The sequence below is a fragment of the Pseudomonas sp. T1.Ur genome, from assembly GCF_023516725.1.
GTDB lineage: Bacteria > Pseudomonadota > Gammaproteobacteria > Pseudomonadales > Pseudomonadaceae > Aquipseudomonas > Aquipseudomonas alvandae.
This window is the reverse complement of the sequence record NZ_JAMGSN010000001.1, coordinates 5,367,752-5,425,422: the sequence shown is the minus strand read 5'-3', so window position 1 is coordinate 5,425,422 and position 57,671 is coordinate 5,367,752. Positions and strand designations below refer to the sequence as shown.

Below are 57,671 nucleotides of genomic sequence, written 5' to 3'. Positions count from 1 at the left end.
GCGCACCTTTTGCCTGCACTTCGTCAGCTCGAACATGCACTACTACGGCGACATCGAGCCGGGCAATGTCATCCAGCAGACCCAGGTGTTGAACCCTTGGTGGTTGTGGCCGTTGCAGGCGTTCTGCTTCAACTTCGGCAGCAGCCATGGCATCCATCATTTCGTGGTGAAGGAGCCGTTTTATATTCGGCAGCTGACGGTACCGGTGGCGCATGAGGTGATGCGGGAGATGGGCGTGCGGTTCAATGATTTCGGTACGTTTGGGCGGGCGAATCGGTTTGCCGGCGAGGACGGCGTTGCGAGGGAAAAGGCGGAGGCGGTTCAGGTCTGATCGCTCCCTTATGAGCGAAGGTAATCCCGTGGCGAGGGAGCTTGCTCCCGCTCGGTTCTGTAGGAGCTGGCGAAGGCTCGGGCCGCGTTCGGACGATCTTTTGATCCTGATCTTTCGTTTGGGATTGTCCCGGAAAAGATCGCAGCCTCGCTTCGCTCGGCAGCTCCTACAACGCAACCGAGCGGGAGCAAGCTCCCTCGCCACGGAGGATGAGTCAAGCCCGAAAGCGAGTCAGAACTGATAACTCACCGTAGCCGCCACATTGCGCTCTTCACCCATGTAGCAAAAGTTCAGGCTGGCGCACGAGGCGACGTAGGTTTCGTTGGTGAGGTTGTTGGCGTTCAGGCGCACATCCACGCCTTTCAAGCCGACCTTGCCCAGGTCATACCCCACCGATGCATCGAACAGCGTGTACGAAGGCACTTTCAGGGTGTTCTCCGCGTCGACCCAGCTGTAGCCGACATAGCGCACGCCGCCGCCCAGTCGCAGGCCATCGAGCGTGCCGCTGTCGAATTTGTAGTCGGCCCACACCGAGGCCATGTGGCGCGGGGCCTGGGTCGGCGAGTTGCCTTTGTTTTCGATGATGTTGGTGGGCGTGCTCAGGGTACTCACCATCGATTTCGAGTATTCGATGTCGGTGAAGGTGTAGCTGCCCAGTACCTTGAACTGCTCGGTCAATTGCACGTGCGCTTCCAGCTCCAGGCCTTGGGAGCGGACGGCGCCGACGGCGCGGTAGAAGTTGTCCTGGGGCAGCTTGGTCGCCAGGTTCTCCTGGTCGATGCGGAACAGCGAGGCGGTGTACAAATCATCCGTGCCCGGCGGTTGGTATTTCAGGCCCAGTTCCCATTGTTTGCCGTCGGTGGGCGGCAAAGGATTGCCGGCGCTGTCGGCATAAGAGTTGGGGTTGAACGACTCCGAATAGCTGATGTACGGCGCCAGGCCGTTATCGAACAGGTACAGCGCCCCGACGCGACCGGTGAGCTTGGTGCGCTTGTCGCTGATCTCGGTGCCTTCAGGGCGGCCGAATTCGGCGATGCGGTTTTCGTCCGAGGTTTCGACCCAGTCCTGGCGCAGGCCCAGGGAGAAGCGCCACTTGTCCATTTCGATCAGGTCTTGCAGATAGACGCCGGTCTGCTCCAGGCGCCGCAGATAGCTGGTGTCAGAGCGATTACTGATCGCGGAATTGCCATAGACCGGGTCGAAGGCGTTGATCGGAGCGAGGGTGCCGCTGGTCCAATCGACCACGGTCTTGCGCCGCTGGTAGTCGGCGCCCATCAGCACCGTGTGCTTGGTCGCGCCGGTGAAGAATTCGGCCTGCAGCATGTTGTCGACAATGAACGAGTGCAGCTTCTCGTTGGCACCGGTGTAGTAACGGTTCAACTCATTGCTGGTCGGGCTGGTCCAGCCGAAGGCGTAGACCTGATTGTTGGTGACGTCCGAGTCCAGGTAGCGGAAATTCTGCCGGGCGGTGAAGACATCGTTGAAACGGTGTTCGAATTGATAGCCGAACGATTGCTGGTCACGCTCGTACACGTCGACGCCGGGCTCGCCTTCGAAGAAGTGTTCCGAGATCCGCCGGCCATTGCGCTTGTGCAACGCGCCATCGGCCGGTACGCCGCCATGGTAGCCGCCGTCCGGTTCGTGCTGCAGGTAGGCTTGCAGGGTCAGCGAGGTGTCCTCGGTGAAGTCGATGCTGACGGTGGGCGCCAGGGTGAAGCGCTTTTCCTTGTTGTGATCGAACTGGGTGTCGGAGGTGTCCGCCAGGCCGACCAGGCGATAGGCGATGCGTTTTTCATCGTCCACCGGCCCGCTGAAGTCGAAGCCCACGCCGCGCTGGCCTTGGGTGCCGACGGTGGCCTGGACCTGATGGTAGGCCTCGTACAGCGGCTTTTTGCTGGTGAGCGCCACCAGGCCGCCCGGCGAGCTGCGGCCATACAGCACCGAGGACGGGCCTTTGAGGATGTCGACCCGTTCCAGGAAATACGGATCGACCTGCATGGAGCTATAGGTGCCGCTGTCGCCCATGGATTTGAGGCCGTCGAGGTAGATATTGTCCACCGAGCCGTCGTTGAAGCCGCGCATGGCCACGTAGTCGTAGCGATGGGTCGCGCCGTAGGGGTTGGTCAGCACGCCGGGGGTGTAGCGCATCGCCTGGGACACGGTCTGCGCGCCCTGGTCGTCCATCTGCTCGCGCGTCACCACCGATACGCTTTGCGACGTCTCGCGCAGGGCGGTACTGGTTTTCGTCGCGACCTGGCTGTGGGTGGCGTTGTAGCCCGCCATGCTGCCCAAGGCGTTACCCAGGGCGAAACCCTTGACGTCGGTGGTCGGCAGCGCCAGCGCGCTGTCCGCGGCTTGGGCCTGCAAGACGTAGCCGCTGCCTTCCTGGCCGACCGCAATCAGCCCCGAGCCATTGAGCAACTGGTCCAAGGCCTGGTCCGCGGAATATTCACCTTTGAGGCCTGGCGACTGGCGGCCGGCGGTTTGCTCGGGGGTGCTCGCCAACGTAACCCCTGCCTGGCGCGCGAACTGGTTCAGCACCTCGCTCAATGGGCCCGCGGCGATGTTGTAGCTCTGGCGGCTGGCGGTGACGCCGTCCTGCGCGGCGATGGCCAGCGTCGGCACAGCGCTGACGCCCAGCGCCGTGCTCAGCAGCGCGGCACGGACGGCTTGGCGCAAGAGGCTGGTTTGCGGGGAACAGCCGAAGGAGGTCTTGAGGGTTACGCGCTCAGTCATTATGGGTTTCCGTTGGAGTCGCTGAAGGCAGATAAGCGTTGCTTACTGTCCTAGCCGGACGCCTGCGCAAAACCCGCCAAAAAAATCAGGCCGGACGTTCCACTGTCAGCCACCAGCGGGTTCGATAGCGCAGTTGCACGGGCAGCGTGCGCGGGAGCACGGCCAGCATCTTGTCGATGTCGTCCAGGCGGAAGACGCCGGACAAACGCAGGTCCGCCACCGAGGCAGCGCATTTCAGATAGCCCCGGCGGTAGCGGCCGACCTCGTTGAGGAAGTCTTCCAGGCGCATGTTGCGCGTGACGATCAAGCCGTCCGCCCAAGCGCCTGCGTCCATGTCCAAGGGCGGTGCCAACGTCGCTGTCGATGAGCTGACGAGATAGCTTTGCCCGGCCTCCACTTGGATCGGCGCGCCGTCGCTGCCTTGGTGCGAGCGAATGGCGACCCGCCCGCTGGTGACGCTCAGGCGCGTGCAGTCGCTGTCCTGGCGTACGACGAAGCGCCCCTCCAACCCTTCGAACAAACCTTCGCGGCTTTTTACCAACAGGGGGCGTCCGGGATCGCGGCCACAAGTGACCATGATTTCGCCGCGCGCCAACGTGATCAGGCGTTGGCTCGCCGTATAGTCGAGATCGGCTGCGCTGCGGGTGTTGAGTTCAAGCCGTGTGCCGTCCGGCAATTGAAAACCGCGTCGTTCGCCCGTGGCGGTAGCGAAGTCGGCATTCCAGGGCTGCCCGCCCAAATCGTTGCCCAGCCACGCGGCGGCACCCACCACGGCGACGCCGGACAACAGTTTCAACGCCTGGCGCCGACCGAGGCGCTGGGCGCTGGTTTCCAGGGGGTCGAGGGCGATATGGGCACCGGGCACGGCTCGAAGGTTGGCCGTCAATTCGCTGTGCAGCGACTGCACCCGTTGCCAGGCCAGTTCGTGATCGTGGTGGGCGATGCGCCAGGCGTCGCACTGTTGGCGCAATGTCGGGTTGGCGGCATGGTTGCGCAGGCGCAGCAGCCAATGGATCGCTTGCTTGACCACCTGTTGCGAAGGGCCGCGCCCCCGCGAGGTCTGATCCATCGGCTCAATGCTCATAGCGCAGCACGTAGCAGTGATACAGCGCATCGGCGACATAACGTTCCACGGACCGCAACGAGATGCCCATTTGCTCGGCAATCTGCTTGTAGGTCATGTCTTCACACTGGGCCAGGAGGAACGCCCTGCGCACCTTGGGCTTGAGGCCTTCGAGCATGCGCGCGATGGCTTCCAGCAGTTCAAGGATCAACGCCTGGGCTTCGGCACCGGGGGTTTGTGCTTCCGGCAGGTGCGCGATGCTTTCGAGGTAGGCGCGTTCAATTTCCTCACGGCGCCAATGGTCGATCACCAGGCCTTGGGCGACGGTGCGCAGAAACGCGCGAGGCGCCTTGAGTTCCAGGCGTTCGGTGCGTTGCAACAGGCGTACGAAAGTGTCCTGGGCCAGGTCGGCCGCATCGGCGGCGTTGCCCAATCGGCTGCGCAGCCATGCATGGAGCCAGCCGTGATGGCTGCAATAGAGCGCCTGTACTGCTAACTGGGGAGAGGACATGAACGCGATGGCCTGCTATCACAAATGATAATAGGTCGCATTGTCATAAGCGTTCATCAAATTTGCAACCACCGTTCGCCGCAGGCCTGCGCAGATCTTTGATGATCATCTCGTCGGACAATTGAACAACCGCCTAATCTTTTCCCAAGGCTGGCCGACAGAAAGGTATGCGTGCACCAAAATGGAGCGGATCCAATCGCCAGCTTTTGCGGCTACATGGAATTGCCAACCGGAATGCACCCCCATCCCCTGCATAAGAAGTCCCATCCATGAATCTAAAGTTCAGCCACAAAATCCTCCTGGCCGCCTCTGGTGTGGTGGTTCTGGCTTTTGCCTTGTTCACGCTCTACAACGATTATTTGCAACGCAACACCATCGGCCGCAGCCTCGAGTCATCCATCGAGCAATCCGGTGACCTCACGGCCAGCAGCGTCCAGAACTGGATGAGTGGGCGGATACTGGTATTGGAGAACCTGGCGCAAAATATCGCGCATCAAGGGACGAGCGCCGATTTGCCGGGGCTGGTCGACCAGCCGGCGTTGACCTCGAACTTCCAGTTCACCTACGTGGGCCAGAACAACGGCGTGTTCACCCAGCGGCCTGACGCGAAGATGCCCGACGGTTATGACCCGCGTCAGCGTCCCTGGTACAAACAGGCCGTCACCGCCGATAAAACCATGCTGACCCCACCTTACGCGGCGGCCGTTGGCGGCCTGGTGGTGACCATTGCCCTGCCGGTCAAGCACAACGGCGAGCTGCTCGGTGTGGTCGGTGGTGACCTGAGCCTGGAAACCCTGGTGAAGATCATCAACTCCGTGGATTTCGGTGGCATCGGCCATGCGTTCCTGGTCAGCGGCGACGGTCAGGTGATCGTCAGCCCGGACAAAGACCAGGTGATGAAGAACCTCAAGGACATCTACCCAGGCACCCCGGTGCGCATCGGCAAAGGCATCCAGGACGTGGAGCTGAACGGGCAGGACCGCATCCTTTCGTTCACCCCGGTGACCGGTTTGCCGGGCGCCGAGTGGTACATCGGCCTGTCGATCGACAAGAGCAAGGCCTACGCGCCGCTGAGCCAGTTCCGTACGTCGGCGCTGATCGCGATGTTCGTCGCGGTGGCGGCGATTGCGCTGCTGCTGAGCCTGCTGATCCAAGTGTTGATGCGTCCGTTGACCACCATGGGCCGTGCGATGCAGGACATTGCCCAGGGTGAAGGCGACCTGACCCGGCGCCTGGTCGTGCAGGGCAAGGACGAGTTCGCGGTGTTGGGTGGTTCGTTCAACCAGTTCGTGGAACGTATTCATGCTTCGATCGCCGAAGTGTCTTCCGCCACGCGCCAGGTGCATGACCTGTCGCAACGGGTGATGACGTCTTCCAACGCCTCGCTCGTCGGTTCGGATGAACAGAGCGCGCGCACCAACAGCGTGGCCGCCGCGATCAATCAGTTGGGCGCCGCGACCCAGGAAATCGCCCGCAACGCCGCCGACGCCTCGCAGCACGCCAGTGGCGCCAGCGAGCAAGCGGACGACGGTCGCCAAGTGGTGGAAAAAACCATCCAGGCCATGACCGAGCTGTCGCAGAAGATCAGCCTGTCGTGTACCCAGATCGAAACGCTGAACGCGAGCACCGACAACATCGGGCACATCCTGGACGTGATCAAGGGTATCTCCCAGCAAACCAACCTGCTGGCCTTGAACGCCGCCATCGAAGCGGCCCGTGCCGGTGAAGCCGGACGTGGTTTCGCGGTGGTGGCCGATGAGGTGCGCAACCTGGCGCATCGCACCCAGGAGTCGGCCGAAGAAATTCACAAGATGATCACGTCGCTGCAAGTCGGCTCTCGTGAGGCCGTGACCACGATGAACGCCAGCCAGGCCTCCAGCGAGGAGAGCGTGGAAGTGGCGAACCAGGCCGGCCTGCGCCTGGTCAGCGTGACCCAGCGCATCGGCGAAATCGATGGCATGAACCAGTCCGTGGCTGCCGCGACCGAAGAACAGACCGCCGTGGTGGAAACCCTCAACATGGACGTCACGCACATCAATATGTTGAACCAGCAAAGCGTCGCCAACCTCAACGAGACCCTGAAGGACTGCGATGCCTTGTCGCAGCAGGCCAATCGGTTGAAGCAGTTGGTGGACAGCTTCAAGATCTGATCCTGTAGGAGCTGGCGAAGCCTGCGATCTTTTGATCCTGATCTTTCGTTTGGGATTGAAGTGTGTTGGAAAAGATCGCAGCCTCGCTTCGCTCGGCAGCTCCTACAACGCCGCCGAGCGGGAGCAAGCTCCCTCGCCATGGGTAACGGATCGTCTGGATTAGACCCGTTCCCACAGGGGATAAGCAGTCAGGCGAACATCGTCACCACATTCCCCATCGCCTCATCGGCGAACCCTTGCAGGAAGTCTCGGAACCCCGACGGTGTATGGGCGTCGGTGTGGTCGGCGATGATGGTCCAGGTGGCGCGGCAGCGGTTATCCGCCAGGGGTTCTACGCGCATCGCCGCCCAGAGGTTGTCGATGCCCAGGGTGTTGTAGATCAGCGTCCAGGTCATGTGCATCGCCTGGTCATCGCGGCTGTTGAGTTGTTCCACCACCAGGTTTTGTCCATCGCGAAAGAATTTCTTGCGCAGGGATCGTACGCCTTCGCCGGTCATTTCGATGCGCTCAAGCGCGGGGATGAAACGCTGGAAACCGCCAAAATCACCCACTATGTCCCAGACTCGCGCCGCGTCGGCGGACACTTCTACCGAGGTTTCGACGTGGCAGGCGTGAGGGTTCTTGATCAGGGTGTCGGGTTGGAATGCACTCATGGTCTTGCTCCTTGCGTTGGGTTGGGATGCTTCAGATGAAATCGATGGCCTTGAGGTAGTCGGCACCACGGCGTAGCAGGGCCGGGGATTTTTCCGGGTAGCGCGCGCCCATCTGCCGTACGCCGGACCGGGCGTTGTCATGGCGGATCAGCGAGATGTCGCCAATGTCTTCCTCGAAGCCGTTGAGGTAGAAACCCAGCACGCCAAACAGCGCATTGTCGGTATCGACCCGCGCCAGTTGTCGTTGCCAGTCAGCGACGCTCACCAGGGAGAACTCCCGGCCACTCTCGCGAAACGACGCGACGTAAGCGTCCCAGCTCAGCGGCTCGGGGTTGTGCAGGTTGAACACGGCTTGATGGGGTTGGTAGCGGCTGGCATGGAAGGCGATGAAGCGGGCCAGGAAGTCCACCGGCATCAGGTCGAAATTGAGCGACAGGGCCGGCACCTGGCCGAGCTGGATCGAGCCCTTGAGCATCAGCATCAAGCGGTTCTTGTGGGGCTGGCAGACCCCGGTCTGGCTGTTGAAACTGATGTTGCCGGGACGGAACAGATTGACCCGCACGCCCAGGTCGCGGGCCCGCTGCAGGATCCGCTCGCCGACCCACTTGGACAGGTTGTAGCCGTTCTTGATGTAGATCGGCGGTGTCTCGGCCGCCGGTAGTTCCAGCACCTGGCCGTCGGCGTCCAGGGCGCTGGAGGCCGACAACGTCGAGACGAAGTTGAAGATCTTCTTGCTGCGCCCTTCGCACAGGCGCAGGCATTCGAAGATCGGTTCGACGTTGTCCCGCGCCAGGGACTCGTAGTCGAGCACATGATTGACGTGGGCGGCGTTGTGCACCAACGCGCCGAAAGTGTTGTCGATGCGCTGATAGATGGCGTCCGGCAAACCCAGTTGTGGTTGGGTGATGTCGGCGGCATGAACGCTGACCCGGCTCAAGTCCAAATGCTCCAGGTGATTTTCCCGCAGGGCCTGGGCGAAGCGTTCGGCTGCGCTTTGCTCGGCGGATTCACGCACCAGGCACGCCACTTCCGTGGCTCCCCACGCCAGCAACGCCTCGACGATGTGCACGCCGAGAAAGCTGTTGGCGCCGGTGACGATCACTTTGTGCACGTCACCGCTCTGACTGATGGGCAGCGGATCGAGGTTGAGCTCGGCTTCGGCGTCGATGAACGCCTGGGGACTGAGGGTCGATGCCGCACTTTGCCCAGGGCTGTCGAGCAACTTCGCCAGGGTGACCAGCGTCGGCGCCTCGATGAAGCGATTGATCGACAGGCTGCGCCCGAATGTCTGGCGAATGCTCAACAGCAGTCGCGACAGCAGGATCGAATGTCCACCCAGGTTGAAGAAACTTTCGTCGGTGGCGATGTCCTCCACCGGCAATTCCAGCAGCTCGGCCCATAGGTGTTGGAGCTGCGTTTCAAGTGCGTTTTGCGGCTGGCGTCCTTGGCCGACAGCCTGGACCGACCCCGCCGTGGCCAGCAGCGCACGGCGATCGACCTTGCCGTTGCTGGTATAGGGCAGGCTGGGCAGTTCGACGTAGGCCGCCGGGTGCATGTAGTTGGGCAACGTGTTTTGCACATGCGCTCGCAAGGCCTGGAGCGCGGCGCCGGGTTGATCCTCCAGGGGCCCTGCCAGGAACGCCAGGATCCGCCGTCGCTCATCGACACCCACCGCCACTTGGCGAAACAACTGACGGTCGCGCAGGCAATGTTCGATCTCTTCGGGCTCGACGCGAAAGCCGCGGATCTTCACTTGGTTATCGCGACGGCCGCAGAGCTCGATCCCGTTGTCGGTCCATTGGCCGATGTCACCGGTGCGATAGACCCGCAGCGTCTGCCCGGTGGGCAGCGTCAGGTCGAGATAACGGCTGGCGGTCAGCACCGGATCGTTCAGGTACCCCAGGCCGACACCGGGCCCGGCGATGTACAACTCACCCGGGGTACCGTCGGGGACCGGTTGTCGTTGTTCGTCGAGAATCAACACCTGTCCATTGGCGATGGGCACGCCCAGGTTGCGGTTGTTGTCGCCCACCGCGAACTGCCGGGTGGTTGCCAACACCGTGGTTTCCGTCGGGCCGTAGATGTTGTGGAACCGGCACTGCGGCGCCAGTCGCTCGATCACGTACGGCTCGCAGACATCCCCACCGGTGATCAGGTGCGCCAGCCCCAAGGGCGCGTCCAGCGGCATGACACTCAACAGCGCAGGCGGAAGGAAGGCGTGGCTGACACGCTGCTCACGAATCAACGCCAGCAGTTGTTGCGGGTCGCGGCGCTGATCTTCGCTGGGCACGACCAACAGCCCGCCCTGGATGAAGGTCGGCAACATGTCCAGCAACGACGCGTCAAAGTTGATCGTGGAAAACTGCAACGCACGGCTGTCTCGCCGCAGCCCGACGTAGTCGCTGTACCAGGCGCAGAAATGGCTGAGGTTGCGATGGCTGAGCAAGACGCCTTTGGGCTGGCCGGTCGTGCCGGAGGTGTAGATCGCCACGGCCGGTTCGTCGATGTTGACGATCCGGCGAATCGTCGAGGCAGGAATGGCCGGCCTCGACGATGGCAGTCGATGAACGTTCAGCGTGGGTATCGACAGTTCATCCAGATCGCTGTTGCCGTCGTGGACCAACAGGTCCGCCCTGGCATTTTCCAGAATGAAGCGCCGACGTTGCGCCGGGTGTTGCGGGTCCAGCGGCAGGTACACCGCCCCACACCCCAGCACCGCCAGGATGGCCGCGTACAGCGGCGCCGATTTTGGCAGGCACACGCCGATCACCCGTGGGCGATCGGTTGCTCCCCGCAGGCTTTCCTGCATGGCCTGCTGAATTCGCAGCACCGAGTCGCGCAAGGACTTGTAGTCGATGGCTTGGCCTTCGACCCACAGCGCGGGTTGCGTTGCGTCATCGAGCATGCGCTGCTCGATGTCGTGCATCACCGGCACTTCGGCGGCGGCCAGCAGCCAGGGGACCGACGGCTGATTGAAGCGGTGTTCGAAGGCCAGCGGCTCCAGCACGTCCAGACCGTGCCCGGGGCCGGCAGCGTCATCCCGTGTCGCCGGCCATTGGTCGAAGCAGTGCTCATCGCGCGACAACTGGCTGACCAGCTGTGCGGCATGCTCGACCACCGCCGTCATCGCGCGCAAACGCAACGACTGACCGTTGCCGCAGCCCTGCGCATGAATGACGTCCTGAAGCAGAATCCGCTGCGCGCCGTCGCGAAAAACCACCACCGGTTGTGGCAGCGCGTGGCCGGGCAAGGCCTGGAGTACCACGCGCACCTGAAGGCGGAAACGGGCCCCGAGGGCGCATGGCACCGTACCGTCGTCGATCAACAGGTCGAACGTGCCGTCGCCGGCCGGCGCCTTCACGACGCCATGGCCATGTTCCTCAAGTTCCCGGGCCAGTTCGGCCATGGCCTGGCTGTTGCCAGACAGTGCTATTTCGAGGCGTCTCATTGAAAGGTCCTCATGGGGTCAAGTAATCGGCCAGGGCGTCGCGCACGCAGGGGGACGCGAGCATCGAGCTGCCACGGAAAAAACGGGTGATATTGCCCACCAATGGGTGGAAACGATTGATCGGATAAGCCAGCGCGCTGGCGTCTTCGCGCAATGACTGGCGCACCGATTCGTCGACGGGCAAGTGGCTGATCAGCTCGAAATCGAAGGCCTGCTGCAGATCGCTCGCCAGGTAATCGGTGATGAACCCTGGCATCAACCGCGCAATCGCCTCGTGGTCTTCTTCGGGCGCGGTGCGCCAGTAAATCTGCACCAGCCGTGTCCAGAAACCGGAATGGCGGCCCTCATCCAGCAGATGATCGGCCATCAACCCCTTGATCGAAGCCTTGACCGAATCGTCCCGGGCGAAGGCGGCCACTTCGTTGGTCACGGTGTTCTCGGCGATGGCGATGCAGATCAGTTCCACGGCGCTGAGCAAATGCGCCGGCGCCCGTGCCAGGGTGGCGGGAATCGCGCGGCTGAGTTCGATCTGCTGGGGCAGCGGGATCGGCGTAATGCCGGTCATGTCGATGGTTTGCTGCATGAAATCCATCGCCACCAAGGCGTGGTAATCCTCATCCACCACCACCGTCATCGCGTCGTAGCGACAGGCGAACGGAAACTCGATGCCGAAGCGATTCTTGGCGATACGCCGGGCGGTGTGGTCCACCAGCTCGGTCTCGAAAATCACCACGTCGTTGATGAATTTATAAAGGCTCTGCACCAGGACAAAATCACGCAACTGCGGGCAATGGCTCAGGAAGGTCTGGCTGTGCACCAGCGGCTGTCGGCTCATGGGGAAGATCAACTTGTCGTCGTCTTCGACCCGGCGCCGTGGCCGGGTGCGGATGGTGGCGCGGCTTTCCCAGGCGTCGGCGAAGGATTGGTATTGGATGGCGTTCATGGCGTCACCTGCGCAACAGGCTGGGCCATGCTCTGGCGCAGGCCATCCCACAGCGCCGCACGGCTGTGGACGGCGGCAATGGCAGCCGCCAGGACTTCGCGTTCGCGTTGCGGATCGCCGTCGATCAACCGCGCCAGCAGTTTTTCCGCCGCCGGGCCATGGTCTTCGGAGTCCACCTCGATGTGCCGTTGCAGGTAGTACCGAAACGTCGGCGCCTGGTCCAGGCCAATACCCCAGGCGTCCAGCATGCGCTGGAACATCTGCGGGATGACGCTCTCGCGACCGTGCACGAACGCGGCGGCGACACTGTGGGCCGGAGCGTGCAGGGCGGTGTGCAGCGTTTGACGCACAAACTGCGCGGCGGCGGGCTCGACTTCGACGCTGTCCAGCGCTGTGTCGGGGCTGACGCCCTCTTGCTGCAGGGCGATGAATCGTTCGATCGCCCGGGTGTCCGCGCCGACCTCGCGCATGGCGTCCAGGTACAGCTCGAAATGGCTGCAATAGCCCGCGCCGGGGCGGTCGTCGGACTCTTCGCCCAGGACAATTTCGTTGATCAGTCGCGCGGCGTGCGGGTCGGCCGGTGGCAGCCACGGCAGATGTACGCAGGTCAGTTCCCGCTGCAGGCGCTTGGTCAGGGACATGAAGTCCCAAACGGCGAAAACATGACTTTCCATAAAGCGGCGCAACAGGTCAATTGATGTTATTTCGGAAAAAACCGGGTGTTGGCCAAGTTCGCGTTTTTTCAGAGATAGTTGTTCTTTGGTTGGCTGCATTGGAACGTCCCTCATCAATGATTTTGTCCGGAAGTTGCTTGCCTGCTTTTCAAGGGGCGAGCAAGTACTTGAACCGGAGTCCATGGTTTTCAATACGTCTGGTTATTGCGCGTTTCGGGTCGCTACGCCTGTGATAGGCGCGGTTTGTCGGGGTGGTAATGGCCGATAACAATTCGGCGAGTGAAAAATTAGTACAAGACTTAAAGGCTCTGCAAGTTATTTTTTACTTATTTAAAGTTGCTGTTTTATTGGGCGCGAAGAGGTAAGTTAAAACTTTTAATTAAAGTTTTATTGGGGCGAAGTTGCTCCTTCCGATTTATAACTATCAGAATCGAATGTTTCGAGTGAATGCCTCACTCGGAGCACTTCAGGGATCAGGGAATAAGAAGTAAGTGTTTTAAGGGCGGGGTGCCGGTCGGACTACCGGGCCTTCCGCCAGTTGGGCGACGCTCCTTGCGTAATGGCTTCGATTCGCCTGGCTACCACCGGGCGCTGACTTCTTCAGGTCTATTTTTGAATCGACAAGCGCAAGAGTGAGCCCAAATCGACAGCAGTTCCATTGGACTGATGCTGCGACGGGACGCAATCGCGGCCGGGCCGTAGTGGCTAGGCAATCCGGGTGTGGGAAGGATGTGTAAGAAAATACTGCGCCGGCCAGATGGCCGGCGCTGGAGGGCGACTCGATTAACGTTCCAGGTGCCGACGCATGGTGACGGAGGCTTTCTCCAGATGGGCTTCGAGCAGAAGAACCGCTTGATCGATATCTTTGGCTGTCGCAGCGGCGAGCATCGCGCGGTGGTCATCCTGGGTCAGCTTGCCCAGGCCCATGGAGGACAGGTGAAAGCGCAGGAAGCGTTCTTCTTCGTTGAGTTCTCGCTCGATGAGGTCCAGCAGCTTGGCATTGGGCGCCTTGTGGTAAAGCGACATGTGGAACAAGCGGTTGAGCCTGGCGATCTCGGCGTAATTGGTCTGCCCTTCGAGCTGTTCGATGTATTGGCCGGCCATGGCCAAGTCGTTGTCGTCGAGCAGCGGGATGGACAGCCGCAGGGCGAAGCCTTCCAGGACCGAACGCAGGGCGTAGGTCTCGACCGCATTGCTGGTGATCAACGGCGCCACAACGGCGCCCTTGTGCTGGACCACCGTAAGCAACGACTGCGCCTCGAGCTGACGCAACGCCTCGCGCACCGGCATGCGGCTGACGCCGAACAGGTCCGCCAGTTCCTGCTGGCGCACAGCGGTGCCACTGGGCAGGCGTCCGTCGAGAATGGCCTCGCGCAGGGCGCTTTCGATGATCGAGCGCGCCTGGGCTGCGGGAATGGGGCCGTTGACCTGGATAGTGCTTAACGGTTTGGGCTTCTGTGTCACGACAACACCTGACTGGTAGTAACGAAAATTGGATCCAAGCCAACATTAGTTACAGATTGCCAAGCCGTCAAAATCTCGCGGCGCCGGTTCCTGAACTAGAGTTTAGTCTGCTTGCGGTGATTGCAACCTGCCATTGTCTTTTGCCGGGCCAGGCTTCACCATCCAACGAATTTTCCAACCGCCCTTTTCGGACGCATTTCCCTTGGCTGCACCTTTCCCAGTCCTCAGGTCCTTGCGCTGGCTGTGCTCGGCATTGCTGCTGGCGGGCCTGATGCTGGGTGGCCTGCAGGCCGATTGGGACTTTGCGCAGATCAGCCGGCGGGCGCAAGCATTATATGGACCGTTGGGTGAAGGGCAGCAGCGGATCGATGCATGGCAGGAATTGTTGGCGACGCAGAAGCAGATTCCGGAATTGGAACAGCTCAAGGTGGTGAACCTGTTCTTCAACAAGAAGGTGCGCTACGTGGAAGACATCGACCTGTGGCGGGAGGTCGATTACTGGGAAACCCCGATCCAGGCGCTGTGGAAGGGCGCAGGCGATTGCGAGGACTACGCGATTGCCAAGTACTTCAGCCTGCGCCACCTCGGCGTTTCCAGTGACAAGCTGCGCATCACCTACGTCAAGGCCTTGCGGCAGAACCGTGCGCACATGGTGCTCACCTACTACGCCACCCCTGAGGCGATGCCGCTGGTACTCGACAGCCTGATCGACGGCATCCTGCCGGCCAGCCAGCGAACCGACTTGCTCCCGGTCTACTCCTTCAACGCCGAGGGACTGTGGCTGCCGGGCACCAAGGGCAACAAGAAAGTGAGTGATACCAAGCGCCTGTCGCGGTGGCAGGATGTGTTGAAGAAAATGCAGGCCGAAGGTTTTCCGGTCGAGACGACTAACTAGGAGCGCGCGCTCAGATGTCCTTGTTCAAACAGCTGTTGATCGCTATCTGTCTGTTCCTGGTGGTTGCCTTCAGCGGCAGCTTCATGGTCAGCCTGGAGAGCTCGCGGGCCCAGTACGTCAACCAGTTGCGCTCCCACGCCCAGGACGCAGCCACGGCACTGGCGCTGTCCTTGACGCCGAACATCGACGACCCGGCGATGGTCGAGTTGATGGTCAGCTCGATCTTCGACAGCGGCTACTACGCGAGCATCCGCGTGGTCGACGTGGCTACCGACAAGACCCTGGTCGAGCGCACCGGTACCCCTGACGCCGGCAACGTCCCACAGTGGTTCATCCAGCTCATTGGCCTGGAGCCGGCCGGCGGCGACGCGATTGTCAGCCGCGGTTGGGAGCAGGCGGCGCGGGTCGAAGTGGTCAGCCACCCGATGTTCGCCCTCGCCAAGCTGTGGCAGAGCGCCCTGGGCAGCCTGGGCTGGCTGCTGCTGTGCGGCGCCGTGAGCGCGGTGCTGGGGGCCTTGCTGCTGCGTCGCCAGCTCAAGCCGCTGGACTACATGGTGCACCAGTCCCATGCCATCGCCCGGCGCGAATTCCTGAGCCTGCCGGAGCTGCCACGCACCCCTGAACTGCGCCGGGTGGTGCAGGCGATGAACCAGATGGTCGAGAAGCTCAAGGCGCTGTTCCAGGAACAGGCCGAGCGCAGTGAAAAACTGCGGATCGAGTCGTACCAGGACAACCTCACCGGATTGGCCAACCGGCGGTATTTCGAGATGCAGCTGCATGCACGGGTGAGCAATCCCGAGCAGGCCAGCTCCGGTTATCTGCTGTTGTTGCGGGTCAAGGACCTCGCCGGTCTGAACCAGCGGCTGGGCGGGCAGCGCACTGACCAGTTGCTCAAGGCCGTGGGTGAGCAATTATTGCGTGAGTGCGCCCGGTACCCGGAAACCCATAACCTGGTGACGCGCATTCGCGGTGGTGAGTTCGCCGTGCTGGCGCCTGGGCTGGTGCGCGAGGAGGCGCTGCAACTGGCGCAAAACCTCGAAGCGGCGTTGGCGAGCCTGCATGCCACCGGTGCGACGGACGTGGCAACGGTGGCTTCCATCGGGCTGGCGCCGTTCGTCCACGGTGACTCGCCGCAAGCGCTGCTCCAGCTCGGCGACCAGGCGTTGGCCCAGGCCGAAAGCCAGGGCGAGCCGGGTTGGGCCTGCCTGGATCACAGCGCATCGGCCAGCGTCGGCGATGATCACCATGCCTGGCACAACCTGCTTGACCGGGCCCTGGACAATCAACGTTTCGAGCTGTACTTCCAGCCTGTGGTGGCCGCCCAGGACACCCAGGTGGTGCTGCATTACAAGGTGCTTTCGCGGCTGCTGGACGAGCAGGGCCAGACGATCCCCGCCGGGCGTTTCTTGCCTTGGCTGGAGCGCTTTGGCTGGACCGCGCGACTGGATCGCCTGATGCTCGAACAGGTCCTCAAGCAGATGGCTGGGCACGAGCAGTCCTTGGCGTTGAACCTGTCTTCCGCCACGCTGGCCGATTCGCAGGCACTGGCCAAGGTTTTTGAAATACTGCGGGCGCATTCCAACCTTGGGTCGCGCCTGACGCTGGAGATCGGTGAAGAGCAACTGCCCGAGCAAGCGGTGCTGGAGCAATTGACCCGGCAGTTGCGCGAGCTTGGTTTCTCCCTGAGCCTGCAGCGCTTTGGTGGGCGGTTCAGCATGATTGGTAACTTGTCGCGGCTGGGGTTGGCTTATCTGAAGATTGACGGTAGTTACATCCGGGCCATCGATCAGGAGAGCGACAAGCGTCTGTTCATTGAAGCTATCCAGCGTGCTGCCCACAGTATTGATCTGCCATTGATTGCTGAGCGGGTGGAGACGGAGGGGGAGTTGGCGGTGATTCGGGAGATGGGGTTGTTTGGGGTGCAGGGGCAGTTGGTGGGTGAGCCTCGGCGTTGGGGGTGAGGCTTGTTGGCTAATTTTTGACTGGGTACATATCCGTTGCTGCGGTCACGGCGGCTTAGGGTTCCGCCCTTACGGCGGGTCACTTTTTTCAGACGCCAAAAAAGTAACCAAAAAGGCTTGGCCCCACCACTCGGTGCCTCGCCAGGGCTCGGCATGCCCTCACTCCGGCATTGCTCCGTGGGCCCGCCGCGATGGGCCATCCATGGCCCTGCGCGGCTAACCCGGCATCCATGCCGGGTTGCCCACTCCACAATGCCTGCGTTCGGCCATCGTGGTTAACGGGGCCTGGCAGATCAAAAGCAAAAGCAAAAGCAAAAGCAAAAGCAAAAGCAAAAGCAAAAGCAAAAGCAAAAGCAAAAGCAAAAGCAAAAGCAAAAGCAAAAGCAAAAGCAAAAGCAAAAGCGAGGCGGCTTGATGGCCGATCTGGTTTTTGGTGAGACCGCGTTTGCCCTGTGGGAGCCTGCTCGCGAAGACAATCGAACGGTCGATGAAGATGTGAATGCACTGGCCTCTTCGCGAGCAGGCTCGCTCCCACAGGATTTGCGGCAAACCTGCATCGGGCTGCTGCTGGAAATCCGATGTGGGAGCGAGCTTGCTCGCGATAGCGGTGGTTCAGCTAAATAAATGCTGGCAGACACCTTGCCCTTGCCCTTGCCCTTGCCCTTGCCCTTGCTCTGCTTTTGATCTTGATCTTGATCTGGAACGCCCCGTTAACCACGCTGGCCGAACGCAGGCGTTGCGCAGTGGGCATCCCGGCATGGATGCCGGGATAGCCGCGCAGGGCCATGGATGGCCCATCGCGGCGGGCCCACGAAGCAATGCCGGAGTGAGGGAACACCTCGCCTAGGCGAGGTGCCGAGTGGTGGGGCACAGCGTTTTTGGTTACTTTTTTGGCGTCTGAAAAAAGTGACCCGCTGTAAGAGCGGAACCGCCAGCAGCCGTTACCGCAGAAATGGATCCCCCCTAAAAGCCAGGTCCTAGGAGATTTCCTTCAAGTTCTAGCGAAGTTGGTGAACTTGTCCTGCGTCCATCTGATGGCTAGTCTGGGTTTGTCACCGAAAAAACGGTGACACGGACGTGCAAGTCCGAAGAAACTGTTTAGGATGCGACGCTACATTGCTCATGGGCTTTTTTCTGTCCACTGGCTTTATGGCGGCTGCACGCGGGAGATCCTTGGATCTGCCGGGTGTCCTAAACAGGCCCGGTCTTGCACACCTGCGTACGGCCGCCACCCTCATTCGCGTGCAAGCGAACGGTGACGGTTTCCACTTAACTGTTTAGGAAATCTCAAATGTTCAAAGCAACTCCGAATCCGCCAGAAAACCCTGGCAACACGTCCAGCAAATCCTCGAAATCCAAAAAACTCGACGAAGCCGCCGAGCGCGTCCTCGACTACTACCTCAACCCCAAACCCGCCGATCAAACCTCGAACAAATCCCAAGGGCCCCAACTCTTCATGGTCGCCCCGGACATCGACACCGAAACCCTACTGGCCAACGCCTCCGAAGACCTGCTGTCCATCAGCGCCATCGCCGCCAACCTGGCGGATGACGTCGACGGCTCGCGCCGCAGCGTGATCCTGGCGATCAGCCGCATGGCCGATGGGGTGCATCTGTTGGTGGAACGGGCGATGGATCGGCTTGAGGTTCAAGCCACAATCTGAAAGACCTGTGGTGAATTGAAGACCGCTTTCGCGAGCAGGCTCGCTCCCCCACTGATCTGTGTCGAACCGAAATATCGAAATCAACACCCATCAACGGTGGGAGCGAGCTTGCTCGCGAAGGCATCAGCCCAGACAATTCCAAACCCGTGGCGAGGGGATTTATCCCCGTTGGGCTGCGTAGCAGCCCCAGATACTTAAAGGTGAACTGCCTGACACACCGAGGCGGCTGGGTTTTAGGGCCGCTGCGCAGCCCAGCGGGGATAAATCCCCTCGCCACAGGTTTTTTTGTGCTGCTCAGGCTGGTGTTAAATCAACCCCTTCTCATCATCATCGATCAACCGGCTCAGCCCGCCCAGCGCTTCGCGGGCCTGGTTGCGGTCCATCAGCTTGGCCTGGGCCGCGGGTGGCAGGTCGGTGACGCGGATGACGCCTTTGCTGGTCAGCACCTGGATCAAGTCATCGAGCACCCGGATCATCTCCAGGTCGCTTTGCTTGAGCTGCTTGAGGCTGTTTTCTACTGCCTGGTTGGCGAACCAGTCCTGGATTTCATGGTTGTCAGCCGGCAAGGTCTCGGTGGCCTCGGCGTAAGCGGTGGCTTCGACGCGCACCAGCAGGCCTTGTGCATCGCGTTGCACATAAAACATCGGGCATCCCTCATGTATGAAGCGGCGTCATGCTGGGCAGCATAGGCCAACCAGGGGGCGTTTGAACACTTATCCGTGGCGAGGGAGCTTGCTCCTGGGGTGCGCTCTTTCCACGGCCAGTGGTGTCTCAAGCGAAGAACGAGACCAAGGTCAAAAGATCGCAGCCTGCGGCAGCTCCTACAGCGAGGGAGCAAGCTCCCTCGCCACGGGGTTTGTGTCAGCGTCAGCTGTTGTTGTGATCGATCTTGATGGTCGGATCACTGCCGGTGATGAGGGAGTTCAGGTTGATGTTCGACCAGTTGTTGCCTTCCAGCTTGATCGTCACGTCCGGCGCCGCTGCGCTGTTGGCCGTGTTGAACTGGCCGGTGGTGCTGACTTGCAGGGAGGAAACGCCATCGACCGTGGTGATTTTCAGGAAGTGGTCGATGGTGCTGCCGGTTTCGCCCTGCAGCAGGTCCCGCAGGTCGATCCGGTCACCGTCGCCGGCCTTGAAGTCCTTGATGACGTCAGTGCCGGTGTCGCCCGATTTCCAGACGAAGGTATCGCCGCCCAGGCCACCGATCAGGGTGTCGTTGCCCTTGCCGCCGATCAGGGTATCGGCACCGCTGCCACCGAGCAGGATGTCATTGCCCTTGCCACCGTCCAGCAGGTCGTTGCCGCCCTGGCCGAACAGGATGTCGTTACCGGCGCCGCCCAGCAGGGTGTCGTTGCCATCATGCGCGCCAGACACATCGAACGCGGTGTAGTGCTCGGTGATGTACTGGTGCACGTTGCTGGTGGTGATCTTGCTGACGTCGACGCCGCTTTGCTGGGCCACGAACGACTGGATCGCCTGGTAACCCTCGCCGGTGATGCCGTTGAAGCTCACCAGGTCGCCGAAGAGGATGTCATTGCCGTCGCCGCCATTGACCGTGTCGGCACCTGGCAACGTCGCTTCGGTGTGGCCGATGATCGAGTTGGCCAGGTCCTTGGGGTCGATGTTGGTTTGCGGCTTGCCATCGGAGTCGTACGGCTTGAGGTCGTCAAGGGTCACGCCGTTGTTCAGGCCGATGGCTTCAACGTTGCTCAAGCCTTTGAGCAGGGTGAAGCTGGCCGTTGAGCCGGCTGCTGCCGAGGCGTCGCTCCACCCGCCGCCGTCCACGTTGGAGAACTCGAACGTACCGTTGCCCTCGGCATGCACCGTGCCGACGTAGTTTTCGTTCCAATTCTTGCCGTTCTTGATGGACAGGTACATGTCCCCATTTTCTTCGATGATGAATTTGTGCGTGCTGTCGATCGTCTGGGTGTAGTACTTGCCGACGGTGTAGTTGGCCGCGCTCAGGACGTCGTCGAGCTTGACGGTGCCGTACAACACTGGGTTCGTTTCTTCGCCGGACTGGTAGCGCGTTGGCTCACCGTCGGTGATGAAGTACGTCAGGTTCTTCGCACCGGTATTACTCAGGGCTTGGGTGCTGTTGAAGAAGTTTGCGGTGGTCTTGAACACGTCTTCATAGTTGGTATTGCCGCCGGACACCATCGAGTCGAGCACGTTCTTGAGCAATGTCAGCGCGTTCGGGTCGTTGAGGTTGACCGCAACGTTCTTGTTGACCTGGTTATCGAAGTCCGCCAGGAAGATGTTCACCGTACCGGAGTTGCTGCCCAGGCTCTGCTTGAGCGTGTTGAACACCTGGGTCAGCGAGTTCTTGGCGGCGGTTACAGACGACGAACTCATGCTGCCGGAGCTGTCGACCATGAAGGCGATGTTGTAGTTGACGCCCGGCACCACGGTCAGGCCGCCGATGTCGGCGACCACGATGTCGTTGCCGTCGGTACCGGTGACATTGTCGCTGCCGGAGGTGGCGGTGACGGCGTTATAGGTCGCCGGGTAAACGGTGACCGGGATCTGCGCGGTCGTCACGGCCGATCCGCCGAGGGATTCGGTGGAGGTCGACGTTACCGTCAGGTTGATCTGGCCGTTGTAGTAGGTCGGTGGCGTCAGGTTCAGGCTGCCCAGGTTCCAGCCAGTCACCGAGGCCTCGCCGTTGGCACCGACGATCGCGGTGTGGCCGGCGCCGTCGCTCAGCACGCTGCCTTCCGGCATGCCGCCGATCTTCACGCTCAGGCTTTCAGAGCCGTCGGTGTCGGTCAGCGCGGTGGTGATCTTCGACAAGTTCACGCTGCCGCCTTCGCCACCTTCGTTGAGCTTGAAGCCGTCGTAGTAGCCTTCGCCGTTGGTGCCATGCAGGTCGGAAACGCTGACCCCGGCGTTCGTCAGGTCGGTGACACCGGTGTAGAGCGGTACGCCGGCACTGCTCAGGTCTAGCGGCGTGCTGCCGTTGACCGACAGGTTCACGTCATAGCTACCCGGGCCGGTCTGGTTGTGGTGGTAGATGTCCAGGGTGTAGTAGCCGCTGCTGGTCGGGGTGAACGAACCATTGAGCTTGCCACCCGCGCCCCAGGTGATACCCGCCACGTCCTTGCCGCCGATCGTCACCAACAGGCTGTCATCGCCCGTGCCACTGAAGGTATAGGTCTTGCCAGCTTCCAGGAAAATCAGCCCCGAGGTCTTCGACGCGGTGCCCGGATTGACGTTGCTGTCGTTCTGGACGTTGGTCACGTTGGTGCTGCTGTTCGGCGTGCCGGCGGCATCGATCACCGACTTGAGCGTGCCGGACGGCGCGCCGCTGCCATCGGTGCCCAGGCCCGACAGGCCGGTCCAGACTTCCTTGATCAGGCCAGTGGAGGTCACGTTGTTGCCGGCCACGTTGAGGGTCGGTGCGTCGGCGGTCGGCGTGATGTCGATCTTCACGGTGCCGGTGTTGCCCAGCGCCTGGCCGTCGGTAGGCTGGAACTTGATTTGCGTGTAGTCAGCCTGTTGGTTGCCCACGCCGCTGCCACCGTAGCCATTGGTCCCGGATTCATTGGCATCTGGCGTGAAGCGCAGCTTGCCGGCATCGATATCGGCCTTGGTGAAGGTCTGGTTGTTGGCCACGTCCTTCCAGGTCGCACCGTCCAGGTACTGCAGCTTGCCATCGCCTGGCAGCCCGGTGATTTTCACGCCCTGGCTGGCGGCGGAGCTGTCCACGTCGCTGACGCCGAAGGTCGACCAGCCAAGCACCAGCGAAGTGTCTTCGGTACCGGTCACCGAACCGCCAGTGGCAACCGGCGCATCGTTGACGCCGACCACGTTCACGGTGGTAGTGGCGGTGTTGGAGTAGCTTGCGCCGTCAGTCACCGTCACGGTGATCACGCGCGGTACGCTGCTCGGGTCTTCGCTGTTGTTGATGAAACTGATGTTCTTGATCTGCTGCATGTAGTCGGCCAGCGTCGCATTGCCCGTCAGCGTCAGGACGACCTTGCCGTCGGTGCTGTTGGCGTTGATGCTGATGCCGTTGACGCTGTTGCCCAGGTTCAGATGATCGCCAGGCTGACGGTTGGTCAGCACGATGGTGGCGCCGGTCAGCATGGTGCTGTCCGGGTCAGTGATCTTCAGGTCGGTGTCGGCGATGGACACGCCCGGACCGGTGGTGCCTTCGGTGAAGGTCACCTGGTAGTCGGCGCCGGTCTTGCCGCTGGAATCGTTGGCATCCAGGTCAAGCGCAGGCGGTGCATCGTTGTCGATGATCGACGTACTGACGCTGCCGTTGGTCCCGCTGACCGCCAGGTGCTCGAAGTTGCCGCCAGTGGCCGAGTCGATCTTGACCACGAAGTTTTCCGTGCCTTCGGTGATCTTGTCGTCCAGGGTGGCCACGTTGAAGTTGGCGCTGGTGGCGTTGGCCGGAATCTTCACGGTGTAGACGCCGGTAAAGTCCGAGCCGTCGGCGGCGGTACCGCTGTAGACGATCTTCACGGTCACTTCGGTTTGCGCCGGGTTCGTCAGGCTGACGGTGTACGTGGCGGCCTGGCCTTCGGTGACGGAGGTGCTGCCGGTGATGCTGACGGTGGTATTGTCGACAGTGTCGCCCACGGCCGTCGACGCGCCGGCGCTATTGACGCCGATGGCTTCGAGGTTGCCGCCGGAGGCCGATTTGATCGACTCGGTGATGGACGGCGCACCGGTGTAGACATCGTTGCCGACATGCACATCGAGCGCGCCCGAACTTGCGCCGGCAGCGATGGTGATGGTCTTGCCGCTTTCCAGGGTGACGGTCACTGGGCCGTTCTGCGCGGTGACGGGTTTGCCGTCGGCGCCGGTCAGGGTGGCCGTGTAAGTGATCGTGCCGTTTTCGTTCACGGTTGGCGTGGCGGTCAGCGTCACGGTAGTGGTGTCGTTGACATCGCTGATCACGGTGCTGGCCGGCGCGGTGTTTGGAGCAATGGCTTCCAGGTTGCCACCGGATGCATCTTTGATCGACTCGGTGACGGTCGTTGGGCCTAGGTAGACATCATTACCGACAGGCACATCGAGCGCACCCGAGCTTGCACCGGCAGCGATGGTGATGGTCTTGCCGCTTTCCAAGGTCACGGTCACTGGACCGTTCTGCGCGGTGACGGGTTTGCCGTCGGTGCCGGTCAGGGTGGCGGTGTAGGTGATGGTGCCGTTTTCATTCACGGTTGGCGTGGCGGTCAGCGTCACGGTAGTGGTGTCGTTGACGTCGCTGACCACGGTACTGACCGGCGCGGTGTTTGGAGCAATGGCTTCGAGGTTGCCGCCCGTCGCGGTGCTGATGCTTTCCGTGACGGTGGTTGGGCCTTGGTAGACATCATTACCGACAGGCACATCGAGTGCGCCCGAGCTAGCGCCCTCAGCGATGGTGATGGTCTTGCCGCTGTCCAGGGTCACGGTCACTGGACCGTTCTGAGCGGTGACAGGTTTGCCGTCAGCACCGGTCAGTGTGGCCGTGTAAGTGATCGTGCCGTTTTCGTTCACGGTTGGCGTGGCGGTCAGCGTCACGGTAGTGGTGTCGTTGACATCGCTGATCACGGTGCTGACCGGCGCGGTGTTTGGAGCAATGGCTTCCAGATTGCCGCCGGATGCATCTTTGATCGATTCGGTGACAGTCGTTGGGCCCTGATACACGTCGTTGCCGACAGGCACATCGAGCGCACCCGAACTTGCGCCGGCAGCGATGGTGATGGTTTTGCCGCTTTCCAACGTGACGGTCACAGGACCGTTTTGCGCGGTGACGGGTTTGCCGTCAGCACCGGTCAGTGTGGCCGTGTAAGTGATCGTGCCGTTTTCATTCACGGTTGGCGTAGCGGTCAGCGTCACGGTAGTGGTGTCGTTGACGTCGCTGACCACGGTGCTGACTGGAGCGGTGTTCGGTGCAATGGCTTCGAGGTTGCCACCGGATGCCGAGGCAATCGACTCGGTCACGGTGGTCGGACCTTGGTACACGTCGTTGCCGACAGGCACATCGAGCGCACCCGAGCTTGCGCCGGCTGCAATAGTGATGGTCTTGCCGCTTTCCAACGTTACGGTCACAGGACCGTTTTGCGCGGTGACAGGTTTCCCATCGGCACCAGTCAGGGTAGCGGTGTAGGTGATGGTGCCGTTTTCATTCACGGTTGGCGTAGCGGTCAATGTCACCGTGGTGGTGTCATCGACATCGCTAACGATGGTGCTGACTGGAGCGGTGTTTGGAGCAATGGCTTCGAGGTTGCCGCCCGTCGCGGTACTGATGCTTTCCGTGACAGTGGTCGGACCTTGATACACGTCATTGCCGACAGGCACATCGAGCGCACCCGAACTTGCGCCCTCAGCGATGGTGATGGTCTTGCCGCTTTCCAACGTTACGGTCACCGGACCGTTTTGCGCGGTGACGGGTTTGCCGTCGGCACCGGTCAGCGTAGCGGTGTAGGTGATCGTGCCGTTTTCATTTACGGTCGGCGTAGCGGTCAGGGTCACCGTGGTGGTGTCATCGACATCGCTAACGATGGTGCTCACCGGAGCGGTGTTCGGTGCAATGGCTTCCAGGTTGCCGCCCGTCGCGGTACTGATGCTTTCCGTGACGGTGGTCGGACCTTGGTAGACGTCATTACCGACAGGCACATCGAGCGCACCCGAGCTTGCACCGGCAGCGATGGTGATGGTCTTGCCGCTTTCCAACGTTACGGTCACCGGACCGTTCTGAGCGGTGACAGGTTTACCGTCGGCGCCGGTCAGGGTGGCGGTGTAGGTGATGGTGCCGTTTTCGTTAACGGTCGGCGTGGCGGTCAATGTCACCGTGGTGGTGTCGTTGACGTCGCTGACCACGGTGCTGACTGGCGCGGTGTTTGGAGCAATGGCTTCCAGGTTGCCACCGGATGCATCTTTGATCGACTCGGTGACGGTCGTTGGGCCCTGATACACGTCGTTGCCGACAGGCACATCGAGCGCGCCCGAACTTGCACCGGCAGCGATGGTGATGGTCTTGCCGCTTTCCAGGGTGACGGTCACTGGACCGTTCTGAGCGGTGACAGGTTTGCCGTCAGCACCGGTCAGGGTAGCGGTGTAGGTGATGGTGCCGTTTTCGTTCACTGTCGGTGTGGCGGTCAATGTCACCGTGGTGGTGTCGTTGACATCGCTGACCACGGTGCTGACCGGCGCGGTGTTTGGAGCAATAGTTTCCAGGTTGCCGCCCGTCGCCGTACTGATGCTTTCCGTGACGGTGGTCGGACCTTGGTAGACGTCATTGCCGACAGGCACATCGAGCGCGCCCGAGCTTGCGCCGGCAGCGATGGTGATGGTTTTGCCGCTTTCCAAGGTCACGGTTACTGGACCGTTCTGAGCGGTGACGGGCTTGCCGTCGGCGCCGGTCAGGGTGGCGGTGTAGGTGATCGTGCCGTTTTCGTTTACGGTTGGCGTAGCGGTCAAGGTCACCGTGGTGGTGTCATCGACATCGCTAACGATGGTGCTGACTGGAGCGGTGTTCGGTGCGATGGCTTCGAGGTTGCCGCCCGTCGCGGTACTGATGCTTTCCGTGACGGTGGTCGGACCTTGGTACACGTCATTACCGACAGGCACATCGAGCGCGCCCGAGCTTGCGCCGGCAGCGATGGTGATGGTCTTGCCGCTTTCCAGGGTGACGGTCACCGGACCGTTCTGCGCGGTGACAGGTTTGCCGTCAGCACCGGTCAGCGTAGCGGTGTAGGTGATCGTGCCGTTCTCGTTCACCGTCGGCGTAGCGGTCAATGTCACCGTGGTGGTGTCGTTGACATCGCTGATCACGGTGCTGACTGGAGCGGTGTTAGGAGCAATGGCTTCCAGGTTGCCACCGGATGCATCTTTGATCGATTCCGTGACGGTCGTTGGGCCTTGGTACACGTCATTACCGACAGGCACATCGAGCGCACCCGAACTTGCGCCGGCAGCGATAGTGATGGTCTTGCCGCTTTCCAATGTTACGGTCACTGGACCGTTCTGAGCGGTGACAGGTTTGCCGTCAGCACCGGTCAGGGTGGCCGTGTAAGTGATGGTGCCGTTTTCATTCACGGTTGGCGTGGCGGTCAGCGTCACCGTGGTGGTGTCATCGACATCGCTAACGATGGTGCTCACCGGAGCGGTGTTTGGAGCAATAGCTTCCAGGTTGCCGCCCGTCGCCGTACTGATGCTTTCCGTGACGGTGGTCGGACCTTGGTACACGTCATTGCCGACAGGCACATCGAGCGCACCCGAGCTTGCACCGGCAGCGATGGTGATGGTCTTGCCGCTTTCCAAGGTCACGGTCACAGGACCGTTTTGCGCGGTGACAGGTTTGCCGTCAGCACCGGTCAGGGTAGCGGTGTAGGTGATGGTGCCGTTTTCATTCACGGTCGGCGTAGCGGTCAATGTCACCGTGGTGGTGTCGTTGACATCGCTGACCACGGTGCTGACAGGCGCGGTGTTCGGTGCAATGGCTTCCAGGTTGCCGCCCGATGCCGAGGCAATCGACTCGGTCACGGTGGTCGGACCTTGGTACACGTCGTTGCCGACAGGCACATCGAGCGCACCCGAGCTTGCGCCGGCAGCGATGGTGATGGTCTTGCCGCTTTCCAACGTCACGGTCACAGGACCGTTTTGCGCGGTGACGGGTTTGCCGTCGGCGCCGGTCAGGGTGGCGGTGTAGGTGATCGTGCCGTTTTCGTTCACGGTTGGCGTGGCGGTCAGCGTCACGGTGGTGGTGTCGTTGACGTCACTAACGATGGTGCTGACCGGCGCGGTGTTTGGAGCAATAGCTTCCAGGTTGCCGCCCGTCGCGGTACTGATGCTTTCCGTGACGGTGGTCGGGCCTTGGTAGACGTCATTGCCGACAGGCACATCGAGCGCACCCGAACTTGCACCGGCGGCGATGGTGATGGTCTTGCCGCTTTCCAACGTGACGGTCACCGGACCGTTCTGAGCGGTGACAGGTTTGCCGTCGGCGCCGGTCAGGGTGGCGGTGTAGGTGATGGTGCCGTTTTCATTCACGGTTGGCGTGGCGGTCAGGGTCACCGTGGTGGTGTCATCGACATCGCTGACGATGGTGCTGACTGGAGCGGTATTCGGTGCAACGGCTTCGAGGTTGCCGCCCGATGCCGAGGCAATCGACTCGGTCACGGTGGTCGGACCTTGGTAGACATCATTACCGACCGGTACATCGAGCGCACCCGAACTTGCGCCGGCAGCGATGGTGATGGTCTTGCCGCTTTCCAACGTGACGGTCACAGGACCGTTTTGCGCGGTGACGGGTTTGCCGTCGGCGCCGGTCAGGGTGGCGGTGTAGGTGATGGTGCCGTTTTCGTTCACGGTCGGTGTGGCGGTCAGAGTCACCGTGGTGGTGTCATCGACATCGCTGACGATGGTGCTCACAGGCGCGGTGTTTGGAGCAATGGCTTCCAGATTGCCGCCGGATGCATCTTTGATCGATTCGGTGACAGTCGTTGGGCCCTGGTACACGTCGTTGCCGACAGGCACATCGAGCGCGCCCGAACTTGCGCCGGCGGCGATGGTAATGGTTTTGCCGCTTTCCAAAGTGACGGTCACAGGACCGTTTTGCGCGGTGACAGGTTTGCCGTCAGCACCGGTCAGGGTGGCGGTGTAGGTGATCGTGCCGTTCTCGTTCACGGTTGGCGTGGCGGTCAGCGTCACGGTGGTGGTGTCGTTGACGTCACTAACGATGGTGCTGACCGGCGCGGTGTTTGGAGCAATAGCTTCCAGGTTGCCGCCCGTCGCGGTACTGATGCTTTCCGTGACGGTGGTCGGACCTTGGTACACGTCGTTGCCGACCGGTACATCGAGCGCGCCCGAGCTTGTGCCGGCAGCGATGGTGATGGTTTTGCCGCTTTCCAAGGTCACGGTCACAGGACCGTTTTGCGCGGTGACAGGTTTCCCATCGGCACCGGTCAGGGTGGCGGTGTAGGTGATGGTGCCGTTTTCATTCACAGTTGGCGTGGCGGTCAGGGTCACCGTGGTGGTGTCATCGACATCGCTGACGATGGTGCTCACAGGCGCGGTGTTAGGAGCAATGGCTTCGAGGTTGCCACCGGATGCCGAGGCAATCGACTCGGTCACGGTGGTCGGACCTTGGTACACGTCGTTGCTGACAGGCACATCGAGCGCGCCCGAACTTGCACCGGCAGCGATGGTGATGGTTTTACCGCTTTCCAACGTGACGGTCACCGGACCGTTCTGAGCGGTGACAGGTTTCCCGTCGGCACCGGTCAGGGTGGCGGTGTAAGTGATCGTGCCGTTTTCATTCACGGTTGGCGTAGCGGTCAGCGTCACGGTAGTGGTGTCGTTGACGTCGCTGACCACGGTGCTGACAGGCGCGGTATTCGGTGCGATGGCTTCGAGGTTGCCGCCCGATGCCGAGGCAATCGACTCGGTCACGGTGGTCGGACCTTGATACACGTCATTACCGACAGGCACATCGAGCGCACCCGAACTTGCACCGGCAGCGATGGTGATGGTCTTGCCGCTTTCCAGGGTGACGGTCACTGGACCGTTCTGAGCGGTGACCGGTTTGCCGTCGGCGCCGGTCAGGGTAGCGGTGTAGGTGATGGTGCCGTTTTCGTTAACGGTCGGCGTGGCGGTCAATGTCACCGTGGTGGTGTCGTTGACATCGCTGACCACGGTGCTGACAGGCGCGGTGTTCGGTGCAATGGCTTCCAGGTTGCCGCCCGATGCCGAGGCAATCGACTCGGTCACGGTGGTCGGACCTTGGTACACGTCGTTGCCGACAGGCACATCGAGCGCGCCCGAACTTGCGCCGGCAGCGATGGTGATGGTCTTGCCGCTTTCCAGGGTGACGGTCACTGGGCCGTTCTGCGCGGTGACAGGTTTGCCGTCAGCACCGGTCAGTGTGGCGGTGTAGGTGATGGTGCCGTTTTCATTCACGGTTGGCGTAGCGGTCAGCGTCACGGTAGTGGTGTCGTTGACGTCGCTGACCACGGTGCTGACCGGTGCTGTGTTCGGTGCGATGGCCTCCAGGTTGCCGCCCGATGCCGAGGCAATCGACTCGGTCACGGTGGTCGGACCTTGGTAGACGTCATTGCCGACAGGCACATCGAGCGCGCCCGAGCTTGCGCCCTCAGCGATGGTGATGGTTTTGCCGCTTTCCAACGTGACGGTCACAGGACCGTTCTGAGCGGTGACAGGTTTGCCGTCAGCACCGGTCAGCGTAGCGGTGTAGGTGATGGTGCCGTTCTCGCTTACGGTCGGCGTAGCAGTCAGCGTCAGGGTAGTGGTATCTACCGAGTCGGTGATCGTGGTGACCGCAAGCGCCGTGCTCGGCACCAGATTCTCAAAGTTGCCGCCGGTTGCGCCAGTAATCGTCGTGCTGACGGTACTGCCGTTGTTGTAGACGTCGTTCGCCGGAGTATCAACGGCGACGGTGCCGGTCGTAGCGCCCGCAGCGATGTTGATCACCGCGCCATTGCTCAGGGTCACGGTCACCGGCGTTTGCGCTGGGTTGGTCAGCGTGGCGGTGTAAGTGATCTGGCCGCCTTCGGTAATCGTGTTGTTCGCGCTCAGAGTAACGGTGGTGGTGTCGATGGTGTCGGTGATCTGGGTCACTGCCGGTGTGGTCGGCACGGTCACGGCGATGCCGCTGCCGCCGCTGGTACCCGTAACGGTCACGCTGATCTGGCTTGGGTCGTTGTAGACGGTGTCGTTCGGCGCGAGCGGTACGTTGACGCTACCGGTCAGTTGTCCGGCCTGGATCACGATGACCGCACCGTTGGACAAGGTCACGGTCAGGTTGGTCAGTGGCGCCTGGGTAACGGTTGCGGTGTAGACCAGCACGCCGCCGGCTTCGGTGATGGTCGGCGTGGCGCTCAGGCTCATGGTCGCATTGAGCACGGCGTTGGCCGTCGTATCGGTGGTGTCGCCACCCAAGGTGTTGTTGTCGGTCGCGGCGGCCGCTGCGAGGCCTGCAGTCGGGAAGCCGATCGTCGGATCGACGCTGCCGGCCGTGGCGTCCAGCACGACGAAGCTGTGGCCGCCACCGGCGGCGCCACCTGTACCCGCGGCGGTTGGGCCCGCGGCGGTGGCTTCCAGGGCGGTCGTCGGGTCGACGCCGGCGGCGATGGCTTGCTGCAGCTCATCTACAGACGGCGCGGCTTGGGCAGTGGCCTGTTCAAGGTCGGTGGAGGAGTCCGGAGCGTTGGCGCTCCACTGAGTGTCGCGGCCCAGGTCCAGCGTGCGGCCATCGGCCAGCTCCAATGTGACGGCGCCGGCAGGGCCGGTGTCCAACTGGTCGCCCACATTCAGGCGGTCGCCCTCAATGAGTACGCGCCGAATACCTTCGGGGGATACGGCGAAAACCTGACCAACAATGCTTTTGACAACGGCAATAACACTGCTCATTGAAGACTCTCCGGGTACCACGTTCAGTAGACTTCCATGGACCCGACAGCCTCAATGGCCATAGCGGTCTGGACGTTCATGCTCACTAAGGGAAAATGTTTTGACGCTCTAATATGACAATATTTTGACTGTATTTTTCGGCGTATTTTGTTTCTGCCAAACTATTGACCTTCTGCCGGCCATCCTAAACAATCGCTTCCGTAATGTCACATTGATATTTAAGCGGCGACCTGTTCTTTCGGTGCGTGTTCCAGCCCCTGTTTTGAACTTTCCGACATACGGTCATTCCGGTTGCCATCATCCGATGCAGCGCCACGTTTCGCTGTGATTCAAGACAAGAGTTTCGGGAATAAACCAACCATGCGTTCGCACCTGCTCAAGGCTTTACCTTTCGCCCTCGCCGCCAGCTTCGTACAAGCACAAACCTTGCCGCAGGCCATGCAACAGGCATTGGACGTCCATCCGGAAATCCAGGCCGGCGTGAACAGTCGCCTGGCGGCGGACTATCAGCTCAAGGCGGCCAAGGGCGGCTACCTGCCTAGAGTGGACCTTGCAGCCGGTTATGGCCGTGAAGGCACCGACAGTGTGACGACCCGTTCGGGCAGCAATAATCATTGGGAAACCTTGAACCGCAGCGAGTCGAGCCTGCGTCTGTCGCAAATGGTTTTTGACGGTTTTGCGACGTCCAGCGAAGTGGGGCGTCAACAAGCCAACGTGAATTCCCGCGCCTATTCCTTGCTGGACGCGTCCGAGCGCACCGGGCTGACCGTGGCCCAGGTCTACCTGGACGTGCTGACCCGTCGCGAGTTCGTGCGCCTGGCCGAGGAAAACCTCAAGAGCCACGAGCGCATTTACGACCAGATCAAGCTGCGCACCTCTCGTGGCGTGGGCAGCGGCGCCGACCTGGACCAGGCCGAAGCGCGCATGGCCCAGGCCCGCAACAACCTGATCACTGAACAAACCAACCTGGCCGATGCCGAGACCAATTACCTCAGCGCCGTCGGCCAACTGCCCGACCAGTTGGATCGTCCCGCCGACTTTATGGCGCTGTTGCCGGCCAACCTGACCGAAGCCCGTGCCCAGATGCTGGAAAACAGCCCGGTGCTACGTTCGGCCGAAGCCGACATCGCCGCTGCCGAAAAACAATATGAAGCCGCCAAGTCGAGCTTCTACCCACGCTTCGATGCCGAGCTGGGCCGCACCGCCGACAACGACCTGGACGGTCAGAACGGCCACAACAACGAGTGGCAAGCCATGCTGCGCATGCGCTTCAACCTGTATGCCGGTGGCAGTAACAAGGCCGACCTGGAGTCCAAGTCCTACCTGTCGAACCAGGCGTTGGATATTCGCAACAACGCGCTGCGCCAGTTGAACGAAGAGCTCGGCCTGGCCTGGAACGCCCTGAACAACGCCAACGCCCAGGTGCCGGTTGCCCAGCAATATGTGGATCGCAGCAACAGCGTGCGCACCGCCTATCAGCGTCAGTTCAGCCTGGGCGAGCGCACCCTGCTCGATTTGCTCGACAGCGAAAACGAGCTGTTCAGCGCCTCCCGTCGCCTGGCGGAGATCAAGAATGTGCAGCTGTTCACCCAGTACCGCATCAAGGCGACCATGGGCCAGTTGCTGAAAAGCCAGGGTGTGGTCGCGCCGTTGGCATCGGTTGTGCAGAACGACGTGAAACCCAAGGTCCAGTTGCCTGGGATGAATTGAGTCCTCCAACCCGTTTCAATCAGTCAGAGTGCCGAGCGTGGAATCAGAAGTCAGTCCAGTCGAACTAGTCCATGACCCGCGCACGCTGCACGACGACCCGCTGTTGGACGGTTTGCTGGCGCTCTGCATGCTGCATCAGAAGCCTGCCAGCGCGGCGATGCTCACCACCGGCCTGCCGTTGCCCAAGCAACGGCTGAGCGTCGAATTATTGTCGCGTGCGGCGGCCCGTGCCGGTCTGCAAGGCCGGGTGCTGCAACGCAAGCTCGAGCAAATCCCCGCCATCGCCATGCCGGCGCTGCTGCTGCTGAAAGAAGGCCGCAGCGCCGTCCTGCTGGGCTGGGCCGAGGATGACCAGGCGCGTTTGCTGCTCAGCGAAAGCGACGGCGGTGAGGTCACCGTCAGCCGCGAACTGCTCGCCGATGACTACAGCGGCAAGGTGTTCTTCGCCCAACCGCAGCATAAATTTGACGTTAATCACGGCACGCTCATTCCCCGGGCGCGTTCGTGGTTTCGCGATACCCTCAAGCGGTCCCGCTGGCTGTACGCCGACGCCATCGCCGCGAGCCTGCTGATCAACATCATCGCCATGGCCGCGCCGCTGTTCGTGATGAACGTCTACGACCGCGTGGTGCCGAACCAGGCCGAATCGACCCTGTGGGTCTTGGCCGTTGGTATCACCGGCGCCTATGTGTTCGACCTGATCCTGAAAATGCTGCGCAGCCTGTGCCTGGATCTGGCGGGCAAGAAAACCGACCTGATCATCTCGGCGACGCTGTTCGAGCGCATCGTCGGCATGGCGATGAAATATCGTCCGGCGCGGGTGGGCAGCTTCGCCCAGAACATCCATGAATTTCAGAGCCTGCGGGACTTCCTGGCCTCGCTGACGCTCACCAGCCTGATCGACCTTCCGTTCACTCTGTTGATCTTCATGGTCATCGCGATCCTCGGCGGGCATCTGGTGTGGATTCCGGTGGTGGCGTTTCCGCTTGCCCTGTTGATCGGCTACGCACTGCAGAAGCCGTTGGTGGCGACCATGGAGCGAACCATGGCCCTGGGCGCCGAGCGCCAGTCCAGCCTGATCGAAACCCTGGCCGGCCTGGATGCGGTGAAGGTCAACAACGCCGAGAGCGAACGCCAGTACCAGTGGGAACAGACCATCGGCACCCTCAGTCGCCTTGAGCTGCGGGTGAAGATGTTGTCCGGCCTGGCGATGAACATCACGTTGTTGATCCAGCAACTGGCCGGCGTGGTCATGATCGTCTTCGGCGTCTACCAGATCATCGCCGGCAACCTCAGCATGGGCGGGCTGGTTGCCTGCTACATGCTCAGCGGCCGCGCCCTCAGCCCGCTGGCATCGCTCTCGGGCTTGCTGACCCGCTACCAGCAGGCGCGGGTGACGATGACCTCTGTCGACCAGATGATGGAGCTGCCACAGGAGCGCAATTTCGAAGAGCGTCCGCTGAGCCGCAAGGTGTTGCAGGGGGCGATTGAGTGCCGCCAGCTGAACTTCACCTACCCGAACCAGCAGAACGCCGCGTTGAAGAACATCAACCTGGTGATCAAGCCCGGCGAGAAGATCGGCATCATTGGCCGCAGCGGCTCGGGCAAGAGTTCGCTGGCCAAGTTGCTGGTGGGCCTTTACCAACCGGACGACGGCGCGTTGCTGGTGGACGGCGTGGACATCCGCCAGATCGACGTCAGCGAGTTGCGCTACAACATTGGCTACGTGCCCCAGGACATCCAGCTGCTGGCCGGCACCCTGCGGGACAACCTGACCTCCGGCGCCCGCTACGTCGAAGACGAACTGGTGCTTCAGGCAGCAGAACTCGCGGGCGTGCATGAATTTGCCCGCTTGCATCCGCAAGGTTATGAACTGCAAGTCGGCGAGCGCGGGCAGAACTTGTCCGGCGGCCAGCGGCAGAACGTCGCCCTGTCCCGCGCGCTGCTGCTCAACCCGCCGATCCTGCTGCTGGACGAACCCACCAGTGCCATGGACAACACCGGTGAGGAACGCTTGAAACAGCGCTTGGCCGCCGTGGTGGAAAACAAGACCGTGCTGTTGGTGACGCACCGGGCATCGTTGCTGTCGCTGGTGGATCGCCTGATCGTGATCGATCGGGGGCAGATCCTCGCCGACGGCCCGAAAGCCGCCGTCATGGAAGCGTTGAAGAAGGGGCAGATCAGTGTTGCTTAAATCGGATTCAAAAGGCGCTATCGGCCGGTATTTCAAAGGTTCCGAGTCGCTGCACGGCCAGCCGCTGCCCGAGGTCAACAAGGCGCTGATCGAAGACGCTCCCCGCGTGGTGCGCCTGACGATCTGGGGCATCATCGCCTTCTTCGTTTTCCTGGTGTCGTGGGCCAACTTTGCTGTGATCGACGAAGTCACCAAGGGCGACGGCAAGGCGATCCCATCGTCCAAGATCCAGAAGATCCAGAACCTGGAAGGCGGCATTGTCGCCGAGCTGTTCGTCAAGGAAGGGCAGATCGTCGAGGCCGGTGCGCCGTTGATTCGCCTGGACGACACCCGGTTTGTCTCCAACGTCGGCGAAACCGAGGCGGATCGCCTGTCGATGCTGTTGCGGGTCGAGCGCCTGAGTGCCGAAGTTGATGACCGGCCGTTGAAGTTCCCGCCCGACGTGCTCAAGGCAGTACCGGGCCAGGCCGCCAGTGAGGAGTCGCTGTACATCAGCCGCCGCCAGCAATTGCACGATGAGATCGGCGGCTTGCAGGAGCAGTTGATCCAGCGTCAGCAGGAGCTGCGCGAGTTCATCTCCAAGCAGGCGCAATATCGCTCTGGCCTGGCACTGCAACGCCAGGAAATCAACATGTCCGAGCCGCTGGTGGCCCAAGGCGCGGTATCGCCGGTGGAAGTGCTGCGGCTCAAGCGCGCCGAAGTCGAGACCCGTGGGCAACTGGACGCCACGACACTGGCGATTCCTCGTGCCGAATCGGCGATCAAGGAAGTGCAGCGCAAGATTGACGAGACCCGCGGCAAATTCCGCAGTGAAGCGCTGACCCAACTCAACGAAGCGCGCACCGACCTGAACAAGGCCCAGGCCACCGGCAAGGCCCTGGAGGACCGCGTGAGCCGGACCTTGGTCACGTCGCCGGTGCGCGGCATCGTCAACAAGATGCTGGTGAACACCATAGGCGGCGTGATCCAGCCGGGTAGCGACCTGATAGAAATCGTGCCACTGGACGACACGATCCTGGTGGAAGCGAAAATCCGTCCCCAGGACATCGCCTTCCTGCATCCTGGCCAGGACGCCACGGTGAAATTCACAGCGTATGACTACACCATCTACGGCGGGATGAAAGCCAAGCTGGAACAGATCGGTGCCGACACCATCACCGATGAAGACAAGAAAACCACCTACTACATCATCAAGCTGCGCACCGAGCGTAGCCATCTGGGCACCGATGAAAAACCGCTGCTGATCATTCCGGGAATGGTGGCGTCGGTGGACATTATCACTGGCAAGAAAACCATCCTGAGCTACCTGCTCAAGCCGATCATCAAGGCCCGGGCCGAGGCGTTGCACGAGCGGTAAGTAGGACCTGTGCGGCGCTCGCGCTCTCGTGGCGAGGGAGCTTGCTCCCGCTCGGCTGATGCCCTGTAGGAGCTGCCGGAGGCTGCGATCTTTTGCTCTTTCGCTTGGGACTCAAGTGTTTGGGGAAAGATCGCAGCCTCGCTGCACTCGACAGCTCCTACACAGCTCCTACACAGCTCCTACAGAGGCCAGGGGGAGCAAGCTCCCTCGCCACAGGACCGCGGCGTTCCCAAAACCCTTGTGGGAGCGAGCTTGCTCGCGATGGCGGTGCGTCAGTGACAGATACGTGTCTGACCTGACGCTATCGCGAGCAAGCTCGCTCCCACAGGATCAGAGTTGCTGCCGCAGGTTCTGCCATATGGATATGCATTTTTAATATTTAAATTAAGGTTCTTATACCTTTAAAGTCATCTCCCTGCGTACCTGCCGACCAATCGGCGCGCCGCACGACACAAACCAACACGGTGCCCCCGTGAGTTTTGATCGAGTGCGCGCCTATTGAAGCGCGCCGTGCGTGGGAGTGATGTATGCCAGCCGTCTCTTTTCCTCCGGATTCAACCGCCGCGAACATCGCGCCGCAGTCGTTCGAAATCCGTCCATTCAGCGATGCCGTCGGCGCCGAGATCATCGGCCTGGACTTGTCCCGGCCCATCAACGACCAGGATTTCGCCCGCGTGCACCGCGCCCACCTCGACTATCACGTGGTGGTGTTCCGCGATCAACGCATCACCCCCGAACAGCACATCGCCTTCAGCCGTCGTTTTGGCGTGCTGCAGATCCATGTGCTCAAGCAATTCCTGCTGGCCGGGCACCCGGAAATCCTCATCGTCTCCAACATCATCGAGAACGGCCAATCCATCGGCCTCGGCGATGCCGGCAAGTTCTGGCATTCGGACCTTTCCTATAAACAATTGCCCAGCCTCGGCTCGATGCTCCACGCCCAGGAGCTGCCGAGCGAAGGTGGCGACACGTTGTTCGCCGATATGCACAAGGCCCTGGATGGTTTGCCCGACGCATTGCGTAAAACGATCGAGGGCCGTTCGGCGGCGCACTCCTACACGGCGCGCTACAGCGAAACCAAATTCGAAGGTAACTGGCGCCCGACGTTGACGCCCGAACAACTGGCCCAGGTCGCCGAGGTCGTGCATCCGATCGTCCGCACGCATCCGGAAACCGGGCGCAAGGCGTTGTTCGTCAGCGAAGGCTTCACCACCCGCATCGTCGGCCTGCCGGAGGATGAAAGCACCGCCATCCTGACGGAGCTGTACGCCCACAGCGTGCTGCCGCAGAACATCTATCGCCATCAATGGCGGCCCCACGACCTGGTGTTCTGGGACAACCGTTCGCTGATCCACCTGGCCGCCGGTTGCCCGAGCCATCTGCGCCGCAAGCTGTACCGCACCACCATCCAGGGCGACGCCCCTTTCTGATCGGCTGCGCAGCGCGCAAGAGCCCGGAGAATCACCATGTCCAAACGCATTGCTTTTGCACCCTTGGCCGCGGCCATCGGCCTGGGGTTCAGCCTGCTCGCCGGCAACCTGGTTGCGCCGGCCAGCGCTCACGCCGAGGGCGAGATTCGCATCGCCGAGCAGTTCGGCATCGTTTACCTGTTGCTGAACGTAGTGCGCGACCAACAACTGATCGAAAAGCACGGCAAGGAGGAGGGCATCGACATCAAGGTCGACTGGACCCAGCTGTCCGGCGGCGCGGCGGTCAACGATGCGTTGCTGTCGGGCTCCATCGACATTGCCGGGGCCGGCGTCGGGCCGTTGTTGACGGTCTGGGACCGCACCCGTGGCAAGCAGAACGTCAAGGCCGTGGCGTCCCTGGGTAACTTTCCCTATTACCTGCTGAGCAACAACCCGAACGTCAAGACCATCGCCGATTTCACCGAGAAGGACCGCATCGCGGTGCCGGCGGTGGGTGTTTCGGTGCAATCACGGATCCTGCAATACGCCGCTGCCAAGCAATGGGGCGATAAGGATTTCAATCGCCTCGACAAGTACACCCTGGCCGTCCCGCACCCGGACGCCACGGCTGCGTTGATTGCCGGCGGCACCGAGTTGACCGGGCACTTTTCCAACCCGCCGTTCCAGGACCAGGCCTTGCAAAACCCCAACGTCCACGTCGTACTGAACTCGTATGACGTGCTCGGGCCGAACTCGCCCACGGTGCTGTTCGCCACCGAGAAATTCCGCGATGAAAACCCGAAGACCTACAAGGCCTTCGTCGAGGCCCTGACCGAAGCGGCCGACTTTGCCCAGAAGGACAAAGGCGCGGCGGCGGACACCTACCTGCGGGTGACCAAGGCCAAGATCGACCGGGCGACCTTGCTGAAGATCATCGACAACCCGCAGGTCGAATTCACCGTCACGCCGAAGAACACTTACCCGTTGGCTGAGTTTCTCTACCGCGTCGGTGCGATCAAGAACAAGCCGGCCTCCTGGGAAGACTATTTCTTCCAGGACGCCAAGCCGCTGCAAGGGAGCTGAATGTCATGAACGCGCCATTGCAAGGCCACGCGGCCAGCAACGCCACCCGCACCGACGCTGCGCTGTTGTCGGTGGATAACGTCAGCCTGGAATACCGCACCCCTCAGCGGGTGGTGCGAGCCACCCATCAAGTGAGTTTTGAAGTCGATCCGGCGGACCGCTTTGTACTGCTCGGCCCCTCCGGGTGCGGCAAGTCCACGCTGCTCAAGGCCATCGGCGGTTTCATCGCACCGTGTGAAGGCGAGATTCGCTTGCAAGGCCAAACCGTCAACGCGCCCGGCCCGGATCGGATCGTAGTGTTCCAGGAGTTCGACCAACTGCCGCCGTGGAAAACCGTCAAGCAGAACGTGATGTTCGCCCTGCTGGCCTCAGGCACGCTCAAGCGTCGCGAGGCCGAGGAGCGAGCGCTGCACTATCTCGACAAAGTCGGGCTGGCGGCGTTTGCCGATGCCTATCCCCACACCTTGTCCGGAGGCATGAAAGCCCGGGTCGCGATCGCACGGGCACTGGCGATGCAGCCAAAGATTCTCTTGATGGACGAACCCTTCGCCGCCCTCGATGCCCTGACCCGACGCAAGATGCAGGAAGAATTGCTGCTGCTCTGGGAGGAGGTGCGTTTCACGTTGTTGTTCGTCACCCACTCCATCGAAGAAGCAATGGTGGTGGGTAATCGTATTTTGCTGCTGTCACCCCATCCGGGACGGGTGCGGGCGGAAATCCACAGCCATCAATACGATTTGCACAGCCTCGGCGGTGTCGGGTTCCAGCACACGGCGCGACGGATTCATTCGCTGTTGTTCGAGCAAGGCCAGTCGCCGAATACCGAGCCTGAGCTGGATTTCGCTGACATCCGTATCGCCTACTGACCCTGTAGGAGCTGCCGAGTGCAACGAGGCTGCGATCTTTTGATCTTCCCTAGGGACTTCAGTGTATTGAGAAAGATCGCAGCCTCGCTGCGCTCGGCAGCTCCTACGGGTCGGTGCCGGGATTTGAAAAGAGAGTGTTTATGAGCCAGTTATCGCCTGCGCGCGAAGAATACGAAGTCGACCTGCAACCGCTGACCCACGTGCCGTTGGAGCGGGAATTGCCCTTGGGCCAGCGCCTGTGGCAACAAGGCTGGCTGCGCAAGAGCCTGATCCTGATAGCGCTCGCGGTGCTGTGGGAGGGCGTGGCGCGTTACCAGAGCAACGACTTGCTGCTGCCGAGTTTCCTGCAGACCGCCAACGCGTTGTACGACGGTTTGTTCAGTGGCGAGCTATTGGGCAAGGTGTGGATTTCCCTTGTCGTTCTGCTCAAGGGCTATCTGCTGGGGATCGTCCTGGCGTTTGGCTTGACCACCCTGGCGGTATCGACTCAGTTGGGCCGCGACCTGCTCAGCACGCTGACGTCGATGTTCAACCCGCTGCCAGCCATCGCCCTGTTGCCGCTGGCGCTGCTGTGGTTCGGCCTGGGGCAGAACAGCCTGATTTTCGTGCTGGTGCATTCGGTGTTGTGGGCGCTGGCGTTGAACATGTACTCGGGGTTTCTTGGCGTATCGGAAACGCTGCGCATGGCCGGGCGCAACTACGGGCTCAAGGGCCTGCGCTTTGTGCTGTTCATCCTGATTCCGGCGGCGTTGCCGTCGATTCTCGCCGGGCTGAAAATCGGCTGGGCCTTCGCCTGGCGCACCCTGATCGCCGCCGAACTGGTATTCGGCGCCACCAGCGGCAAGGGCGGTTTGGGCTGGTACATCTTCCAGAACCGCAACGAGCTTTATACCGACAAGGTGTTTGCCGGGTTGGCGGTGGTGATCCTGATCGGGTTGCTGGTGGAGAACCTGGTGTTCGACAGTCTGGAGCGGGTAACGGTGAAGCGGTGGGGGATGCAGCGGTGAGCCATTCTTGAGCGCTACTGCGCATCTGTGGCGAGGGAGCTTGCTCCCGCTCGACCCTGTAGGAGCTGGCGAAGCCTGCGATCTTTTGATCTTTGATCTTTGATCTTTCGCTTGAGATTCAAGTGTCTGGGGAAAGATCGCAGCCTCGTTGCACTCGGCAGCTCCTACGCAGCTCCTACGCAGCTCCTACGCAGTTCCTACGCAGATTCTACGCAGCTTCACAGAAGCGCCTGTGGCCTGGCTGGGCGGTGCGATGCTTGTTAAACCCTCAACATAATTAGCCAAGTAAAGCCCCTCCCTTTTCCTTTAGACTTGCCGCCTCCAAGCAAGCCTTCAGGACACGGAATGCCAGTCCCTCCCAACCCCCTTCGCAAAGCCTTGGTCATTTGGTTGTACGCGGCGGCGCTGATGCACCTGCTCGCCGGCGTCACGTTGACCTGGGCCGGTCACTCCGGCTTGCTCGACGGCTATCTGAACACCATCGAACAGGCGTTCTGGGGCACCAATGCCGTGCCCGCAACGGCCCGCGCGCAACAAGTTTGGTGGCTGGCCTTGTTCGGCGCCACGTTGCAGAGCTATGCGCTGTACATGCTCGCCCTGGTCCATATCGGCAATCGCCTGAAGAGCGCCATGGCCTGGGGTTGGCTGATCGCCGGCATCCTGCTGTGGGCACCCCAGGACATGCTGATTTCCGCCCAGGCCCAGGTCTGGTCGCACCTTTGGTTCGACAGCATCGCACTGCTCGTTTTACTGCCGCCGCTGTTCTGGCTCTATCGCCACGACTGCCGCACCTCCTTGACCGACAACGCGCCGAGTGATTGCAACCATGGCTGATTTTTCACCGCTGGACTGGGCAATCGCCCTGCTGATCGCCCAGGCAATCCTCGGTGCGCTGGATACCCTGTATCACCACGAACTCACCGTCGCCTTACCCTATCGCCACAGTGCGCGGCTGGAGCTGTCGATCCACGCCCTGCGCTCATGCTTCTACGGGATCCTGTTCCTCGGTATTGCACATCTGGCCTTCGAGGGGACGTGGGCGATTGTCATTGCGCTGCTGTTCGCCCTGGAGATTTGCCTGACGCTCTGGGACTTCGTGATCGAGGACCGCAGCCGCAAGCTGCCGCCTATCGAACGCATCATGCACACGGTGCTGGCGGTCAACGGCGGGGCGTTCTTCGCGTTGTATGGCGTGCAATTGGGCCAGTGGGCGAGTTTGCCAACCGGGCTGAGCGCAATCGACCTCGGCTGGCGCGGCTGGTTGTTGACCTTGTTCGCCATCGGCGTGACGGCCTCGGGGATTCGCGACGGCGTGGCGGCCTTGCGTATGCAACGCGCGGGCAAGGCCGCCAACCCGTTTGCCGGTGGCGCCTACAAACGCGTGCTGGTCACGGGCGGCACCGGGTTCATCGGCGAAACCCTGGTCAATCAACTGCTCGACGCCGGGCACACGGTCAGTGTGTTGGCCCGCGATCCCTTGAGAGCGGCCTACCTGTTTGACGGTCGCGCCCGCTGCCTGCGTTCGCTGGGCAAGCTCGGGCATGATGAAACCTTCGATGTGGTGATCAACCTGGCAGGCGCACCGGTGGCCGGTCCGCGCTGGAGTCCCAAGCGCCAGGCGCAACTCATCGCCAGTCGGATCAATACCACCGAAGCCTTGATGGCCTGGTTGAGAAACGCGCGGCACAAACCGGCGTTGTGGGTCCAGGCTTCGGCGATTGGTTTTTACGGCGTGCGTGACGCCAGTGAAAGCCTGGATGAAAGCGCCAGCCAGGGCGAGGGGTTCATGGCTGAGCTCTGCGCGCGCTGGGAAGCCTCCGCGCGGCCTGCCACTGAGCTGGGTGTGCGCCAGGTGGTGCTGCGCCTGGGTGTGGTGTTCGGTCCGGGTGGTGCGTTGCTGCCATTGCTGATTCCGTTTCGCCTGGGATTCGGCGGGCGAATGGGCGACGGCAAGCAAATCATGAGTTGGGTACACCGCGACGATGTCATCCAGGTGATCGCCCGCGCCTTCGCTGATCAAAGCCTGAGCGGCACCTACAACCTGGTGGCGCCGGAAACGGTCAGCCAGGCGCTGTTCGCCGAACGTGTCGGCAAGGTGCTCAAGCGCCCGGTGTGGTTCCATATTCCGGCCGCGCCGGTGCGCGCCCTGGCCGGGGAGATGGCCCAGCTGTTTTTCGACGGCCAGCGCGTGGTGCCCGACCGTCTCGTCGAGGCCGGCTATACGTTCCGTTACCCGACGCTCGACGCGGCCCTGCGCGACCTGGCCTGAGGAACATCCATGAGCAAGCCCCGGATGTACCTGCTGGCCGGCAACGGTAGCGCCGCCGATTGGTGGGACGATGCATTGCCGCACTTCCACCACTACCACGTGGTGCCCCTGGAACTGCCCGGCTTTGGCAATAACCCGCAAGCGCCTTGCGACGACCTTGCGACCTACGCCCAAGCATTGCTGGCGGCGACGGTGCGGGGCAGCGCGATCATGGCGGTCGGCGTGAACGCCTTGCTGGTGCTGCACGCCTTGCAACGCCAGCCGGGGCACTTTTGCCGCAGCGTTTTGCTGGCGCCGGTGGGCGCGTTTTTGTGGCAGCGACGGTTGCCTGCGTTGATGTCGCCGCTGCCGATTCGCAAGACCATTCACTGGCTGCTGGCGAACAAGCCGACGTTGTTTGCCCACAAGTTTTCCAGCCGGCCCTGGACGCCCGCGCAATACCAGCGCATGGGCGCCGGCTATGCCCGCTGCCGGGCCTTTGTGCCGCATTGGGACCTGGTGCGTGCGGACACTGCGTTGCCGTTGCTGGAATGGATCAGCGACCCGGTCGAGCTGGTCTGGGGAGATCAAGACAAGGTGTTGGGCGTCGCCCAAGCGGCGGCCTGGTCGGCCATTCTGGCCCGTGCCGATTTGACGATCAGCTTGAAGGCCGGTTGGGGCCATTATCCGTGGATCGACTCGCCCGCTGAATTCGCCGCGTGGTTGGAATCCGGCGAGCGTGGTTTTGTCGCGCACACCAAGGGCGGCCGCTTGCGTCTCGCGGCGCTGGCTGGGCAACCGGTACCGGCGGCGCTGTCGCTCAACCATTGTGATGATCCGCGCCTGCCAGGCTTCCTGGACGGCCAGCCGGACGCTACCTGGGCCGTGCGCTCCTCCAGTTACGGCGAGGATCAGGCCGATGCGGCGAATGCCGGCTTGAGCACCACATTCCTGCGTGAGCCGACCCATAACGTACCAGCGCGGATTGCCGAGTTGAGCGCGGCGGGTGTCGAGGAAGTGGTGGTGCAGCGCTTCATCACGCCACGGTTGTCCGGGATCGCGTTCGTGCGTCACTTGTCTGTTGAATTGGAATGGGTGGAAGGGCATCTGGAGTCGTTGGCCGATGGCCAAGTGAGCCCCGAGCGTGCGGTGATGTCCCGCCTCGGCGAGTCATGGAGCAGCGGCACCTTCAGGCCTGCCCATGGCCTGACCGCCGAAGCGCTGTGGCGCTTTCTGCAAGGCGTGCTGCGGGTCTTTCATTACGTGCCCGGTGATGTTGAATGGGCCTGGGACGGGACCCAGCTGTGGCTGTTGCAATACCGCCCGATCAGCGACTACGGTTGGCGCCGTCACCTGACTGCCGCCAACATTGCCGAGATCCTGCCGCCCCGACCCAGTGTCCTGGTGGAGTACGCGCAGCGCCGTGCGGCGGCGAGTATTCCGGCGATCATGGCGCGTTGGGATGCGCGGGTGCTGCAGGACAACGAGCCCTTCACGGCGGTATTCGGCGGCGCTTCGTACATCAACAATGATTTGTTTCTCGCCCGGCTGGCCGACTGGGGCGTCAGTGCCCGCAGCTACGCCGGCGAGGTCGGCGGCGCGACACCGCACCTGCCCTGGCGGCCACTGCGACTGCTGCGTTCGCTGCCGTTGTTCCTGCGCATGCAACGCATCGCCCGAGGCCATTTGCTGACGCTGGAAAATGGCTTGCGACGTTTTGATCGAGAGCTGCACGAGCTGACCGGACAAGGCGCCGACGGCCAGCAGTTGGCCGACTGGTTTACTCGCTTCTACGTGTTCGTGGTGCAAGGCAACCTGTGCATCGCCAGCGCCTTGGCCAGCAGCGGCGGGGACTGGCTGGGACGACCGCCGACCGCCTATGACGATCTCGAACACAGCCCTCATCGGCTGCCGTGGGAAACCGACCCGGCCACACCACGCCCGGCACCGACCGAACTGCCATTGCAGGCCTTTCCTCAATGGACTCTCGCGATCCGCCTGGCCCACGGTGTGGGCCTGCCGGGGTTGCGCGGCTATTACTTGCAGGTGCGCGAATGGTATCGCGATAACCTGATGCGGATCTTTTTCCGTCTGCACCACGCCATGCCGGCCGCTGACCGCGCGCACTGGTTCGCACCGCACCCGGACATCCGCAGCCGCGACGGCAGCTTCTGGCAGGACGGTCGTGAAGGCACTGAACAGGCGAGCGGATTCCTGATCTACCCGGGCCAGGCCCAGGGCATCCTCGGCGAAGACATTCTGCTGGAAGACACCCTGGACCCTGGCCGCCACGCCCACTACCAAAACGCCCGCGCCGTGATCGCGCGCATGGGTGGACGCCTGTCCCATGGCTCGACGCTGCTGCGCGAATTGCGCAAGCCTTCGGCAGTGTTGCCTCAGGTGGATGTGAGGTGGTTGGGGCGTGAGGTGGTGTATTGCGATGGGGAGTTGAGGTTGGTGCAGTAGGCCTCGGGACATCTGTTGATCACGGAACCCGTGGCGAGGGAGCTTGCTCCCGCTGGGCCTGTAGAAGCGGTGTAGAAGCTGCGTAGGAGCTGCCGAGTGCAACGAGGCTGCGATCTTTTCCCCAGCCACTTGAATCCCAAGCGAAAGATCAAAAGATCGCAGGCTTCGCCAGCTCCTACAGGCCGAGCGGGAGCAAGCTCCCTCGCCACAGGGACTGTCCCCGGGCGTATTCTCTTTTCACTCAGCTACTCCCCTTGACGCCCCCCACCGCTGTCGTAGACTCCGACCATCCGTCAGGGAGTAACGGTCATGCGACGTTTATGCAGTTGGGTTGTGGGATTGACCTTTATAACGTGCGGGGTGCAGGCGCAGACGCCGGCGTCCGACGATCCGTTGCTGGAGAGCAACGTTTCGGCCAGTGCGTCGGGCAACGAGGCGCGCGGGGTGCTTCGGGCGCGGGATCAGGCGGTGCTGGCCAGTGAGCTGGCCGGTCGGATTGTCGAGTTGCCGTTCAGTGAGGGCGAGTCGTTCAAGAAGGGCGACACCCTGGCGCGTTTCGACTGTTCGGCCTATCAGGCCCAGCTCAATGCGGCCCAGGCGGCCAGCCGTGGCGCCGGTGAAGAGCTGGCCCACAATCGGCAGCTCGCGGCGCTGAAATCCGTCGGACGTTTCGAGGTGTCGCGGGCCGAGGCCCGTCTCAGCGAGGCGCAGGCGCAATCCCAGGTTTATCAAGTGCAGGTCAAGCGCTGCAGCGTCATCGCGCCGTTCGATGGGCAGATTGTGGCGCGCAAGGTCCAGCGTTATGAAAGCGTCGCGGCCGGTGCGCCATTGTTGGATGTCGTAGACAATCGCACGCTGGAAATCCATCTGTTGGTTCCTTCGCGCTGGATGGGCAAGCTCAAGCCCGGCCAGTCGTTCAGCTTCGTTCCCGATGAAACCGGCAAGCCGTTGCAAGCGACGGTCAAGCGCCTGGGCGCCCGCATCGACGAGGGCAGCCAGACGCTGCTGCTGGTGGCGAGCGTGCCGGATGCCAGCGGTCTGTTGTCTGGCATGAGTGGCACGGCGCGTTTCTCGGAGTCGAAGTGAACGCGCCAGTGACGGGCAGCGCCGAGCAGGTGTTTGCCCGCTTCCTCGATCTGGAGCGCCAGACCAGGGCCGCGCGCACGCCGGAGCAGTTGAGCTACAGCCTGGTCAACGACGGCCAGGCGCTGTTTGGCTTTCGTCATGCCGCGTTGTTGATCGCAGGTAAAGTGCAGGCCGTGACCGGCGTCAGCGCCATCGAGCCGAACGCGCCGTTCGTGGCATTTGTCGAACAAGCCGTCGCGCAGTTGTTCAAGAAGGGATCGCTGGACAAGGCGCGGGTCATTGCCCCTGACGAGGTGAGTGAGCCGGTCCAGGCGGATTGGCGAAGCCTGTCGGCCGGGCAAGTGTTCTGGCTGCCCTTGATCGATCATCAAGGCCAAGTGTTTGGCGGCTTGTGGTTCGCCCGCGACCTGCCATGGACCCCGCCGGAGCAAGTGCTGCTGTCGCAACTCGGAGACACCTACAGCCATGCGTGGCTGGCGCTGCAACCGCGCAAGCCGTGGCGCCTGCGTTGGACGCGCAAGCGCCAGGTCGCACTGGTGGCGGTTTTGCTGCTGGGGTTGCTGATCCCGGTGCGCCAATCCGTATTGGCCCCGGCCGAAGTGGTGCCACTGGGCGGGCAGGTGGTAGCGGCACCGTTGGATGGCGTGATTGCCGAATTCCTGGTCAAGCCCAACCAGGCGGTGAAGAACGGCGACCTGTTGCTGCGTTTCGAAAGCACCACTCTCAAGGCCCAGGCCGATGTCGCCGAGCGGGCATTGGGTGTGGCCGAGGCGGAACTCAAGGCCAACTCCCAGCGCTCGTTTGCCGATGCTGAATCCAGCTCGAAGATCGACCTGCTGGCGGCTCGCGTCGAGCAGAAACGTGCCGAGCGCAACTACGCCATCGAGCTGCTCAAGCGCAGCGAAGTCCGCGCCGAACGTGACGGCATTGCGGTATTCGCCGATGCCGAGCGCTGGCTCGGAAAACCTGTGCAGACCGGCGAGCGGCTGATGGAAATCGCCGATCCGAACCAGGCCGAGTTGCGCATCGAGCTGGCTGTGGGCGACGCGATTGCCTTGGAGCCAGGCGCACAAGTGGCATTGTTTCTCGACAGCGATCCGTTGCAGCGACACCTGGCCCGGCTTGAGCGTTCGGCCTACGAAGCGCAGCCCACCGCCGCCGGGCAGTTGGCCTATCGATTGGACGCACGTTTCGATGCCACGGCGCCGCGCATCGGCCTGCGGGGCACGGCGAAAATCTTCGGCGATCGCGCGCCGTTGGCGTTGTATCTGTTGCGGCGGCCGCTTGCGGGTCTGCGCCAGAGCGTAGGTCTGTAGCGTGGACCTGCCGAGCCTGCGGTCGGACCTGCAATTGTCGCCCGCCGCCCCCGACCCGGATGGCTCGCCGCAATGGACCCTGGCCGATCCGGTACGCGGACGCTATTTCAAGCTGGGCGCGGCGGCGATGCGCATGTTGCGGCACTGGTCCCTGGGGGACCCGGAGCAGGTACTGCGAGCGGCGAACCGCGAACCGGGCCTGCCGCTCAATGGTGAATCGCTGGAGCAATTGCTGGGCTTTTTGCGCGGCCATGACCTGATCAGCGCGATGGACCCGCAGCAACGCGACAGCTATCAAAACAAGACTGCTTCCCAGCGTCAGAGCCTGTGGCAAATCCTGCTGCATCAATACCTGTTTTTCCGCATACCGCTGTGGCGTCCGGATGCGTTCCTCAATCGTGCCTGGCCTTTTCTGGCACGGTTCGGCCCCGGCGTCCTGCGCTATGGGATACCGCTGACCCTGGGCCTGGGTATTTTCCTGGTGTCCAGGGACTGGCAGCGGTTCCTGGCGACGTTTCCGCACCTGTTCAGCCTCGGCGGTGCGCTGGCGTTCGGGGTGGCCTTGTTCTTTGCCAAGCTGTGCCACGAATTCGGCCATGCGTTCATGGCCAAGCGTGCCGGCTGCCGCGTGCAAAGCATGGGCGTGGCGTTCATGGTGCTGCTGCCGATGTTCTATACCGACGTCAGCGACGCCTGGCGAGTCAATGATCGTCGGGCCCGGTTGCTGATCGGCGCGGGCGGCGTGCTGGCGGAGTTGCTCTTGGCCTGCATCGCATTGCTGGCCTGGTCGCTGTTGCCCGACGGCCCGGCGCGCACGGCAGCGTTCATGTTGGCCAGCGCCACGTGGATCACCACGCTGATCATCAACCTGAACCCCTTCATGCGCTTCGACGGCTACTTCCTGCTCAGCGATTTGTGGGCTGTGGACAATCTCCAGGGCCGGGCATTTGCCCTGTGTCGCTGGCGCTTGCGCGAGGCCTTGTTCGGTTATGGCGCTGCCGCCCCGGAACCCTGGTCACCGAAAATGCGCCGGCGCTTGCTGGTGTGGGGCTATGGTTCCTGGCTGTGGCGTGCGGCGTTGTTCTTCGGTATTGCCCTGGCGGTCTATCACCTGTTCTTCAAGGTGCTGGGCATCTTCTTGATGTTGGTGGAATTGGTCTGGTTCATTTTTATGCCCATCGTGAATGAAGGACGGCAATGGTGGAGCCGCCGAGAACAGGCCCATGGCCCGCGCGTGTTGCTCACCTGTCTGGTGCTGCTGGTCGTGCTATTGGGCCTGCTGCTGCCGTGGCGCAATGCCGTGGAAGTGCCGGCGATGCTTGAGGCCGGTCGCGCCAGCGCCTTGCATGCGCCGGTGGCGGCGCGGGTCAAGCAGGTGAATGTCCGTGACGGCCAGGTCGTGGCCCAGGGCGATGTATTGATCGAATTGGAGTCGCCGGACATGGCGTCGCGCCTGGCGATTGTCCGTCGGGAAATCGAAATCCAGCAATTGCAGATGCGCCGTCAGGCCGGGCGCAGTGAAACCGCCGCCGATGCCGGCATTGTCGAACAGCAACTGGCCGAAGCCGTGGCTGACTATCGAGGCCTGGTTGCCCAGCGTGAACGCCTGCTGTTGCGTGCGCCCCACGCCGGGCAGGTACGCGACCTGCTGGCGGACTTGACGGTGGGGCGCTGGTTATCGCCCACGCAGCCGCTGGCGCGGGTGGTGCAAGCCGGTTCCCGCTTGCGCGGCTACCTCACCGAAGCCGAACTCTGGCGGGTCGCGCCCGGTGCCACCGGACGGTTTATCGCGGACGATCCGATGCACGCCTCGATTGCCGTCCAACTGAACGAAATCGACACCAACGGCGTGGCCTGGGTCGAGCAACAGGCGTTGACCTCCGACCACCACGGGCCGATCGCCGTGCGCCGCGATTCGCAGCAACGGGCCGAGCCGGTGCAGGCGCAATACGGTGTGCGGCTCAGTGCGGTGGACGACACATCCGCCCCGGTGCAGCCGCTGCGTGGCGTGGCGGTGCTGCAGGGCAAGGGCGAGTCGGTATTGGGCGCGACCTGGCGTCGGTTGGCGGCGTTGGGCGTCAGGGAAAGCGGGTTCTGAGGTGAACATGGAAGCAGTGGCGGCAGAAGGATTGGTGGTACGTCCATCGCGGGTCAGCGATGGTCCGTTCCTGCAGGGCCTGTACCAAGCGGCGCGGCCGGACTTGCAATGGATCGACGGTGATCCCGAGCAGGTGCAGCAAGTGATCGCCCAGCAGTTCGAGATACAAGAGCAGGGCCTGGGCGACAACTTCCCCAACGCCATGCATTACGTCGTGGAAAAACTCGGCACCGCCATCGGCGCCTTGAGCACCGATTTCGGCCCTAACGAAATCCGCGTCCTCTACCTGGCTTTCGTCCCCCAGGCCCGTGGGCAAGGCTATGGCCGGGCAGTGTTGCAAGGCGTACAGAAAGCCGCACAACAGATCCGCTGCCCGGTGGCGACGGTGGTCTGGGCCAGCAACCCCCACGCCCGCCGACACTACCTGGCGCTGGGCTTCGAAGTGCAAGAACGTAACCCCGCGGCGGAACGATTGGTCTGGTATCCGAAGGGCAATTGACCCGATCTTACAGACGCTTAAGAACCCCTGTGGGAGCGAGCCTGCTCGCGAAGGCGGTGTACCCGTAACTTCCGCGCCGCCATCCCTTGCTTTCCAAGCAAACCCTGCAATGAAGCCCTCCGAAGCGTAGGAAGAATCGGTTTTTTGCCTAGGACGTTTCCTAATCGTTCCAAATCCATACCCTTTGGGATTGCGTCTTGCCCGTCATGCAACGTTTTATCCATGGCTCTGAAATTCGTTCGGCTTGGCAGAGGACAAGCGAACGACTCCCCTGAGTAGGAGCCTTGAAAAATGCACGCGTCCTTGCAACTTGCCTATACCAACGAAGTATCCGCTGAATATCTCCATCGCCTGGACGACTCACCTTTCACTGATCAGCAACTTGCCGGTTTCGACGAGCACGCTCTGGCGAGCGTTAACCAACAACAGGCGTACGCCCAGGCTCATCCACCGGTCGCCATTTACCGAGTCGCCACCGAAGGCAGCCAGACCCGCGACGGTGGGGTACTCCAGCAAGGTACGGCACCGCTGGAGTTGCCGTTGGCGGACGGGCACCTGGTCCGCGCGGCGTGCAAGGGCGATCAGGTTGTGTATCCCGATGGCCGCACCGCACGGATCGTCACTGGCGCAGGCGAGGGCAACAGCCATGTTGCGCTGGTAGGTAGCGTTCTGAGCAATGGTGATGAAATCACCAATACGCCACAAGGCGCGCTGTTGCTCATTGCCCGTGAAGGCGTGCCGATGGCGGATGACTTCCTGCCCCCGATTGAACAGGTGCAGGGTACCGACCTACGATCGGATGAGATGAAGGATGCCCTCCAATGAACCGGGGTTATTACATTGGACTCGGTGACGAAACGACCTGTGGTGGGAAGGTGCTGGATGGGGATGCCAGCTTCAGTCTGGACGGCCTCCTTCATGCCTGTGAAGGTGACCGGGTTACGTGCGGCAAGGATGGCAAAACGTATCGGATTATCGGCGGTATAACCCACATGACCAGCAATGGCCGGCTCATGGCAGGTACGCTGGACAGCCAAAGTAGCTGCCCCTGTAACGCGCGACTGCTCCCCTCCGTATTCACGGCCAGCTACAGGAACGGCAGCCCTGCACCACAAGCCAGCCGCGCCGCTCAACCGGCTCCACAGCCCGCGACCCATGCCTCAGCTGCACCGGGTCATTCGACCTTCGGCCCATCAAGCTACCTGCCGTTCGGAGCATCCACCCGCCTGGAACCTCAGGAACCGGGTTTCTACGTCGTCCCTAAAAGCGTGAGTCGCGAAGCCTTGGAAGCCACGCTATTCCCCGCGCCCGACCCGCAGGTGCTGCGCAAATTCCGAGCGTTGAACCCCCACCGCGATGTGGTCAAAGCGGGTTCGATGATCGTGCTGAGCGACCCGAACAACCTGCAATGTACTCGCGAAGAAGCGCAGGTGATGGCGGCAGCGGAAACAGTCAATGCCGCACTCGAAGACCTGACCGCTGAACAAGCCGACTTCATGCACCGCCACGCCGCCGAGATCGCCAGCTTCACCGGCCAGACCTCGACCTGGCTGGGCGTCAGCGCCGTGGTGATGGAAAAACACCTGACCAGCCTGCGCGACACCCTGCAAGCCATGGAGCGCTTGCATCAGGACAGTTATCGCCAGCACGGCCATCTCAAATCAGCGCAATTCTTTGCCGAACGCAAACTCCTGCTCGCCCAGTTGGATGCGCACTTGCTGAACTCCACCCGCCTGCGCGGCCATACGACACTGGGCGACCACCCCAAGCTGAAAACCGCTCTTGGCATTTCGAGCCGCAGTCTGGTTCATCATTGGAACAAGGCTGGCGCGCCGGGGCAGATACCGGGGTATGCCACGCATGTGGAGGCGACGAGTCGTGCTGCGAAATATATGCAGATGGGTGGGTATGTCGGAATTGGGATTGGTGGGGTGTCTTCGGTGCTGGCGGTTCAGGCTGTGTGCGATGCGGGTTCAGAATCGGCTTGTGAGCAAATCAGGTTTACAGAAGGGGGAAAATTTGTCGGATCTACCTTTGGCGGTGCATTGGGTGGTGCGACGGTATCCAAATATGCCGGTGCTCGACTCTGCTTGGCGATCGGCCTCCGTACATATGGCATTGGGGGGGTGCTTTGTGTTGCGGCCTTGGTGGGGACTGGCGCATGGGGAGGTACGACGCTCGGTGGCGTCGGAGGCGAATATGCTGGTGAGAAAATTTATGAAGCCGTAGTTCCATGAGCGGCATCGATACTTGGTCGCCGTGGATTGCAATCATCGTTGCTGGCGGCCCGAGCCTGCTGGGATTTCTTGGTTTTATATTCACTTTGTACCTGAGCCACCGACATCTGGACGCAATGATGGAGGCCTTGAAAAACAGCCGATATATATATATTTGGGGCCCCGCATGGCGGAGTCGAGGGTGGATCGGAGGGTGTGTGTTGGTCACCTCAATTGCCGGGATGGTGGTATGGCCCAAAGCGTCTATTCAGTTTGGAGATGTGGACCCGGTGGATGTCAAAAACTTCCCGGCTGAATTGAAGCGTTTTTTGATCGTCAAGGTGACGGTGATGATCACAGCCGTCATTTGGATGCTAATCGCAGCCGTGCTCATAACATTTAGGTGATTCGATCAATCAGAAAAAACGACCTCGGCATTTCGAGCTGAAGCCTGATCGCTCATTGGAACAAGGAGGGGCAGTTATCGAGGTATGCCAAGCGTATCGAGGCTACATGAACGCCGGGGGTATCTGTATTGGGATTGGTGGGGTGTCTTCTGTGCTGGCGGTTCAGGCTGTGTGCAACGAGGGCTCTGAGGAGGCTTGTGAGCGAGTCAGGTTTACTGAAGGCGGGAAATTTAAATATGGCCGCAAAGATAGTATTTGCTGTTTGCAATCATCTTCGTAAAACAGGATTCGAGACTTATTTATGAGCGCACATTTAAAAACCACCCCATGCTGCACAGAGGTAGAGCTCGGCAGTGCGATACCCACGTTTTACGTGGTAGGAAAAAACAAGCTGGTCATTATGCTGTGTATGACCTTTGGGTACTATTTTATTTATTGGAACTATAGAAATTGGAAGGCCTATCGATTAGCCGTGGGCGCAAAAATCTGGCCGGTAGGTCGTACGGTACTGGGCATATTTTTCCTGTACTCCTTATTCATGAAAATAGACCGGCAGCTGCGTATTTCAAAGAGGCATTATAGCTGGCATCCGCACAACCTCATGGTGGGCATAATGTTAGCTGCAGGTATAAGTACTTATATTTGTATTATCGGGATTAATCCGAAGGCTGTTTTTCCTATAATGTTAGCGCTCCTGATCTTCCAATCCTTTCTCTTGCTTCGCGTCCAAACAGCTATCAACCACCTAGAAATGGATCCGGAGGGGCATCAGAACGCTAAGTTGACCCTTTCAAACTACGCCTGGATTGCAGTGGGAAGTATCATTTGGTTTTTCGTTATCTGCGGAGCGTTCCTGCTTGCCTGAGGTGAGTCAACGCAAGCGTGCTCGCGATGGCCATCCTCCATCCACTCGGTCCCCCGTGGCGAGGGAGCTTGCTCCCGCTGGCCTGCAAAGCAGGCCTTCACCTTCCCGAGGTGCCCCGATCGGTCCGGACCGATACCTTCGCAGGCAAGCTTCACAGGCTGAACTAAATCCCATCAATTAAACGCAATATAAAAATACCCCACCGCCGGATCCCGTCCCATCGGCGGTACCCGTGATACGAACACCCCTTCGAGCCTGCCCAATTCCGGTACTTCCAACCCACAGAGCCCATCGACGAAGTCGGTGCTTTCCAGGCTGTTGAATTCGACGCTGAACGGCATGCGTTCGCTGCTGGGCATTTTCGCCCGGGGTGCTTCTTCCAGGGTTTCGATCCGTACGGGCAGGCAACTGCCGTCGGGCAAGGTCAGGTGGCTGGTCTGGCCGAGCAGTGGTTGGAAATGGCGGCTGTGAACCTGTTGCAGCATGTCGAAGCTCCCAAAGGCCGGAAGGCCGAGGCCTTCCGGCGGGTGGTCAGTTGCGGGATGGGAAATAGCCTTGCAGCGCGATGCTGAAATTGATCGCCAGGAACGGGTTCATGATCGCCATCGGCGTGCTGCCGCCGGTGGGGGAAACCGTGCCGCTGACCACCGTGGTCACGCCTTGCAATGGCACCGGCGAAGCGCCCTGCTGATCGGAATAGATCGCCGCCGAACCGGGCCCGGTGCCCGAGGTGCCGATGAATGAGTTGGTGGCCGTCGGCGTGTTCACCGGGTTGCTGGCCGGGTTCGCCAGTTGCAGCGTGGTGGCGGCGGTAATGCCGGTCAATGCGTGGGTGTGGTTGGGCAGGTTGTTCAGCGTTGCGCTGACATTCTCCGTGCCGGAAACCTCGCCAATCACCCGCGGAGTCAGGCCCAGCCCGTTGCCTTGGCCGACGGGCATGCGTCCCTGCAGGTTGGGCAGCATGAAGGTGGTCTGGCCGTTGCCGCCGTACGTTACGCCGATCAGCGCGAACAGGGTCTGGTACTGGGAAAGGGCGAGCGTCTGCCCGTTGCACAGGGCCCAGTCCCTGGGTGCAAAGTTAAAGGCGAATGATTGGATAGTGCCGATGAATACTTCCATAGATTCCTCGTCCCTCGGGTTATGGGTCTTGCAATGCCTGGCACGCGAAGGACAAGAGTGCGATCAGCCCGACTCCTTCATTCCCTGGCCTGGTCACGCACGGCTGAGCGTAGACGGGGATGTCTGATTTTGCCGGGTGGGTCGAATGAAAAAACCGGCTCGGCTGGCTTAATCGATTCACGTCTTGGAGGCCTCGATACCGTCCATCTTTTTTACAGGATTTGACGAGCTTGATATCAAAACACCACTAGTCGAAGTTTTTTTCCTCGGCTACGCTTCGGCTACAAAGGACTACAAACAAGGTGAATGGATTGCCGCAGTTTCACTTTATTTCCGGTTTGCCGCGCTCTGGCTCGACCCTGCTTTCTGCCATTCTGTTGCAGAACCCGCGCTTCCACGCCGGCATGACCAGCCCCGTCGGTACGCTGTTCAGCAGCGTCTTGCAGCAGTGCAGTGCCGGCAGCGAGTTCGGTTCGGTGATCGACACCGACCTGCGTCGCCGCCTGCTGCGCGGCCTCTTCGATTCCTACTACGCCGACAAATCCGATAAGCCGGTCATCTTCGACACCAACCGCCAATGGTGCGCGCGCCTGCCTGCCCTGCAGGACCTGTTTCCCCAAGCCAAGACCATCGCTTGCGTGCGCAACGTCGCCTGGATCCTCGACAGCCTGGAGCGGCTCTACCGCGCCAACCCCTTCGAAAACACCAAGCTGTTCAACGACGATGACGAGCGCAACACCGTCTACAGTCGTTGCGAAACCCTGGCCCAGCGCAACCGCCTGGTGGGGTTCGCCTGGACTGCGCTGAAGGAAGCCTATTACGGCGAGAACGCCGAATCGCTGTTGATCGTTGACTATGACCTGCTGAGCCAGGCGCCTGAACGCGTCATGCGACTGGTCTACGAATTCATCGGCGAACCGTGGTTCGAGCACGACTTCAATCACTTGACCTACGACGCCCCGGCCTTCGATCAGGCCTTGGGTGTTGCCGGCCTGCACAAGGTCAAGCCCAAGGTTGCACCGCAAGCCCGACGGACGCTGCTGCCGCCGGATCTGTTCGATAAATATGCCGAATTGTCGTTCTGGCGCGATGGCACGGCCAGTGCCGCCAATGTCATTCGCATGAAAGCCGACGCCGCGATCAGTTGATCGCGGTTTTTATCATTTGCGTTTAAGAAAGTTCGAGTCCGGGTGATCGTCATGTGGTGGAGCAAAGGCAAATCGCGGGTAACCGAGGGCGCACAGGCCCTGGCATCGCCAATGATCATGTCGCTGGAGCCGCGAATGCTCTTCGACGGCGCGGTGGCCGCGACCGTGGCCGATGCCGCGCAGCCGGACGCGCACCCGACCGCCGACGCGGCGAAGACGCCAACGGCGGACCAGCCTTCCGATACCCATGCGCCCCAGGGCCAGACCGATGCCACCGAGGCGGCCGTCCCGGGCAAGTCCGTGGTGTTCGTCGACTCCCGCGTGAAGGACTCCGCCCAGTTGTTGCAAGGCGTGGCGCCGGGTACCGAGGTGGTGCAGCTCGATGGCACCAAGGACGGCTTGCAGCAGATCGCCGATTACCTGGACACCCACCAGGGCGTCAGCTCGGTGCAGATCATCGCCCACGGCAACGCCGGTGATCTGTGGCTGGGCAACAGCTACCTGTCGGCGGATAACGTCCAGGCCCGCAGCGAAGTGCTGGCGCAGATCGGCCAGGACATGAACGCTGGCGGCGATATCCTGATCTATGGCTGCTATACGGCCGAAGGCGACCGCGGCATGAGCCTGGTCAACTCGCTGGCGCAGCTCACCGGCCGGGACGTGGCCGCGTCAGACGACCGCACCGGCCTGGGGGGCGACTGGAACCTGGAAATCGCCACCGGCAGCATCGAAAGCGCCAACGTGCTGTCGGCCAATGCCATGAGCGACTACCAGTGGGGCCTGGCCACCTGGACCGCCACCAACAACCTCAATAGCGGCGTGGGCTCCCTGCGTGCCGCCCTGGCGTCCGCGCAGAGCGGCGACATTGTCACGTTCAATACCAGCATGACCGTCGCCCTGACCCAGGTGCTGGTGGTCAACAGGAACGTCACCATCGATGGTGACCTGAACAATGACAACGTCGCCGACGTGACCCTCGACGGCCAGAACCGCACCCAGATCATGCAAGTGACGTCCGGCACCACGGCCACCCTCGATGGCCTGGTGATCACCCGGGGCATGGTGGCAGGCAACGGTGGTAATGGCGGCGACGATGCGCTGGTGTCCCAGGGCGGCGGCATCTACAACGCCGGCACCTTGACCCTGCGCAACGTTACGGTCACCGCGAACGCCGCTTCAGGCGGCGGTGGCGGTGGCGGTGTGACGCCGCAGTACGCCGGTGGCGGCGGCGGTGGCGGTGGTGCGGTCGGTAGCGGTATCGGCGGCAAGGGCGGCGACACGCTCAACTCAACGGGCTCCAACGGCACGGCCGGACAGGGCGGCGCGGGCGGCGGCTTCTTCAACATTGGCGGGCGTGGCGGTTCCACCACGGGTGGCGCGGGCGGTGCGGCCTATCCGGGCTACAGCACCGGTTCGGCCGGCGGTACGGCCAGCAGCGGTGGCTTGTCCATTGGCGGTGGCGGCGGTGGTGACGGGTATGACAACTTCGGCGGCGACGGCGGCGGTGCGGTGGGTGGTATCTATAACGACACCGGCGCGACCCTGCGGATCATCGGCAACTCGGTCATTTCCAACAACGTCGGCGCGGGTGGTGGCGGTGGCGGCGGTGGCGCCGGCGGTAGCTATCTCCAGGCGGGCGGTGCGGGCGGCGTCGGTGTCGGCGCCATCTGGAACAAAGGTTCGATCCTGATCACCGCCGCCAACTTCGCCGCCCTG

General features: G+C 61.8%; 39 protein-coding genes (2 of these 39 running past the window's edge). 27 read left to right on the top strand and 12 right to left on the bottom strand.

Going from position 1 to position 57,671, the window contains the following annotated elements:
• On the top strand, positions 1–331 hold the end of the coding sequence (locus M8Q45_RS23905; RefSeq protein ID WP_249876652.1) for a fatty acid desaturase. 743 nt of this gene lie to the left of the window's left edge; only the last 331 of its 1,074 coding nucleotides appear in the window; its start codon lies off the left edge, out of view; its stop codon occupies positions 329–331.
• A gap of 231 nt (positions 332–562) precedes the next feature.
• On the opposite strand, the gene M8Q45_RS23900 is transcribed toward M8Q45_RS23905, so the two are convergent.
• The 3 genes from M8Q45_RS23900 to M8Q45_RS23890 form a co-directional block, all read right to left on the bottom strand.
• On the bottom strand, positions 563–3,067 hold the full coding sequence (locus M8Q45_RS23900; RefSeq protein ID WP_249876651.1) for a TonB-dependent siderophore receptor: 2,505 nt from the start codon (positions 3,065–3,067) through the stop codon (positions 563–565).
• 85 nt (positions 3,068–3,152) lie between these two features.
• Positions 3,153–4,136 carry a FecR domain-containing protein gene (locus tag M8Q45_RS23895; protein ID WP_249876650.1) on the bottom strand — a complete coding sequence of 328 codons (984 nt, stop codon included), beginning with the start codon at positions 4,134–4,136 and terminating at the stop codon, positions 3,153–3,155.
• Between the two features lie 4 nt (positions 4,137–4,140).
• On the bottom strand, positions 4,141–4,641 hold the full coding sequence (locus M8Q45_RS23890; RefSeq protein WP_249876649.1) for a sigma-70 family RNA polymerase sigma factor: 501 nt from the start codon (positions 4,639–4,641) through the stop codon (positions 4,141–4,143).
• A 269-nt stretch (positions 4,642–4,910) separates the two neighbouring features.
• Between M8Q45_RS23890 and M8Q45_RS23885 the strand changes: the two genes are divergently transcribed.
• Positions 4,911–6,791, top strand: coding sequence for a methyl-accepting chemotaxis protein (locus M8Q45_RS23885; RefSeq protein ID WP_249876648.1), 1,881 nt, complete (start codon positions 4,911–4,913; stop codon positions 6,789–6,791).
• 188 nt (positions 6,792–6,979) lie between these two features.
• Here M8Q45_RS23885 and M8Q45_RS23880 read toward each other — a convergent pair whose 3' ends face one another.
• The 5 genes from M8Q45_RS23880 to M8Q45_RS23860 form a co-directional block, all read right to left on the bottom strand.
• Positions 6,980–7,444: an SRPBCC family protein gene (locus tag M8Q45_RS23880; protein ID WP_249876647.1), complete on the bottom strand. Its 465-nt coding sequence runs from the start codon at positions 7,442–7,444 to the stop codon at positions 6,980–6,982.
• Between the two features lie 31 nt (positions 7,445–7,475).
• Complete coding sequence (locus M8Q45_RS23875) at positions 7,476–10,892, bottom strand: non-ribosomal peptide synthetase (RefSeq protein WP_249876646.1); 3,417 nt, start codon at positions 10,890–10,892, stop codon at positions 7,476–7,478.
• 10 nt (positions 10,893–10,902) lie between these two features.
• Positions 10,903–11,835 carry a diiron oxygenase gene (locus tag M8Q45_RS23870; protein WP_249876645.1) on the bottom strand — a complete coding sequence of 311 codons (933 nt, stop codon included), beginning with the start codon at positions 11,833–11,835 and terminating at the stop codon, positions 10,903–10,905.
• Positions 11,832–12,608, bottom strand: coding sequence for a DUF3050 domain-containing protein (locus M8Q45_RS23865; protein WP_249876644.1), 777 nt, complete (start codon positions 12,606–12,608; stop codon positions 11,832–11,834). Before M8Q45_RS23865 ends, M8Q45_RS23870 begins: the two co-directional genes overlap by 4 nt.
• Positions 12,609–13,292: 684 nt before the next feature.
• Entirely contained in the window at positions 13,293–13,973 is a 681-nt protein-coding gene (locus M8Q45_RS23860; RefSeq protein ID WP_249876643.1) for a GntR family transcriptional regulator, read from the bottom strand.
• A 202-nt stretch (positions 13,974–14,175) separates the two neighbouring features.
• Between M8Q45_RS23860 and lapG the strand changes: the two genes are divergently transcribed.
• The 5 genes from lapG to M8Q45_RS23835 all read left to right on the top strand — a co-directional run bounded on the left by lapG (position 14,176) and on the right by M8Q45_RS23835 (position 18,492).
• A complete protein-coding gene (gene lapG / locus M8Q45_RS23855; RefSeq protein ID WP_249876642.1) occupies positions 14,176–14,868 on the top strand; it encodes a cysteine protease LapG in 693 nt (230 codons plus the stop codon).
• Between the two features lie 14 nt (positions 14,869–14,882).
• Positions 14,883–16,829, top strand: a complete 1,947-nt coding sequence (gene lapD, locus M8Q45_RS23850; RefSeq protein WP_249876641.1) for a cyclic di-GMP receptor LapD — start codon at positions 14,883–14,885, stop codon at positions 16,827–16,829.
• A 191-nt stretch (positions 16,830–17,020) separates the two neighbouring features.
• Positions 17,021–17,266, top strand: a complete 246-nt coding sequence (locus tag M8Q45_RS23845; RefSeq protein WP_249876640.1) for a hypothetical protein — start codon at positions 17,021–17,023, stop codon at positions 17,264–17,266.
• A complete protein-coding gene (locus M8Q45_RS23840; RefSeq protein ID WP_249876639.1) occupies positions 17,244–17,453 on the top strand; it encodes a hypothetical protein in 210 nt (69 codons plus the stop codon). The genes M8Q45_RS23845 and M8Q45_RS23840 overlap by 23 nt, the downstream gene beginning before the upstream one ends.
• Positions 17,454–18,120: 667 nt before the next feature.
• On the top strand, positions 18,121–18,492 hold the full coding sequence (locus tag M8Q45_RS23835; protein ID WP_249876638.1) for a DUF6124 family protein: 372 nt from the start codon (positions 18,121–18,123) through the stop codon (positions 18,490–18,492).
• A 305-nt stretch (positions 18,493–18,797) separates the two neighbouring features.
• Here the strand turns inward: M8Q45_RS23835 and M8Q45_RS23830 are convergent, their stop codons facing one another.
• Positions 18,798–19,136: a hypothetical protein gene (locus M8Q45_RS23830; RefSeq protein ID WP_014335964.1), complete on the bottom strand. Its 339-nt coding sequence runs from the start codon at positions 19,134–19,136 to the stop codon at positions 18,798–18,800.
• Between the two features lie 223 nt (positions 19,137–19,359).
• The gene (locus M8Q45_RS23825; RefSeq protein WP_249876637.1) at positions 19,360–30,861 is read right to left on the bottom strand and encodes a LapA family giant adhesin; all 11,502 of its coding nucleotides are present in this window, start codon (positions 30,859–30,861) and stop codon (positions 19,360–19,362) included.
• Between the two features lie 360 nt (positions 30,862–31,221).
• Between M8Q45_RS23825 and M8Q45_RS23820 the strand changes: the two genes are divergently transcribed.
• The 18 genes from M8Q45_RS23820 (at position 31,222) to M8Q45_RS23735 (ending at position 53,688) form a co-directional block, all read left to right on the top strand.
• Positions 31,222–32,571 (top strand): TolC family outer membrane protein, encoded by a 1,350-nt coding sequence (locus tag M8Q45_RS23820; protein ID WP_030138006.1) that lies wholly within the window; start codon positions 31,222–31,224, stop codon positions 32,569–32,571.
• A 37-nt stretch (positions 32,572–32,608) separates the two neighbouring features.
• Positions 32,609–34,765, top strand: coding sequence for a type I secretion system permease/ATPase (locus tag M8Q45_RS23815; RefSeq protein WP_249876636.1), 2,157 nt, complete (start codon positions 32,609–32,611; stop codon positions 34,763–34,765).
• A complete protein-coding gene (locus M8Q45_RS23810) occupies positions 34,755–36,122 on the top strand; it encodes an HlyD family type I secretion periplasmic adaptor subunit (protein WP_249876635.1) in 1,368 nt (455 codons plus the stop codon). The genes M8Q45_RS23815 and M8Q45_RS23810 overlap by 11 nt, the downstream gene beginning before the upstream one ends.
• A 527-nt stretch (positions 36,123–36,649) precedes the next feature.
• On the top strand, positions 36,650–37,552 hold the full coding sequence (locus M8Q45_RS23805; RefSeq protein WP_249876634.1) for a TauD/TfdA dioxygenase family protein: 903 nt from the start codon (positions 36,650–36,652) through the stop codon (positions 37,550–37,552).
• A gap of 36 nt (positions 37,553–37,588) precedes the next feature.
• Positions 37,589–38,614 carry an ABC transporter substrate-binding protein gene (locus M8Q45_RS23800; RefSeq protein WP_249876633.1) on the top strand — a complete coding sequence of 342 codons (1,026 nt, stop codon included), beginning with the start codon at positions 37,589–37,591 and terminating at the stop codon, positions 38,612–38,614.
• Between the two features lie 5 nt (positions 38,615–38,619).
• Positions 38,620–39,480 (top strand): ABC transporter ATP-binding protein, encoded by an 861-nt coding sequence (locus M8Q45_RS23795; protein ID WP_249876632.1) that lies wholly within the window; start codon positions 38,620–38,622, stop codon positions 39,478–39,480.
• Positions 39,481–39,620: 140 nt separating this feature from the next.
• On the top strand, positions 39,621–40,487 hold the full coding sequence (locus M8Q45_RS23790) for an ABC transporter permease (RefSeq protein WP_249876631.1): 867 nt from the start codon (positions 39,621–39,623) through the stop codon (positions 40,485–40,487).
• A 345-nt stretch (positions 40,488–40,832) separates the two neighbouring features.
• Positions 40,833–41,321: a cell division protein gene (locus tag M8Q45_RS23785; protein WP_249876630.1), complete on the top strand. Its 489-nt coding sequence runs from the start codon at positions 40,833–40,835 to the stop codon at positions 41,319–41,321.
• Positions 41,314–42,756 carry a TIGR01777 family oxidoreductase gene (locus M8Q45_RS23780; protein WP_249876629.1) on the top strand — a complete coding sequence of 481 codons (1,443 nt, stop codon included), beginning with the start codon at positions 41,314–41,316 and terminating at the stop codon, positions 42,754–42,756. The genes M8Q45_RS23785 and M8Q45_RS23780 overlap by 8 nt, the downstream gene beginning before the upstream one ends.
• Positions 42,757–42,765: 9 nt before the next feature.
• Positions 42,766–45,201 (top strand): PEP-utilizing enzyme, encoded by a 2,436-nt coding sequence (locus M8Q45_RS23775; RefSeq protein WP_249876628.1) that lies wholly within the window; start codon positions 42,766–42,768, stop codon positions 45,199–45,201.
• 309 nt (positions 45,202–45,510) lie between these two features.
• A complete protein-coding gene (locus M8Q45_RS23770) occupies positions 45,511–46,287 on the top strand; it encodes an efflux RND transporter periplasmic adaptor subunit (RefSeq protein ID WP_030137996.1) in 777 nt (258 codons plus the stop codon).
• Complete coding sequence (locus tag M8Q45_RS23765; RefSeq protein WP_249876627.1) at positions 46,284–47,603, top strand: efflux RND transporter periplasmic adaptor subunit; 1,320 nt, start codon at positions 46,284–46,286, stop codon at positions 47,601–47,603. Before M8Q45_RS23770 ends, M8Q45_RS23765 begins: the two co-directional genes overlap by 4 nt.
• Before the next feature lies 1 nt (position 47,604).
• Positions 47,605–49,701 carry a site-2 protease family protein gene (locus M8Q45_RS23760; protein WP_249876626.1) on the top strand — a complete coding sequence of 699 codons (2,097 nt, stop codon included), beginning with the start codon at positions 47,605–47,607 and terminating at the stop codon, positions 49,699–49,701.
• A 7-nt stretch (positions 49,702–49,708) separates the two neighbouring features.
• Complete coding sequence (locus M8Q45_RS23755; RefSeq protein ID WP_249876625.1) at positions 49,709–50,200, top strand: GNAT family N-acetyltransferase; 492 nt, start codon at positions 49,709–49,711, stop codon at positions 50,198–50,200.
• A 291-nt stretch (positions 50,201–50,491) separates the two neighbouring features.
• Entirely contained in the window at positions 50,492–51,025 is a 534-nt protein-coding gene (locus tag M8Q45_RS23750; protein ID WP_249876624.1) for a hypothetical protein, read from the top strand.
• Positions 51,022–52,437 carry a PAAR domain-containing protein gene (locus M8Q45_RS23745; RefSeq protein ID WP_249876623.1) on the top strand — a complete coding sequence of 472 codons (1,416 nt, stop codon included), beginning with the start codon at positions 51,022–51,024 and terminating at the stop codon, positions 52,435–52,437. The genes M8Q45_RS23750 and M8Q45_RS23745 overlap by 4 nt, the downstream gene beginning before the upstream one ends.
• Positions 52,434–52,823, top strand: coding sequence for a hypothetical protein (locus tag M8Q45_RS23740; protein WP_249876622.1), 390 nt, complete (start codon positions 52,434–52,436; stop codon positions 52,821–52,823). The genes M8Q45_RS23745 and M8Q45_RS23740 overlap by 4 nt, the downstream gene beginning before the upstream one ends.
• 301 nt (positions 52,824–53,124) lie before the next feature.
• Entirely contained in the window at positions 53,125–53,688 is a 564-nt protein-coding gene (locus M8Q45_RS23735) for a hypothetical protein (RefSeq protein WP_249876621.1), read from the top strand.
• Between the two features lie 173 nt (positions 53,689–53,861).
• Here the strand turns inward: M8Q45_RS23735 and M8Q45_RS23730 are convergent, their stop codons facing one another.
• On the bottom strand, positions 53,862–54,173 hold the full coding sequence (locus M8Q45_RS23730) for a DUF6916 family protein (protein WP_249876620.1): 312 nt from the start codon (positions 54,171–54,173) through the stop codon (positions 53,862–53,864).
• A 46-nt stretch (positions 54,174–54,219) separates the two neighbouring features.
• On the bottom strand, positions 54,220–54,807 hold the full coding sequence (locus M8Q45_RS23725) for a phage tail protein (RefSeq protein WP_249876619.1): 588 nt from the start codon (positions 54,805–54,807) through the stop codon (positions 54,220–54,222).
• A gap of 302 nt (positions 54,808–55,109) precedes the next feature.
• Between M8Q45_RS23725 and M8Q45_RS23720 the strand changes: the two genes are divergently transcribed.
• Both M8Q45_RS23720 and M8Q45_RS23715 read left to right on the top strand, forming a co-directional pair.
• Positions 55,110–55,955 carry a sulfotransferase family protein gene (locus M8Q45_RS23720; RefSeq protein WP_030137987.1) on the top strand — a complete coding sequence of 282 codons (846 nt, stop codon included), beginning with the start codon at positions 55,110–55,112 and terminating at the stop codon, positions 55,953–55,955.
• A 51-nt stretch (positions 55,956–56,006) separates the two neighbouring features.
• Positions 56,007–57,671 carry the start of an Ig-like domain-containing protein gene (locus tag M8Q45_RS23715; RefSeq protein WP_249876618.1) on the top strand. The gene runs 4,653 nt beyond the window's last position, so the window shows 1,665 of its 6,318 coding nt (coding positions 1–1,665); the start codon lies at positions 56,007–56,009; the stop codon falls past the right edge of the window.

Bases quoted from the DNA above. Each gene is read 5' to 3' on its own strand.
- M8Q45_RS23880 (WP_249876647.1), bottom strand. From the start codon at position 7,444: ATGAGTGCATTCCAACCCGACACCCTGATCAAGAACCCTCACGCCTGC.
- M8Q45_RS23730 (WP_249876620.1), bottom strand. From the start codon at position 54,173: ATGCTGCAACAGGTTCACAGCCGCCATTTCCAACCACTGCTCGGCCAG.
- M8Q45_RS23885 (WP_249876648.1), top strand. From the start codon at position 4,911: ATGAATCTAAAGTTCAGCCACAAAATCCTCCTGGCCGCCTCTGGTGTG.
- M8Q45_RS23780 (WP_249876629.1), top strand. From the start codon at position 41,314: ATGGCTGATTTTTCACCGCTGGACTGGGCAATCGCCCTGCTGATCGCC.
- M8Q45_RS23735 (WP_249876621.1), top strand. From the start codon at position 53,125: ATGAGCGCACATTTAAAAACCACCCCATGCTGCACAGAGGTAGAGCTC.
- M8Q45_RS23790 (WP_249876631.1), top strand. From the start codon at position 39,621: ATGAGCCAGTTATCGCCTGCGCGCGAAGAATACGAAGTCGACCTGCAA.
- M8Q45_RS23745 (WP_249876623.1), top strand. From the start codon at position 51,022: ATGAACCGGGGTTATTACATTGGACTCGGTGACGAAACGACCTGTGGT.
- M8Q45_RS23795 (WP_249876632.1), top strand. From the start codon at position 38,620: ATGAACGCGCCATTGCAAGGCCACGCGGCCAGCAACGCCACCCGCACC.
- M8Q45_RS23805 (WP_249876634.1), top strand. From the start codon at position 36,650: ATGCCAGCCGTCTCTTTTCCTCCGGATTCAACCGCCGCGAACATCGCG.
- M8Q45_RS23800 (WP_249876633.1), top strand. From the start codon at position 37,589: ATGTCCAAACGCATTGCTTTTGCACCCTTGGCCGCGGCCATCGGCCTG.
- M8Q45_RS23875 (WP_249876646.1), bottom strand. From the start codon at position 10,892: ATGAGACGCCTCGAAATAGCACTGTCTGGCAACAGCCAGGCCATGGCC.
- M8Q45_RS23750 (WP_249876624.1), top strand. From the start codon at position 50,492: ATGCACGCGTCCTTGCAACTTGCCTATACCAACGAAGTATCCGCTGAA.
- M8Q45_RS23895 (WP_249876650.1), bottom strand. From the start codon at position 4,136: ATGGATCAGACCTCGCGGGGGCGCGGCCCTTCGCAACAGGTGGTCAAG.
- M8Q45_RS23785 (WP_249876630.1), top strand. From the start codon at position 40,833: ATGCCAGTCCCTCCCAACCCCCTTCGCAAAGCCTTGGTCATTTGGTTG.
- M8Q45_RS23890 (WP_249876649.1), bottom strand. From the start codon at position 4,641: ATGTCCTCTCCCCAGTTAGCAGTACAGGCGCTCTATTGCAGCCATCAC.
- M8Q45_RS23840 (WP_249876639.1), top strand. From the start codon at position 17,244: ATGGCCGATCTGGTTTTTGGTGAGACCGCGTTTGCCCTGTGGGAGCCT.
- M8Q45_RS23835 (WP_249876638.1), top strand. From the start codon at position 18,121: ATGTTCAAAGCAACTCCGAATCCGCCAGAAAACCCTGGCAACACGTCC.
- M8Q45_RS23770 (WP_030137996.1), top strand. From the start codon at position 45,511: ATGCGACGTTTATGCAGTTGGGTTGTGGGATTGACCTTTATAACGTGC.
- M8Q45_RS23845 (WP_249876640.1), top strand. From the start codon at position 17,021: ATGGGCCATCCATGGCCCTGCGCGGCTAACCCGGCATCCATGCCGGGT.
- M8Q45_RS23725 (WP_249876619.1), bottom strand. From the start codon at position 54,807: ATGGAAGTATTCATCGGCACTATCCAATCATTCGCCTTTAACTTTGCA.
- lapD (WP_249876641.1), top strand. From the start codon at position 14,883: ATGTCCTTGTTCAAACAGCTGTTGATCGCTATCTGTCTGTTCCTGGTG.
- M8Q45_RS23870 (WP_249876645.1), bottom strand. From the start codon at position 11,835: ATGAACGCCATCCAATACCAATCCTTCGCCGACGCCTGGGAAAGCCGC.
- M8Q45_RS23865 (WP_249876644.1), bottom strand. From the start codon at position 12,608: ATGCAGCCAACCAAAGAACAACTATCTCTGAAAAAACGCGAACTTGGC.
- M8Q45_RS23740 (WP_249876622.1), top strand. From the start codon at position 52,434: ATGAGCGGCATCGATACTTGGTCGCCGTGGATTGCAATCATCGTTGCT.
- M8Q45_RS23830 (WP_014335964.1), bottom strand. From the start codon at position 19,136: ATGTTTTATGTGCAACGCGATGCACAAGGCCTGCTGGTGCGCGTCGAA.
- M8Q45_RS23820 (WP_030138006.1), top strand. From the start codon at position 31,222: ATGCGTTCGCACCTGCTCAAGGCTTTACCTTTCGCCCTCGCCGCCAGC.
- M8Q45_RS23755 (WP_249876625.1), top strand. From the start codon at position 49,709: ATGGAAGCAGTGGCGGCAGAAGGATTGGTGGTACGTCCATCGCGGGTC.
- M8Q45_RS23900 (WP_249876651.1), bottom strand. From the start codon at position 3,067: ATGACTGAGCGCGTAACCCTCAAGACCTCCTTCGGCTGTTCCCCGCAA.
- M8Q45_RS23825 (WP_249876637.1), bottom strand. From the start codon at position 30,861: ATGAGCAGTGTTATTGCCGTTGTCAAAAGCATTGTTGGTCAGGTTTTC.
- M8Q45_RS23775 (WP_249876628.1), top strand. From the start codon at position 42,766: ATGAGCAAGCCCCGGATGTACCTGCTGGCCGGCAACGGTAGCGCCGCC.